The organism is Acidovorax sp. NPDC077693, assembly GCF_044542805.1.
In the GTDB taxonomy this organism is placed as follows: Bacteria; Pseudomonadota; Gammaproteobacteria; order Burkholderiales; family Burkholderiaceae_C; genus Acidovorax.
On sequence record NZ_JBITVD010000004.1, the window covers coordinates 336,275 to 387,197 of the forward strand.

59 protein-coding genes, 1 tRNA gene and 2 pseudogenes (1 of these 62 only partly in view) are annotated in these 50,923 nt (G+C 66.4%); 55 read left to right on the forward strand and 7 right to left on the reverse strand.

Annotated elements, in window-relative coordinates; translation table 11 throughout:
* From ACIGHN_RS07435 to ACIGHN_RS07465, 7 genes are all read left to right on the forward strand, one after another.
* Positions 1 to 251 carry the 3' end of a MoxR family ATPase gene (locus ACIGHN_RS07435; protein ID WP_056417878.1) on the forward strand. Its footprint begins 604 nt before the window's first position, so only the last 251 of its 855 coding nucleotides appear in the window; the start codon falls outside the window, past its left edge; its stop codon occupies positions 249 to 251.
* Between the two features lie 22 nt (positions 252 to 273).
* Positions 274 to 507: a hypothetical protein gene (locus tag ACIGHN_RS07440; RefSeq protein ID WP_056417874.1), complete on the forward strand. Its 234-nt coding sequence runs from the start codon at positions 274 to 276 to the stop codon at positions 505 to 507.
* A 60-nt stretch (positions 508 to 567) separates the two neighbouring features.
* On the forward strand, positions 568 to 1,167 hold the full coding sequence (locus tag ACIGHN_RS07445) for a GNAT family N-acetyltransferase (RefSeq protein WP_396503861.1): 600 nt from the start codon (positions 568 to 570) through the stop codon (positions 1,165 to 1,167).
* Positions 1,168 to 1,188: 21 nt separating this feature from the next.
* On the forward strand, positions 1,189 to 2,376 hold the full coding sequence (locus tag ACIGHN_RS07450) for a VWA domain-containing protein (RefSeq protein WP_056417868.1): 1,188 nt from the start codon (positions 1,189 to 1,191) through the stop codon (positions 2,374 to 2,376).
* A gap of 306 nt (positions 2,377 to 2,682) precedes the next feature.
* Complete coding sequence (locus ACIGHN_RS07455) at positions 2,683 to 4,500, forward strand: autotransporter assembly complex family protein (RefSeq protein WP_396503922.1); 1,818 nt, start codon at positions 2,683 to 2,685, stop codon at positions 4,498 to 4,500.
* A complete protein-coding gene (locus ACIGHN_RS07460; RefSeq protein ID WP_396503862.1) occupies positions 4,500 to 9,041 on the forward strand; it encodes a translocation/assembly module TamB domain-containing protein in 4,542 nt (1,513 codons plus the stop codon). Before ACIGHN_RS07455 ends, ACIGHN_RS07460 begins: the two co-directional genes overlap by 1 nt.
* 58 nt (positions 9,042 to 9,099) lie before the next feature.
* A tRNA-Arg gene (locus ACIGHN_RS07465) sits at positions 9,100 to 9,174 on the forward strand.
* Between the two features lie 468 nt (positions 9,175 to 9,642).
* Here ACIGHN_RS07465 and ACIGHN_RS07470 read toward each other — a convergent pair.
* The 4 genes and pseudogenes from ACIGHN_RS07470 to ACIGHN_RS07485 all read right to left on the reverse strand — a co-directional run bounded on the left by ACIGHN_RS07470 (position 9,643) and on the right by ACIGHN_RS07485 (position 13,673).
* Positions 9,643 to 10,452: a DNA-methyltransferase gene (locus tag ACIGHN_RS07470; RefSeq protein WP_396503863.1), complete on the reverse strand. Its 810-nt coding sequence runs from the start codon at positions 10,450 to 10,452 to the stop codon at positions 9,643 to 9,645.
* 43 nt (positions 10,453 to 10,495) lie between these two features.
* Positions 10,496 to 10,864 (reverse strand): annotated as a pseudogene (locus ACIGHN_RS07475) (Com family DNA-binding transcriptional regulator); the annotation flags it as partial.
* A complete protein-coding gene (locus ACIGHN_RS07480; protein ID WP_396503864.1) occupies positions 10,792 to 11,880 on the reverse strand; it encodes a phage portal protein in 1,089 nt (362 codons plus the stop codon). The pseudogene ACIGHN_RS07475 and the gene ACIGHN_RS07480, both read right to left, overlap by 73 nt.
* Positions 11,880 to 13,673 (reverse strand): terminase ATPase subunit family protein, encoded by a 1,794-nt coding sequence (locus tag ACIGHN_RS07485; protein ID WP_396503865.1) that lies wholly within the window; start codon positions 13,671 to 13,673, stop codon positions 11,880 to 11,882. Before ACIGHN_RS07485 ends, ACIGHN_RS07480 begins: the two co-directional genes overlap by 1 nt.
* Before the next feature lie 157 nt (positions 13,674 to 13,830).
* Between ACIGHN_RS07485 and ACIGHN_RS07490 the strand changes: the two genes are divergently transcribed.
* The 28 genes from ACIGHN_RS07490 to ACIGHN_RS07625 all read left to right on the forward strand — a co-directional run bounded on the left by ACIGHN_RS07490 (position 13,831) and on the right by ACIGHN_RS07625 (position 35,650).
* Positions 13,831 to 14,658 (forward strand): GPO family capsid scaffolding protein, encoded by an 828-nt coding sequence (locus ACIGHN_RS07490; protein WP_396503866.1) that lies wholly within the window; start codon positions 13,831 to 13,833, stop codon positions 14,656 to 14,658.
* Positions 14,659 to 14,719: 61 nt separating this feature from the next.
* Positions 14,720 to 15,730: a phage major capsid protein, P2 family gene (locus ACIGHN_RS07495; RefSeq protein WP_396503867.1), complete on the forward strand. Its 1,011-nt coding sequence runs from the start codon at positions 14,720 to 14,722 to the stop codon at positions 15,728 to 15,730.
* A gap of 17 nt (positions 15,731 to 15,747) precedes the next feature.
* Entirely contained in the window at positions 15,748 to 16,452 is a 705-nt protein-coding gene (gene gpM / locus ACIGHN_RS07500; RefSeq protein ID WP_396503868.1) for a phage terminase small subunit, read from the forward strand.
* A 107-nt stretch (positions 16,453 to 16,559) separates the two neighbouring features.
* Positions 16,560 to 17,024 carry a head completion/stabilization protein gene (locus ACIGHN_RS07505; RefSeq protein WP_396503869.1) on the forward strand — a complete coding sequence of 155 codons (465 nt, stop codon included), beginning with the start codon at positions 16,560 to 16,562 and terminating at the stop codon, positions 17,022 to 17,024.
* Positions 17,024 to 17,224 carry a tail protein X gene (locus tag ACIGHN_RS07510; protein WP_396503870.1) on the forward strand — a complete coding sequence of 67 codons (201 nt, stop codon included), beginning with the start codon at positions 17,024 to 17,026 and terminating at the stop codon, positions 17,222 to 17,224. Before ACIGHN_RS07505 ends, ACIGHN_RS07510 begins: the two co-directional genes overlap by 1 nt.
* 2 nt (positions 17,225 to 17,226) lie before the next feature.
* Entirely contained in the window at positions 17,227 to 17,451 is a 225-nt protein-coding gene (locus ACIGHN_RS07515) for a hypothetical protein (RefSeq protein WP_396503871.1), read from the forward strand.
* A complete protein-coding gene (locus ACIGHN_RS07520) occupies positions 17,448 to 18,020 on the forward strand; it encodes a glycoside hydrolase family protein (RefSeq protein ID WP_396503872.1) in 573 nt (190 codons plus the stop codon). Before ACIGHN_RS07515 ends, ACIGHN_RS07520 begins: the two co-directional genes overlap by 4 nt.
* Before the next feature lie 117 nt (positions 18,021 to 18,137).
* Positions 18,138 to 18,695, forward strand: a complete 558-nt coding sequence (locus ACIGHN_RS07525) for a DUF2514 family protein (protein ID WP_396503873.1) — start codon at positions 18,138 to 18,140, stop codon at positions 18,693 to 18,695.
* The gene (locus ACIGHN_RS07530) at positions 18,679 to 19,173 is read left to right on the forward strand and encodes a phage tail protein (protein WP_396503874.1); all 495 of its coding nucleotides are present in this window, start codon (positions 18,679 to 18,681) and stop codon (positions 19,171 to 19,173) included. The genes ACIGHN_RS07525 and ACIGHN_RS07530 overlap by 17 nt, the downstream gene beginning before the upstream one ends.
* A 3-nt stretch (positions 19,174 to 19,176) precedes the next feature.
* Positions 19,177 to 19,644 carry a phage virion morphogenesis protein gene (locus ACIGHN_RS07535; RefSeq protein ID WP_396503875.1) on the forward strand — a complete coding sequence of 156 codons (468 nt, stop codon included), beginning with the start codon at positions 19,177 to 19,179 and terminating at the stop codon, positions 19,642 to 19,644.
* A gap of 34 nt (positions 19,645 to 19,678) precedes the next feature.
* Positions 19,679 to 20,317: a phage baseplate assembly protein V gene (locus tag ACIGHN_RS07540; RefSeq protein WP_396503876.1), complete on the forward strand. Its 639-nt coding sequence runs from the start codon at positions 19,679 to 19,681 to the stop codon at positions 20,315 to 20,317.
* Complete coding sequence (locus ACIGHN_RS07545; RefSeq protein WP_396503877.1) at positions 20,314 to 20,664, forward strand: GPW/gp25 family protein; 351 nt, start codon at positions 20,314 to 20,316, stop codon at positions 20,662 to 20,664. The genes ACIGHN_RS07540 and ACIGHN_RS07545 overlap by 4 nt, the downstream gene beginning before the upstream one ends.
* Positions 20,661 to 21,503, forward strand: coding sequence for a baseplate J/gp47 family protein (locus ACIGHN_RS07550; RefSeq protein WP_396503878.1), 843 nt, complete (start codon positions 20,661 to 20,663; stop codon positions 21,501 to 21,503). Before ACIGHN_RS07545 ends, ACIGHN_RS07550 begins: the two co-directional genes overlap by 4 nt.
* Positions 21,500 to 22,441, forward strand: a complete 942-nt coding sequence (locus tag ACIGHN_RS07555) for a phage tail protein (RefSeq protein ID WP_396503879.1) — start codon at positions 21,500 to 21,502, stop codon at positions 22,439 to 22,441. The genes ACIGHN_RS07550 and ACIGHN_RS07555 overlap by 4 nt, the downstream gene beginning before the upstream one ends.
* Positions 22,441 to 22,926 carry a hypothetical protein gene (locus ACIGHN_RS07560; protein ID WP_396503880.1) on the forward strand — a complete coding sequence of 162 codons (486 nt, stop codon included), beginning with the start codon at positions 22,441 to 22,443 and terminating at the stop codon, positions 22,924 to 22,926. Before ACIGHN_RS07555 ends, ACIGHN_RS07560 begins: the two co-directional genes overlap by 1 nt.
* Positions 22,927 to 22,928: 2 nt before the next feature.
* Positions 22,929 to 26,054: a DUF4815 domain-containing protein gene (locus ACIGHN_RS07565; RefSeq protein ID WP_396503881.1), complete on the forward strand. Its 3,126-nt coding sequence runs from the start codon at positions 22,929 to 22,931 to the stop codon at positions 26,052 to 26,054.
* Positions 26,054 to 26,587, forward strand: a complete 534-nt coding sequence (locus ACIGHN_RS07570; RefSeq protein ID WP_396503882.1) for a hypothetical protein — start codon at positions 26,054 to 26,056, stop codon at positions 26,585 to 26,587. Before ACIGHN_RS07565 ends, ACIGHN_RS07570 begins: the two co-directional genes overlap by 1 nt.
* Positions 26,584 to 27,708: a hypothetical protein gene (locus ACIGHN_RS07575; RefSeq protein ID WP_396503883.1), complete on the forward strand. Its 1,125-nt coding sequence runs from the start codon at positions 26,584 to 26,586 to the stop codon at positions 27,706 to 27,708. Before ACIGHN_RS07570 ends, ACIGHN_RS07575 begins: the two co-directional genes overlap by 4 nt.
* On the forward strand, positions 27,698 to 28,162 hold the full coding sequence (locus tag ACIGHN_RS07580) for a hypothetical protein (RefSeq protein WP_396503884.1): 465 nt from the start codon (positions 27,698 to 27,700) through the stop codon (positions 28,160 to 28,162). Before ACIGHN_RS07575 ends, ACIGHN_RS07580 begins: the two co-directional genes overlap by 11 nt.
* On the forward strand, positions 28,159 to 28,884 hold the full coding sequence (locus ACIGHN_RS07585; protein ID WP_396503885.1) for a hypothetical protein: 726 nt from the start codon (positions 28,159 to 28,161) through the stop codon (positions 28,882 to 28,884). The genes ACIGHN_RS07580 and ACIGHN_RS07585 overlap by 4 nt, the downstream gene beginning before the upstream one ends.
* A 154-nt stretch (positions 28,885 to 29,038) precedes the next feature.
* The gene (locus ACIGHN_RS07590; RefSeq protein ID WP_396503886.1) at positions 29,039 to 30,235 is read left to right on the forward strand and encodes a phage tail sheath subtilisin-like domain-containing protein; all 1,197 of its coding nucleotides are present in this window, start codon (positions 29,039 to 29,041) and stop codon (positions 30,233 to 30,235) included.
* Positions 30,236 to 30,271: 36 nt separating this feature from the next.
* A complete protein-coding gene (locus tag ACIGHN_RS07595) occupies positions 30,272 to 30,781 on the forward strand; it encodes a phage major tail tube protein (protein ID WP_396503887.1) in 510 nt (169 codons plus the stop codon).
* An 84-nt stretch (positions 30,782 to 30,865) separates the two neighbouring features.
* Positions 30,866 to 31,192, forward strand: coding sequence for a phage tail assembly protein (locus tag ACIGHN_RS07600; RefSeq protein WP_396503888.1), 327 nt, complete (start codon positions 30,866 to 30,868; stop codon positions 31,190 to 31,192).
* 8 nt (positions 31,193 to 31,200) lie between these two features.
* Positions 31,201 to 31,317: a GpE family phage tail protein gene (locus ACIGHN_RS07605; RefSeq protein ID WP_396503889.1), complete on the forward strand. Its 117-nt coding sequence runs from the start codon at positions 31,201 to 31,203 to the stop codon at positions 31,315 to 31,317.
* Between the two features lie 41 nt (positions 31,318 to 31,358).
* Positions 31,359 to 31,523: a hypothetical protein gene (locus tag ACIGHN_RS07610; RefSeq protein ID WP_396503890.1), complete on the forward strand. Its 165-nt coding sequence runs from the start codon at positions 31,359 to 31,361 to the stop codon at positions 31,521 to 31,523.
* A gap of 36 nt (positions 31,524 to 31,559) precedes the next feature.
* Positions 31,560 to 34,148 carry a phage tail tape measure protein gene (locus ACIGHN_RS07615; protein ID WP_396503891.1) on the forward strand — a complete coding sequence of 863 codons (2,589 nt, stop codon included), beginning with the start codon at positions 31,560 to 31,562 and terminating at the stop codon, positions 34,146 to 34,148.
* A 9-nt stretch (positions 34,149 to 34,157) separates the two neighbouring features.
* A complete protein-coding gene (locus ACIGHN_RS07620; protein ID WP_396503892.1) occupies positions 34,158 to 34,610 on the forward strand; it encodes a phage tail protein in 453 nt (150 codons plus the stop codon).
* The gene (locus ACIGHN_RS07625) at positions 34,610 to 35,650 is read left to right on the forward strand and encodes a contractile injection system protein, VgrG/Pvc8 family (protein ID WP_396503893.1); all 1,041 of its coding nucleotides are present in this window, start codon (positions 34,610 to 34,612) and stop codon (positions 35,648 to 35,650) included. The genes ACIGHN_RS07620 and ACIGHN_RS07625 overlap by 1 nt, the downstream gene beginning before the upstream one ends.
* 403 nt (positions 35,651 to 36,053) lie before the next feature.
* Here ACIGHN_RS07625 and ACIGHN_RS07630 read toward each other — a convergent pair whose 3' ends face one another.
* Both ACIGHN_RS07630 and ACIGHN_RS07635 read right to left on the reverse strand, forming a co-directional pair.
* Positions 36,054 to 36,824, reverse strand: a complete 771-nt coding sequence (locus ACIGHN_RS07630) for a WYL domain-containing protein (protein WP_396503894.1) — start codon at positions 36,822 to 36,824, stop codon at positions 36,054 to 36,056.
* A gap of 9 nt (positions 36,825 to 36,833) precedes the next feature.
* On the reverse strand, positions 36,834 to 37,271 hold the full coding sequence (locus ACIGHN_RS07635; protein WP_396503895.1) for a helix-turn-helix domain-containing protein: 438 nt from the start codon (positions 37,269 to 37,271) through the stop codon (positions 36,834 to 36,836).
* Positions 37,272 to 37,360: 89 nt separating this feature from the next.
* Between ACIGHN_RS07635 and ACIGHN_RS07640 the strand changes: the two genes are divergently transcribed.
* The 19 genes and pseudogenes from ACIGHN_RS07640 (at position 37,361) to ACIGHN_RS07730 (ending at position 49,510) form a co-directional block, all read left to right on the forward strand.
* On the forward strand, positions 37,361 to 37,558 hold the full coding sequence (locus ACIGHN_RS07640; protein ID WP_396503896.1) for a hypothetical protein: 198 nt from the start codon (positions 37,361 to 37,363) through the stop codon (positions 37,556 to 37,558).
* The gene (locus ACIGHN_RS07645) at positions 37,558 to 38,040 is read left to right on the forward strand and encodes a hypothetical protein (protein WP_396503897.1); all 483 of its coding nucleotides are present in this window, start codon (positions 37,558 to 37,560) and stop codon (positions 38,038 to 38,040) included. The genes ACIGHN_RS07640 and ACIGHN_RS07645 overlap by 1 nt, the downstream gene beginning before the upstream one ends.
* Positions 38,041 to 38,137: 97 nt before the next feature.
* Complete coding sequence (locus tag ACIGHN_RS07650; protein WP_396503898.1) at positions 38,138 to 38,461, forward strand: ogr/Delta-like zinc finger family protein; 324 nt, start codon at positions 38,138 to 38,140, stop codon at positions 38,459 to 38,461.
* 85 nt (positions 38,462 to 38,546) lie between these two features.
* A complete protein-coding gene (locus tag ACIGHN_RS07655; protein ID WP_396503899.1) occupies positions 38,547 to 38,858 on the forward strand; it encodes a hypothetical protein in 312 nt (103 codons plus the stop codon).
* Positions 38,858 to 39,256, forward strand: a complete 399-nt coding sequence (locus tag ACIGHN_RS07660; RefSeq protein WP_396503900.1) for a hypothetical protein — start codon at positions 38,858 to 38,860, stop codon at positions 39,254 to 39,256. Before ACIGHN_RS07655 ends, ACIGHN_RS07660 begins: the two co-directional genes overlap by 1 nt.
* A gap of 11 nt (positions 39,257 to 39,267) precedes the next feature.
* Complete coding sequence (locus ACIGHN_RS07665; RefSeq protein WP_396503901.1) at positions 39,268 to 39,771, forward strand: replication endonuclease; 504 nt, start codon at positions 39,268 to 39,270, stop codon at positions 39,769 to 39,771.
* 11 nt (positions 39,772 to 39,782) lie between these two features.
* Complete coding sequence (locus ACIGHN_RS07670) at positions 39,783 to 40,166, forward strand: hypothetical protein (RefSeq protein WP_396503902.1); 384 nt, start codon at positions 39,783 to 39,785, stop codon at positions 40,164 to 40,166.
* 2 nt (positions 40,167 to 40,168) lie between these two features.
* Positions 40,169 to 42,139: a replication endonuclease gene (locus tag ACIGHN_RS07675; protein WP_396503903.1), complete on the forward strand. Its 1,971-nt coding sequence runs from the start codon at positions 40,169 to 40,171 to the stop codon at positions 42,137 to 42,139.
* On the forward strand, positions 42,133 to 42,408 hold the full coding sequence (locus ACIGHN_RS07680; protein WP_396503904.1) for a hypothetical protein: 276 nt from the start codon (positions 42,133 to 42,135) through the stop codon (positions 42,406 to 42,408). Before ACIGHN_RS07675 ends, ACIGHN_RS07680 begins: the two co-directional genes overlap by 7 nt.
* 5 nt (positions 42,409 to 42,413) lie before the next feature.
* Positions 42,414 to 42,641: a hypothetical protein gene (locus tag ACIGHN_RS07685; protein WP_396503905.1), complete on the forward strand. Its 228-nt coding sequence runs from the start codon at positions 42,414 to 42,416 to the stop codon at positions 42,639 to 42,641.
* Positions 42,642 to 42,655: 14 nt separating this feature from the next.
* Positions 42,656 to 43,447, forward strand: a complete 792-nt coding sequence (locus ACIGHN_RS07690; protein ID WP_396503906.1) for a DNA adenine methylase — start codon at positions 42,656 to 42,658, stop codon at positions 43,445 to 43,447.
* A 137-nt stretch (positions 43,448 to 43,584) separates the two neighbouring features.
* Complete coding sequence (locus ACIGHN_RS07695; protein WP_309822192.1) at positions 43,585 to 43,794, forward strand: hypothetical protein; 210 nt, start codon at positions 43,585 to 43,587, stop codon at positions 43,792 to 43,794.
* 3 nt (positions 43,795 to 43,797) lie between these two features.
* On the forward strand, positions 43,798 to 44,019 hold the full coding sequence (locus tag ACIGHN_RS07700) for a hypothetical protein (protein WP_396503907.1): 222 nt from the start codon (positions 43,798 to 43,800) through the stop codon (positions 44,017 to 44,019).
* Positions 44,019 to 44,294, forward strand: a complete 276-nt coding sequence (locus ACIGHN_RS07705; RefSeq protein ID WP_396503908.1) for a hypothetical protein — start codon at positions 44,019 to 44,021, stop codon at positions 44,292 to 44,294. The genes ACIGHN_RS07700 and ACIGHN_RS07705 overlap by 1 nt, the downstream gene beginning before the upstream one ends.
* Entirely contained in the window at positions 44,291 to 46,171 is a 1,881-nt protein-coding gene (locus tag ACIGHN_RS07710; RefSeq protein ID WP_396503909.1) for a DNA cytosine methyltransferase, read from the forward strand. The genes ACIGHN_RS07705 and ACIGHN_RS07710 overlap by 4 nt, the downstream gene beginning before the upstream one ends.
* Positions 46,164 to 46,433: pseudogene (locus ACIGHN_RS07715) on the forward strand (ASCH domain-containing protein); the annotation flags it as partial. The gene ACIGHN_RS07710 and the pseudogene ACIGHN_RS07715, both read left to right, overlap by 8 nt.
* Positions 46,434 to 46,720: 287 nt before the next feature.
* Positions 46,721 to 46,975 carry a hypothetical protein gene (locus ACIGHN_RS07720; RefSeq protein ID WP_396503910.1) on the forward strand — a complete coding sequence of 85 codons (255 nt, stop codon included), beginning with the start codon at positions 46,721 to 46,723 and terminating at the stop codon, positions 46,973 to 46,975.
* 38 nt (positions 46,976 to 47,013) lie between these two features.
* Positions 47,014 to 48,102, forward strand: a complete 1,089-nt coding sequence (locus tag ACIGHN_RS07725; RefSeq protein ID WP_396503923.1) for an Arm DNA-binding domain-containing protein — start codon at positions 47,014 to 47,016, stop codon at positions 48,100 to 48,102.
* A gap of 760 nt (positions 48,103 to 48,862) precedes the next feature.
* A complete protein-coding gene (locus ACIGHN_RS07730; RefSeq protein WP_056417861.1) occupies positions 48,863 to 49,510 on the forward strand; it encodes a hypothetical protein in 648 nt (215 codons plus the stop codon).
* Positions 49,511 to 49,703: 193 nt separating this feature from the next.
* Here ACIGHN_RS07730 and ACIGHN_RS07735 read toward each other — a convergent pair whose 3' ends face one another.
* The gene (locus ACIGHN_RS07735; protein WP_396503911.1) at positions 49,704 to 50,102 is read right to left on the reverse strand and encodes a DUF6228 family protein; all 399 of its coding nucleotides are present in this window, start codon (positions 50,100 to 50,102) and stop codon (positions 49,704 to 49,706) included.
* A 239-nt stretch (positions 50,103 to 50,341) separates the two neighbouring features.
* Here ACIGHN_RS07735 and ACIGHN_RS07740 point away from each other — a divergent pair, with 239 nt between their 5' ends.
* A complete protein-coding gene (locus ACIGHN_RS07740) occupies positions 50,342 to 50,767 on the forward strand; it encodes a hypothetical protein (protein ID WP_156370746.1) in 426 nt (141 codons plus the stop codon).
* Positions 50,768 to 50,923: the final 156 nt, after the last annotated feature.

Sequence of the window (50,923 nt, forward strand, 5' to 3'; positions counted from 1 at the left end):
GCGAGCTCTTGTCCGTGGCGATGAAGACCTTCTACGACGTGCGCAATCTGCCCGGCCTCAAGAAGAAGCCGTCGACCAGCGAGCTGCTTGACTGGCTCAAGCTGCTGGTGGCCGAGGACATCCCGCTCACCGCGCTGCAAAGCGCTGACAACAAGGTGGCCGTGCCGCCGCTGGTGGGCGCGTTGCTCAAGAACGAACAGGATGTGAGCCTGTTCGAAAAGCTCGTGTTCATGAACCAAAGAAATCGTTGATGCCGCAGCCAAGCCCGGCCCCATGAGCGCACCCCACACACCCTCTCTCGCAGACGGCATTGCCGATGCCATCGGTTTCGTCGGCGGCGCGCTGGCCGGCTTCTGGATCGGCCAGTGGCTGGGCTTCGATATCTTCGCGCCCGGCTACGGCACCAAGACGCTGCTGGGCATTGCCCTGGTGGGCCTGGGCGGCGGACTGGGCCTGCACGCGGCGCGCCGCTGGCAGGCGAGCCGCCGCGAGCGCACCCCCGACTGACTGGCCTGGGGTACCGCACGCTCTGGCAGCACCAATCGCAACGACAGCAACGACAGCAACATGGCCTTTGTAGAACCCGTCACCCTGAGCAGCCGCGGCGTGCGCCTGGAGCCCCTGGCGCTGTCGCACGAAGCGGGCCTTGCCGCGGCGGCAGCCGATGGCGATCTGTGGAAGCTGCGCATCACCTCGGTGCCCGAGCCAGAGGACACGCGCGCCTACATCGACACCGCGCTCAAAGGCCGCGAGGAAGGCCATCGCTTCGCTTTCGCCGTCATCGACGAAGCCACCGGCCAGGTGCTGGGGTCCAGCAGCTTCCACGACATCGTGCCCGCCGTGCGCCGCGTGGAGATCGGCTACACCTGGTACCGCCAGAGCGTGCAGCGCAGCCACGTCAACACCACCTGCAAGCTGCTGCTCATGGGCCATGCTTTCGACATGCTGGGCTGCCACGTGGTGGGCTGGCGCACCGACAACTACAACTTCGCCTCGCAGCGCGCCATCGAGCGCCTGGGTGCCAGGAAGGACGGCGTCATCCGCGGCCACGCGCTGCGCCGCGACGGCACCATCCGCGACACGGTGATGTACAGCATGCGTGCCGGCGAGTGGCCCGAAGCGCGGGCACAGTTGCTATATCTTTTAGAGCGCCACACGCCCGCCTGACCAGCGGCAGGAGCCCACAACATGCTCATCGACTTCTTCTACACGCTGCGCGCGGCCAAGCTGCCGGTGTCGGTCAAGGAATACCTCACCCTGCTCGAAGCCCTGCAGGCCGGCGTGGTGGGCCCCCGCTCGGACGACGCCTGGAGCCTGGACGACTTCTACAACCTCTCGCGCCTGACCCTGGTCAAGGACGAGAAGCACTACGACAAGTTCGACCGGGCCTTCGGCGCCTACTTCAAGGGCGTGGAGATGGTGGCCGACTTCACCAAGGACATTCCGGCCGACTGGCTGCGCAAGATCCTGGAGAACGAGCTCACGCCCGAACAAAAGGCCGCCATCGAGAAGATGGGCTGGGACGAGCTGATGGAGACGCTCAAGAAGCGCCTTGAAGAACAGAAGGAGCGCCACGAAGGCGGCAGCAAGTGGATCGGCACCGGCGGCACCAGCCCGTTCGGCCACGGCGGCTACAACCCGCAGGGCGTGCGCATCGGTGGCGCTGGCAAGAACAAGAGCGCCGTCAAGGTGTGGGAGCAGCGCGCCTACAAGGACTACGACGACCAGCAGGAGCTGGGCACGCGCAACATCAAGGTGGCGCTGCGCCGCCTGCGCAAGTTCGCACGCGAAGGGCACGACCTGGAGCTCGACCTGCCCGACACCATCCGCAGCACCGCCGCCAACGCGGGGTACCTGGACATCAAGATGGTGCCCGAGCGGCACAACAACGTGAAGGTGCTGCTGCTGATGGACGTGGGCGGCACCATGGACGAACACATCCAGCGCGTGGAAGAACTCTTCAGCGCCGTGAAGTCCGAGTTCAAGCACCTCGAGTTCTACTACTTCCACAACTGCGTGTACGACTTCATGTGGAAGAACAACCGCCGCCGGTTTGCCGAGAAGTTCCCGACCCTGGACATCATCCGCAAGTACAACCGCGACTACAAGCTGATCTTCGTGGGCGACGCGACCATGAGCCCGTACGAGATCCTGCAGCCCGGCGGCAGCGTGGAATACAACAACGAAGAACCCGGCGCCGAGTGGATCCAGCGCCTGACCCACGCGTTTCCCAAGCACGCCTGGATCAACCCCGAGCCCCAGGGCGTGTGGCAGTACCGCCAGAGCATCAGCATCATCCAGCAGCTGCTGGGCAACCGCATGTACCCGCTGTCGCTCAAGGGGCTGGAAGAAACCATGCGCCTGCTGTCCAAGTAGGACCGCAGGCACTGCCCCCGGCGCCCACCGCGCAGGGGGCCGGCGGGGGCGCCTCGGCATAGCGGGCACAGTGAGCGAAGCTGTCTGACAAGGACCGCCCAACTTTCAGGGCATAGTGGCAGGGCACCAACAAGGTGCAGGTGCGGCGTGCAAGACACCTGAAACGCCGTTTTTGACGCCCCGGACGCCCAACACTCCTTGCCCACCGTGCCTTTCAGCCCCCTGCGCCCCACCGCCATCTCCCCAACGCCGGCCCTGTGGCCGGCGTTGCTGCTTGTTGGCGTGCTCGGCCTGCAAGGCTGCAGCATGCTGCGGCCCGGGGTCGACAAGGACGAGGGCGACAGCGCATCGGGCACGGGGCCCGTCATCGCAGAGTCTTCGTCGCCATCGTTCGCTGTCGAAGTGCGCGCCCCCGATGCCGTGCGCGGGACGCTAGAGCTGCACCTGGAGCTGCAGCGCTTTCGCAACCTGCCCGACGTGAACGCCAGCGAGCTGCAGCGCCTGCTGGGCGCAGCCGACGCCAACGCGCGCGAGCTGCTGGGCACCATGGGCTACTTCGCCCCCACCATCACGGTCGAGCTGACCGAAACCCCGGACTCCAAAGCCGCGCCGCGCACCGTGGTGGTCACCGTGCAACCCGGGCCGCAGACGCGCATTGCCAGCGCGGACATCGACTTCTCGGGCAACCCTGCGGCAGACCCTGAAGACGCCAAGGCCACCACCCGCCAGCAGCAACGGGTGCAGCGCAACTGGTCGCTGTCGCCGGGCCAGGCCTTCACGCAGTCGGCGTGGGATTCGGCCAAGACCGATGGCCTGCGCCAGCTGCAGGCCCGCCGCCACCCCACCGCCCGCATCGCCAACAGCCGTGCAGAGGTCGACGCCGACAAGCACGAGGCCAAGCTGAGCGTCACCTACGAGCCCGGCCCGGCCTACCGCTTCGGCCCCCTGCGCGTGCAGGGCAGCGAGCGCTACGACCCCGATGGTGCCCGCCGCCTGGCGCGCCTGCCCACGGGCGCGGTGTACGACGAGGCCGAGCTGCTGGACGCGCAGTTGCGCCTGGCCAGCAGCGGCTACTACGACGCGGTGTTCCTGACGCTCGACACCGAAGGCACCGACCCGCAGGCCGCCCCGGTGGTGGCCCAGGTGCGCGAAGCGCCCCTGCAAAAGCTGGTGTTCGGCCCCGGCTTTTCGACCGACAGCGGCGCGCGCCTGTCGCTGGAGCACATCCACAACAAGCTGCCCGGCATCGGCTGGCGGGCGGTGAGCAAGCTGTCGCTGGACCGCGAGACGAAACTGGCCAGCACCGAATGGACCGCACTGCCCGACACCAACGGCTGGCGCTGGTTCGCCGGCGGCCAATTGCAGCGCGAGGACACGGGCGACTTCGACACCAACAGCGGCCGCCTGCGATCGGGCCGCAGCAAGAGCACCAAAGCCATCGACCGCAGCTACTTCCTGCAGTACGACTACGCCAACAGCCAGGGTGTGGGCGCACCGCCGTCGGGCACCGCCGTCAGCGTCAACTACGGCTGGACGGGCCGCTACTTCAACAACATGACCGCACCCACGCGTGGCCACGGCATCGCCGTGGAGCTGGGCGTGGGCACCACGCTGCGGCCCGAGCGCGACCCCTTCGTGCGCACCCTGGTGCGCTGGCAGACCTTCATCCCCGCAGGCCGCGTGCAGGACGACGCCGGCCAGGGCCGCAATGCCCGCATCGCCGTGCGCACCGAGGCTGGGGCCGTGCTGGCGCGCGACAGTGCCCAGGTGCCGGTGACGCAGCTCTTTCTGACCGGTGGCGACACCACCGTGCGGGGCTACGGCTACCGCAGCATCGGCGCACGCACCGACAACGGCATGCTTTACGGGGGCCGCTACATGGCCGTGGGCAGCGTCGAATGGCAGCGCCCCATCGTCTACAAGGGTGAGATGACCGACTGGGAAAGCACCCTGTTCGTGGACGCAGGCGCGGTGGCCGACCGCTCAGGCGACCTGGACCCGCGCTTCGGCGTGGGCGCGGGTGTGCGCTGGCGCAGCCCGGTGGGCCCGCTGCAGGCCGACCTGGCCTACGGTGTGAAGACCAAGGAAGTGCGGGTGCACCTGCGTCTGGGGTTCAGCTTCTGATGGCAAACCAGGACCCCACGCCCGTTCCAGCCCCCGCTCCGCCACGCGCCAGGTCTTCGGATTTCAGCGCTGGCGCGTCCGGCCGCAAGAAGCCCCCACGGCGGCGCGTACGCCGCGCGCTGCGGGGCCTGGGCTGGTTGCTGGCCACGGTGGTGGCCCTGCTCATCGCCACCGCCGCAACCCTGTGGTGGTGGGCCGGCAGCAACAGCTCGCTGGCGGCAGCACTGGCACGCGCCGCCCAGTACCTGCCCTCCGACCAGCAACTGGAAAGCCGCGACGTCAGCGGGTCGCTGCGCGGCGGCGGGCACATCGGCTGGCTGCGCTGGAGCAGCCCGGCGCTGTCCGTGGAGGTGAAGGACATCGCGCTGGGCTGGCAGCTCATGCCCCTGCTGCAACGGCGCCTGGAGCTGGGCGAGGTGCACGCCGCCCGGGTGCAGATCACACCGGCCGCGGACGCACCGCGCAGCACCGAGCCACCACAACCCCTCACGCAGCTCAAGCTGCCGCTGCAGATCGGCGTGCCGTTTCGGGTGGACGAGATCCAGTGGGCAGGCACGTCGGCCGTGCAGGTGCTGGGCCTGCAGGGCACCTACCGCTACGACGGGCGCGATCACCGCCTGAAGATCGACAACGTGGAGCTGGCCCAGGGCCGCTACAGCGCCAGCGCCACGCTGCAGGCCGATGCGCCCATGGCGCTGGACGCCACGGTGGACGGCGCGGTGCACACCGCCGTGCCCGGTGGCGGCGCAGCGCTGCAGCTGGGCGCACACGCCACGCTGCAGGGCACGCTGGCCACGGCTGCGGCGCAGCTGGAACTGAAGGCGCGCATCAGCCCGGTAGCAGCAGAGGTGGCGCCACCAGCATCGGCTGCATCATCCGCCTCTGCAGCAAAGCCAGCCAAACCCGCATCCAACGGCACCCGAACACCACGCGCAGGCCAGCGCACGCCAACGCCACCGCCTGCTGAGCCCATGCAGGCCGACCTGACGGCCACCGTCACCCCCTGGACCGCCCAGCCCCTGCAGGCCGCCACCGCAGCGCTGCGCGCCGTGGACCTGGCCGCACTCTGGCCCCAGGCACCCAGCACACAGTTGCATGGCACGGTGAAGGCCGGTCCGGTGGCGATCACCTCCGCAGCAAACGCCACGCAGCAGCCACCCGCACCCCATCCACCCACCAGCACGCAGGGCAGTGCCCCACCCGTGCCTGCCCCAGCGTCGCCGGCACCGACCACCGGATGGACGCTGCAAGCCCAGTTGCGCAACGACCTGGCGGGCCCGTGGGACCAGGGCCGCCTGCCTCTGTCCGCGCTGCAGGCAGACGCCAGCTACGACGGCACCCGCTGGACCGTGCCCAGCGCCGTTGCCAGCGCAGGCACCGGCACGGCCACGCTGCAAGGTCACTACACGCCATCCACCCAGGCGCTGGAGGGCCAGGCCGAACTGCGCAACCTGCGCCCCGACCTGCTGCACACCGCCATGGCTGCCGTGCCGCTGGCAGGCCGCGCCAGCGCACAGACGCAGGGCGACCAGGTGCGCTTCAGCGCAGACATCCGTGCGTCGGGCCCCGCTGCAGCGTCTGCACGGGCGACCAAGGGCCGCCCTGCCCTGCTCAGCATCCAGACCCTGGCGGCGCAGGGCAGTTGGCAACCCGGGGCCCAGACCGGTGCGCAGAGCAGTGGCGGCACGGTGCAGCTCGACCGCCTGCTGGTGGATGCACTGCAGGCGCGCGCCGAAGGCACCGGCGTGCGCATCGCCCTGGCCGGCCCCGCCGTGCAGGGCCAGCTCGCCATCACCGTACCGGGCGCCACGGCCCGGGCGCAAGGCAGCATCGCACCCACCACCGGCGCTGGCGAACTGCAGGTGCAATGGGTCGACGTGGATGCCACGCAGCGCTGGCTCACCAGCCTGCCGTTCGCCGGCAGCGCCGCACGGGACGCGCTGCAGGGTGCCACCGCCAAGGGCGCAGCGTCGGTCACCGCGCGCTGGAAGGGCGGCTGGCAGACACTGGCGCGCCAACTGCAGGCCGCCCCATCCGGCGCAGCCTTGCCAGCAACCAAGGACGCCTTCGAACTGCAGGCCACGCTGGCCACATCGCAGCTCGACCTGACGCTGCCCCCCGCCAAGGAAGCCGGCAGCAGGCCCACCGCCGTGCAACTGCGCGGCGTGAAGGCCGAGCTGTCGGGCAACGTACTGCAGGCCGCCCTGTCGGTGGACGGCGAAGCCCGCCTGAACGCCAACCAGGCACAGCAGATGCAGCGCGCCACTCTGCAGGCCCGACTGTCCGGCGGCCTGGCCGCCCCCTCGCAATGGCGAGCACAGATCAACGAACTGCGCCTGCAGGCGCAGGACGCTCAGCGCCCCGGCCCCTGGGCCGTGCAGCTGGCCGAGCCGCTGTCCATTACCGTGAACACCACGGCCAGCACGGCCCCCGCCGCCGGCACGGCAAGCCGGCGCAACAGGAACGACAACAACGACACCAAAGGTGGCACCGCCCCCGCGCCCCAGCCAGCGCCCGCACTGACCATCCAGACATCCGCAGGCCAGGCACGCCTGACCGGCCCGCAGCCTGGCACCGTGGTGCTGCGCTGGCAGCCCGTGCGAGTCACCACCGGCCCCGCATTGCAGCTGCAGACACAGGGCACCCTGCAGGGCCTGCCCATGGCCTGGGTGGACGCGCTGGGCATGGGCGGCACACCCGCAGCAGCGGGCCGCCCCACGCAGCCGCTGCTGGCCCGCATGGGCCTGGGCAGCACCCTGGTGCTGGATGGCCAATGGAACCTGGACACCACCAGTGCGCTGCGTGCCAGCGCCAGCCTGCGGCGCGCCAGTGGCGACCTGCGCATCCTGGCGGGCGACCCAACTGCCGTCACTGCCGTACAAAGCAGCGGCCAGGGCGCGGGTGCCGGCGCCACCACCGTGATCGCCACCGAGGCCACGTCCACCCCCGCCGCGGGCACGCCCGCCGGTGTGCGCCAGGCCGAGGTGTCGGTCGAGCTGGAAGGCGACGCGCTGCGCGCACGTCTGGCCTGGGCCAGCGACCGCGCCGGCGAGATCGATGCCAGCGCCAACACCCGGCTCACCCTGACCGGTGGCAGCACGGGCACCGACCTGGCCGCCATCACCTGGGCGGCCGACGCCCCCCTGGCCGGCACGCTGCGCGCCCGCCTGCCGGACGTGGGTGTGTGGTCTGCCCTGGCACCGCCCGGCTGGCGCGTGCGCGGCACGCTGGACGCCAGCGCCACCTTGTCCGGCACGCGCGACGCACCCCGCTGGGCCGGCACGCTGGGTGCCGACGAGCTGGCCGTGCGCTCCGTGGTCGACGGCGTGGACCTGCAAGGCGGCCGCCTGCGCGCCACTTTGAGCGGCAACCAATTGGACATCACCGAGTTCCGCCTGCAGGGCGGGCGCGGCAGCGGCGCACGCATCGCAGGTTTCAGCGGCAACCGCACCGCTGCGCCGCAGGACGGCGGCACCCTCACGGGCTCGGGCCGCATCACCTGGGGCCAAGCTGGCAACGGCATGTCGGGCATCGCCATGGCCATGCAGGCCGAGGCCAAGGCCCTGCAGGTGCTGGTGCGCGCCGACCGCCAGATCAGCGTGTCGGGCGAGCTGAAGGCCCAGCTGCAGCAAGGCCAGATCAGCCTGCGCGGCAAGCTGACCACCGACCGCGCCACCATCATCCTGCCCGACGAAAGCGCGCCCAGCCTGGGCTCGGACGTGGTCGTGCGGTCTGCCGCCAAGGACAAGGAAGACCAGGCCAAGGCCCAGGCTGCCGCCCGCGCCAACCAGGTGGCCGCCCAGGCCGAAACCGCCAAGCCGCCGGACATCGCCATCACCCTGAACCTGGGCCGCGACTTCGCGCTGCATGGCCACGGCATCACCACGCGCCTGACCGGCGAAGTGGACATCCGCAGCAGCGCCGTGGCCGGCGCCCCGCCGCGCGTGACCGGCGAAGTGCGCACCGAAGAGGGCCGCTACCGCGCCTGGGGCCAGATGCTGGACGTGGAGACCGGCCTCATCCGCTTCAACGGCCCGTACAACAACCCGTCGCTCGACATCCTGGCCCTGCGCCCCAACATCAGCGTGCGCGCGGGCGTGCAGGTCACTGGCAGCGCCCAGGCCCCGCGCGTGCGCCTGTATTCGGACCCCGAACTGCCCGACGCCGAAAAGCTGTCGTGGGTGGTCCTGGGCCGCAACGCCGCCGCCGGCGGCGCCGAAGCCGCCGTGCTGCAACAAGCCGCCCTGGCCCTGCTGGGCCGAGGCGGCGGCGGCAACAACACCGCCGCCAACATCGCCAACCGCGTGGGCCTGGACGAAATCGGCTTCAAGGGCCCCGGCTCCGGCGAAGACGCCACGGGCGCTGCACTCACTTTTGGCAAGCGCTTGTCCAAGGATCTGTACGTGACGTACGAACGCAGCCTGTCGGGCACGCTGGGCACGCTGTATATCTTCTACGACCTGTCGCGCCGCCTGACGCTGCGCGGGCAGACGGGGGAGAAGAGCGCGGTGGATCTGATCTATACCGTGAAGTACGACTGAGGCGGGCGTACCAGGCCGCCAGGAACTGCCCCGCGCAGCCCCTACAATGCGCGGCTGTCTCTTCGTAGTTCAATGGATAGAACGAGTGCCTCCTAAGCGCTAGATACAGGTTCGATTCCTGTCGGGGGGACCAATAAGGCCTTGATTTATAAGGACTTTGCAAAAAACCGGGACAAGACCGGGACAAAACAGGCCTTCAAGCGGCCAAAAGTAGGCACCCGTGGCCACCTTCGGGCCACGGTTTCGCTGGCGCGCCTGATGTGTTGTAAAAAGCCGTCATTTTTCGTAATTCGGGAAGCGCCAAAAACCGGCCGCCAGGCCGCGCCAGGCCTAGCGATGCCCAGGGCCGGCGGTGCCGTCAAAACAGGCCCATTTAGACCGGGGGCGAGGCGGGGTCTCGACTGCGCGCCGCGCCCTGGGTGCCCCGTTGGCCGGGGTGGGCGGGCAGGCAGGGGTCGGGATGGCTGCGGAAGGCCCACGGCGGGGCCATGGAGGGGCCATACGGCGCGGGCGCGTGGGTGGGTACGTGCTGAGGCTTGCGGCGCTGTACGGGCGCAAAAAAGGCCACCGCATGGGTGGCCTTTGTGGTTCGGTCTGAGGGTTAGGCGGCGCGGCCCTGTGGTTCGGTGGCCACGCCGGCCAGGCGGGTGGCCGCTATGTCGAAGTAGTGCTGGTCCTGTTCAATGCCGATGAACTGGTAGCCCAGCTCCAGCGCCGCCACACCCGTGGAACCTGAGCCCATGAACGGGTCAAGGATGACACCCCCAGGCGGTACGGCCTGGCACAGCTGCTTCATCAGGTCCACCGGCTTGCCAGTCATGTGGAACTTGGCCCGGTGGTCCACGCGCTCGCGCACCACACCTGGCCACGGGCCGCCATGCTCTGCGATGGCCAGGGGGCCGTTGGAACCCCACACCACATATTCCGCCTGGTGGCGAAAGTAGCCCTTGTGCGGGGCGCGTGATGCTTCGGTTTTGTCCCAGGGAATGAGGCCGCGCCACACCAGCCCACCGGCCTGGAAAGCATCGGTCAACGCGGGCAGCTGGCGCCAGTCGGTGAACACCATCGCGTATCCGCCAGGCCGCAGCGCCTGGCGCACCAGTGACACCCAGCAGCTGACCCAAAAGGCCCAGCTGCGGCCGTCCCGGTTGTCGCCGGAAAAATTGAGGTTGTGCGCCGCCGTGAGGGCGTGCCCGCTGCTGACGTACTTGGCAGCAGTGGATTGCATGCGGTCACCGCGCACCATGCCGCCGCTGCTGTACGGCGGATCGGTCACAAGCGCGTCAACCTGCAGGCCGAGCTGCTGCAGTAGCTGAACGCTGTCGCCCCGGTAGATGGTGGCGTTGCCTATCTTGAGGCACTGGGGTGCCTGGGGTGCCTGGGGTGCCTTCGAGGTTTTGGGAGTCTTCATGGTTTGTCATAGGTGAAGGCGCTCCCAGGCGCTCGCGTGAGGGGCTCAAGGCCCGCAGGTGGTTCATGGTCCCGCAGCGCGGGCACTTGATCGAGATTTGTTCAAACACGGCCTCTGCGAGTTTTCGGCCGCAGTGGCCACAACGTATTTCTTCCATGGTGTCGGCATCGCCTAAGATGCGTCCCGCCTGTGCACAGGTGACGGGGCCGCTTGGCCAATGCCGTGGGCAATCACGGCGGAGGGGTTTGTGTTGGGTGTTCCCGCACCCTTCACATTCGCCCTGTCTTTTTTTGAGTGAAATCCACTCCGAGCGCTTGAGCAACAAGCGCAAGTAGCTATTTATTTCGTAGCGTTGTCCTCCCCGCCTTCGATGACATAGGGGGCAAAGCGCACCAGTTCTTCCCCGAACCATTCGTTTAAGGCTTTGAAACGCGCCTGCAGCGGCTCCAGCTCGTTGCGCGCGAACACTTCGGCCGCAGGCTTGACGGCACCGAAGCCGCCGGTATTGCCTGGAACGATGCCCATCAGCTGGGGCGGCACCCGGTGGGCCGCCAGCACATCGTCACGGCTCACGTTTTTGATGCTGGTGAAGTCGTCCTTTGCGGCCACTTCACTGATGGGCAAAACCTGAATCCCGTCTTTTTTGCCGTTGGGCGAGTACATGAACAGGTTGCGGAAATTCCCCGGCCCCTTCGCGTTGCGCATGGCTTCGCGCAGCGCGTCCACATCGCCCTGAGCCTGGGCCGGGTCTGTCATGTACAGGATGAAGCCGGCGTGGCTCCCGTTGTTGTAATACTTGCGACGAAACAGGGTGGCGGACTCATTCAGCCAGGCCGCCTGCAGCGTGGAGAGGTATTCGGGCAACCCGTACACCTCCTGATTGATGTCCGGTTCAATCAGGTGAAACACGCTCCCCGGCTTGAATTCGTGTTCCTTCCCGAAGCCCTGCACAAAGTAGTACGTGTCCAGCGCCTGACCCCTGCGCATGTACTTGGCCAGGCTGTGGCGCAAGCCCAGGTCACGGCCCAGCATGTTGGGCGTTCGCTCCAGATAGGCATTGCCGAACGTGAGAAAGTCCAGCGCGAATTTGCCGAAGGTGTCACGGTTCAAAAGCCGGTGGGGCACGAAGGTGGACGCCAGCACGTTGCGCTTGAAATACAGCGCGCTCGCGTGGTGCGTGGCGGCCCGAAACGACCGCGCCAAGCCTTCCCAGCTGATGGGCGGCTCGTACCACTTGCCATTCAGCCAGGCCTCGCAGTAGTCCAGAATCTCGCGGCCTTCCAGCACCGGCACCGGGTCACCAAAGGTGAACGCCTGGGCGCTGGCCTGCGAGACATTGGAAAGGGCCGAACCGGTGGCCGCAGCTGGCGCGGGCACGGTGTTGGAAAAGGCCGGCGCAGCTGCGCGGCGTGGTGTGCGCTTGGGCATCAGGAGAACTCCAGAACAGAGGTGGTGGCTTCGCTCGCGCCTTCCAGCGGCTCGAAGTCCATGGCGTGCATGCAGGCCCACGCCAAGTCGGCGTGGCCCGTTTCGTTGTTGCGGCCGGCGTCATATGTGGCCTGGCGACCGCTGGTGGTAAGCACCTTTTTGATGGCCATGAAGGCCTGGGCAAGATCAACCGCGCCCGCGTCAAACTCCAGCCGGCCTTTGCTGATGACGCTTTTTGCTTTCAGCACCAGCCGGGTTTTCACATCCACGCTGTACTGATACGGCCGCGCGGCCGGGAAAAACTGCTTGACCAGCTGAAACACACCCTGGCCGATGCCCGTGGTGTCGATGCCGATGTGCTGCACGTTGAAGCGCTCTGTCACCTTTTTGATGACATCGGCCTGGGCCTCGAAGTCCAGACCACGGAACTGGTGGCGCTCCAAAACGCGGAACTTCCCGCCAGGCTCTGCCGGCGGGGCCAGCACAACCAAGCCGGCGCTGTCGCCGGTGTGGCTGGGGTCATAGCCGACCCACACCGGGCGCCAGCCGAACGGGCGCATGCCGAGCGGCTTCACATCGGCCCAGGCCTCCCAGCTGTCCACCATGCAGCGCTGCAGCTCTGCCAGCGGAAACACGCTGTAGCTGTCATCGAGAAACCCGCACATCAGCAGGTTCTCGAATTCCTCCGCGCTGTACTCCAGCCGCAGCTCGTCAATGTCGAACAGGTTGCAGCCGCCGCGCATGGCGTCCACGATGGTGACGATTTGCCGCCAAATCTTGTCTTCACCGGTGAAGCCGCCGGCCAGCCTGTCGTGCGACAGGTCCAGCGTGATGCGCTCGTCCTTCGGCCGCTTCTTGTTAAAGCGGTCACCAGACCACAGCGCGAAGGCCTCGTGCTGGATGCTGGACGGCGTAGAAAAGTAGGTTTTGCGCCAGTGCTTGTGCATGGCCATGCCGCTGGCCACCTTGTTCAGCTCTGTAAATTTCCGCGTCCAGAAGCACTCGTCGAAATAGAAATTGCCGTGGTAGCCCTGGGCCGTCAGTGCATTGGTGCCCAGGAAATACAGCGTGGCGCCGTTGCTCAAAACGATAGGATCGCCCGACAGTTCCAAGTCGCAGGCCTCCTTTGCGAAGGCCACGATGTACTGTTTGAAAATGTGCGCCTGTGCCTTCGACGCACTGAGAAAAATCTGATTGCGGCCCGTGGCGATGGCATCGGCCAGGGCTTCGCGGGCAAAGTACCAAGTGGCCCCAATCTGCCGCGACTTGAGAATGAAGCGCGTGCGCAGCTCGCTATTGCGAAACCACACCTTCTGATAGTCAAAAAGCGAATCGCGGAACACATCGAGCAGCTTGTCGTGCTGTTCTTCCGTGAAGTGGTTTCGCTCCGGGCGGCGCTTGGGCTTGTCGTTGCGGGCCTTGATGGCCGGGTTCAGGTCCGACTCCTTGCCCGTTTCCCCGTACTTGTGCACGCGCGCAATTTGCGCAATCTGGCGGCCGAGCAGGTCAATCTCTTTGAAGTCGCCGCCGGTTTTGTTGTCCTTCATTACCAGCTGGACCATGCGGGTTTCGAGAGCGGCCTCGACCCGCTGGGCCGGTTGAAACTTGTCCCAGTCTTCGGCATCCTTCCAGCCCTGCACCGTGCTGCGCGGCTCCCCGATGTATTCGGCAATGCTCGAAATGCGCCAGCCTTGCCAGTACAGATGCCGCGCCGCGCGGCGCTTGTCAGCGGCCAGGCCATCGGCGGGAACGGTGGAAAAAGGAAGCGCGGGCGCGAGCGTTGGGGAAGACATGGAGCGAGTTTCAGCCGCCAGTCTGTGAAGCACTACACGCTTTGAGGCCCTTTCAAATGTGCCTTTTCCGTACACAGGCGGCATTGATTGCTGGGCACGCGCGACGGCGGGACGATGGCGGCTACTTCGACCACCACCGTTCAAGGAACCGCAACCCATGGCAACCAAATCCCGTTTTTTCCGTGTCGCTACCGAAGGCGCAACCACTGATGGCCGCGCCATCGAGAAGAAGTGGATTCAGCAATGCGCCAAGAACTTCGACCCCACGAAGTACGGCGCCCGCGTCTGGCTGGAACACTACCGGGGCATCGCACCCGATGGCCTGTTCAAAGCCTACGGCGATGTGAAGGCCCTAGAAGCCCGCGAGGTGGAAGGCGGCAAGCTGGCCCTGTTCGCGCAGATCGAACCGCTGCCCGAGCTGGTGGCCATGACCAAGGCCAAGCAGAAGATTTACACCTCTATCGAGGTGAACCCCAGCTTTGCCGACACGGGCGAGGCGTACATGACCGGCCTGGCCGTGACCGACAGCCCCGCAAGCCTGGGCACCGAGGTGCTGAACTTCGCCGCGCAGAACCCCCAGGCCAGCCCGTTTGCCGGCCGCAAGGAAAACGCCGCCATCCTGTTCAGCGAAGCGGTGGAAGCCGACCTGCACTTCGAGGACAGCGACGACACCGACAACAGCGCCGGCAAGTTCTCCGAAACGCTGAAAAACCTGCTGGGCAAGTTCAAGAAGAAGGGCCAGACCGACGACGCGCGCTTTGAAGAAGTGCTGGCCGGCTTCGAGCAATTCGCGCAGCTGGCGGAAAGCCAGAGCGCAGCCCACGACGCACTGGCAAAGGACCACGCCAAGCTGGCCAAAGACTTTGCAGCGCTGCAGACCAAGCACGACGAGCTGGCCAAGGCCCTGGAGAACACGCCCAGCGGCAACCACACCCAGCGCCCCCCAGCTGTCGGCGGCAATGGCACCGCACTGACCGAGTTCTAAGCCGCAACGCCGACGACGCAAGACCGAAACCGCAACCCATCCAACTATCAGGAACAAACAAATGCGCAACGAAACCCGCCTGGTTTACAACGCCCTTCTTTCTCAAATCGGCCGCCTGAACGGCGTGGCCGAAGTGGCCAAGCAATTCAACGTGGCCCCATCGGTTCAGCAGCGGCTTGAATCGAAGATGCAAGAGTCCAGCGACTTCCTGGGCAAGATCAACATGACGCCCGTGGTGGAAGCCCAAGGCGCGAAACTGGGCCTGGGCGTATCCGGCCCCGTGGCCAGCCGCACCAACACCGACAACGCCGACCGCCAAACGCGCGACGTGTCCACGCTGGACAGCAATGGCTACCAGTGCGTGCAAACCAACTTCGACACGCACCTTAAGTATCAAAAGCTGGACGCCTGGGCCAAGTTCCCCGACTTCCAGACCCGCGTGGCCATGGCCATCCTGCGCCGCCAGGCCCTCGACCGCATCATGATCGGCTTCAACGGCACCAGCATTGCAGCCACCACGGACTTGGCAGCCAACCCGCTGCTGCAGGACGTGAACAAGGGCTGGCTGCAGCACCTGCGTGAAGACGCCCCCGAGAACGTATTGGACGAGGGCGCCACCGCTGGCGTGGTCAAGATCGGCGCCGGTGCCGGCACCGATTACAAGAACCTGGACGCGGCCGTATACGACGCCATCGGCCTGCTGGCCCCCTGGTATCAACACGACCCTGATTTGGTGGTCATCCTGGGCCGCGAGCTGCTGGCCGACAAGTATTTCCCCATGGTCAACGTGAACCAAGCGCCCAGCGAAACGCTGGCGGCCGATATCGTCATCAGCCAGAAGCGCGTGGGCGGCCTGCCAGCGGCCACGGTGCCGTACTTCCCGGCCAACGCCATGCTGGTGACGACTTTCGACAACCTGTCGCTGTACTGGCAGGAAGGCGCCCGCCGCCGCCGCGTGGAAGAAAACCCCAAGCGCGACCGCGTGGAGAACTACGAAAGCTCGAACGACGCCTACGTGGTGGAAGACAACGACCGCGCCGCGCTGGTGGAAAACATCGAGCTGGTGGCCTGAGCCTGGAGCCCATCACCATGACCACACCGGCAAAGCGCCACAAGCTGCGCGTGCTGGCCGAGCTGGCGGCGAAGGCCGCCGGCCCCGGCGACGAAGTGCGGGGCAGCGCCTACGAGCTGATGCTCGCGCAGCTGGCCGAGCACAAGCGCACCCTGAAAACCATCCAGAGCACCGAACGCAAGATCGAAGCCAAGCGCAAGATGCTGCCCGACTTCGAGGACTACGTGACCGGCGCGCTGGAAGGTGGCCAGGGTGGCCACGACATGGTGCTGACCACCGTGCTGGTGTGGCACCTCGACACGGGCAACTGGGCGCGCGGACTGGAGATTGCCGCCTATGCGCTCGCCCATGGCCTGGTGCTGCCCGACCAGTACAACCGCACCCTGCCCACGCTGCTGATTGACGAAACCGCCACCGCAGCAGCCAAGGGCCAGCTGGTGGGCGACGAGGCGCTGCGCGTGCTGGCCGAAGTGGACCAGCTCACCGCCGCGCACGACGCACCAGACCAAGCCCGCGCCAAGCTCTACAAGGCCATCGGCTACGCCCTGATCGGCAAGACGCCGACCAGCGAGCCCGACTTCACCACGCTGGACGAAACCAAAGCCCGCCTGGCCATGGAGAAGCTGCAGCGCGCCCACGAACTGTTCGCGCAGGTGGGCGTGAAAAAAGACATGGAACGCCTGGAGCGCCGGCTGAAGGCAGCCGACACCGGCACCGACTGAGCGGACCCCGCACCCTGGCGGCTCCGGGTGCCGCGACCAAGGGCGCAAGCCCATCGGCCAACGCACCCGGACCACCGCCAACTTGACACCAGCCCGAAGGCCCCACCGTGACATTCGTAGCCACCGCAAACCCGCCCATTGCCGCCGACGATGCCCAGGTCGATAACGACCCGTGGTTTCCGGCCGTGCCCGCTGCGCGGGTGCGGGAGGTGTGCCGCCTGGATGGCACGGTGACGGCTGCACGCCTGGGCGAAGCCATTAGCAACGCCATGGACAGCGTGAACCGCGAGCTGCAGGCCTACAAGGCCGAGCAGGTGCTGGCCGGCGCTGCCAACTTGGCAGCAGCTGGCGACGGCCGCCAGCCTGGCCGCTACCTGCGCGCCATCTACGCCCACATTCAGGCCGAGCTGGCCGAGGTGTACCGCGACATCGACACCACCCCGCACAACGACAGCAAGGCCGAGCGCATGCGCGAGCGGTACGAAGTGAAGGTGGACGAACACCGGCGCAACCTGCGGTGGGCTGTTGCCGACCTGCTGGGCCGCCCGCGCACCACCGTGGAGCTGATTTGATGCAGGCCACGGCCCAAGACCTCGAAACCCTGGACGAGCTGTGCATGCGCATCACGGGGCGCACCGCCGGCGTGGTGGAGGCCACGCTGACAGCAAACCCAGGCATTGCAGACCGCACGCACCTGGCCGCCGGCACGGTGGTGCAGATCGTTGAACCCGCAACCCCAAAAACACGCAACACCATCAATCTGTGGGACTGAAAATGGACCGTGAAAGCATCGTCAAAGCCATGGGCGTGGAAGCCGCCAAGGCATCCCCGCCCGTTGCCGTGGTGGCCCATCAGGCCGCCAATGGGTGGACCCTTAGCCACACCCTCACGGCCCTGACCATCCTGTATGTGGCCGCGCAGCTGGGCTACCTGCTGTGGAAGTGGCGCAATGAACGAAACGAACGCAACGCCAAGCGCGCGGCCGAGGGGCAGCAATGAGCAGCACCACGCGCCAGAACATGGCCCGCGCGCTGGTGGCCACCCTCACCCTGTCGGCCGCAGGCTTTGCCAGCTGGCAGGCATCCGAGGGCGACGGCCCCACCAAAGTGCAGCCCGATGGGGTGGTGGTGCACCTGCCCTACGTGCCCACCCAGGGGGACGTGCCCACCATCGGCCACGGTTCCACCCGCTACGAAGACGGCACGCCGGTGCGCATGACGGACCCACCCATCACGCGCCAGCGCGCCGAACAGCTCGCCCGCAACCTGCACACCGAGGAAGAAGCGCGGTTTAAAGCCAGCCTGCCCGGTGTGTACCTGTACCCCGGCGAGTTCGACCTGTACAACGACTTTGTGGGGCAGTACGGCAGCGGCAACTGGCGCAAGCCGCAGTCGCCGCGCACCTGGCTGCTGCGGGGCGACTACGTGGGCGCCTGCAATGCGCTGCTGACCTGGCGCTTTCAGGACGGCCGCGACTGCAAGCTGCCGCAGAACTGGGGGCCAAAGGGCTGCAAGGGCGTGTGGACCCGGCAACAAAAGAGGCATGCGGACTGCATGGCGATGCAATGAAGCGCGCCCTAAAGGCCCTGGCCATCGTGGCCCTGGTGCTGGTGGTGCTGGCGGTGGCCACCATCGCCGCCGCCTACTTCACCTTTTGCGGTGGCCACCCGCACGGGATTTGCTGACATGCTGACCACCCTGCGCGCCAATGCCTGGAAGTACGCCGCCATCGCCGCCACGCTGGGCCTGGGCTTTGCCCTGCTGATGCAGACCCTGCGACTGGCCGAAGCCCAGCTGGAAACCGCCCACACCGTGGCCACGCTGCAGACCGAGCGCACGGCCGCCGCGCGGGCTGCGCTCACCACATCGGAACGCTACCGCACCCTGGAAGGAACCCACCGTGACCAAATCGCCAAAATCGACACCGATGCACAAGCCGCCCTTGCTGCTGTTGCTGCTGGCCGCGCTCGCGCTGATGTGGCTCGCAACCGGCTGCAGCGCGAGCTTGCCGACTACATCACCCAGCACCGTGAAGCCGCCCAGGCTCGCGCCGCTGCCGGCCAGTGCACGCCAGACCCCGCCCCCCTCGATTTGCTTGCCGACCTGCACCGACGCGCTGACCAGCGAGCGGGAGAACTCGCGGCAGCTGCTGACGAAGCCCGAACCCGTGGCGCCGCCTGCGAGCGCGCCTACGACGAAGCCAGCACCATGATGGAGGCCGCCGGCCATGGACAAGCCCAGTAAGCTGCGCGACACCCTCACCAACGCACTACCGGACCTGAAAGCCAACCCGGAAAAACTCGCCATCTTTGTGGTGGGCGGCCGGGTGGTGCACAGCGGAACCGATGCGCTGTCCTGGGAATACCGCTATTCCCTGCGCGTGCTGCTGACTGACTTTGCAGGCCACGCCGACGCGGTGATGGCGCCGCTGGTGATGTGGATGAAGACGCACCAGCCCGAGGTGTTCGACAACCCCGACACCCGAGAAAAGGCCATCAGGTTCGAGGCCGAATTCCTGAACAACGGCGCCGTGGACCTGCAGATAGATTTGCAGCTCACCGAGGCGGTGCTGTCACGCGCCAGGCCGAACAGCCCACCCGGTGCGCTGAACCTGATCCACAAGGAAGAACAACCCCGGCCGCTGACCATCCTGCAGGCCGAGCGCTGGGAAGTGTGGCTGCGGGACGAGCAGCTGGCCCGGTGGGACTACGCGCCCCGCTGACCCATGGCCGAAGACCTGGCACAGCTCGAAACCTGGATGGAGCCGCTGATTGCGGCCCTGTCGGATGCCGAGCGCCGCAAACTAGCCCTGGATGTGGCGCGCGACCTGCGCCGCGAGAACGTGGCCACCATGCGCGCCCAGCAGAGCCCGGACGGCGAAGCATGGGCACCCCGCAAGCGCGGGTTGCGCGACCAGAAGGGCCAGATTCGCAAGGGCCGCCGCGCCCAGGACATGTTCACCAAGCTACGCGGCGCCCGCTACCTCAAGGCCAAAGCCCAGGGGCGCGAAGCCACCGTGGAATTCATGGGCCGAGCGGCGCGCATCGCGGCCGTGCACCACTTCGGCTTGCGCGATTCCGTGCAGCCAGGTGGGCCGGACTACGACTACCCGGCACGCCCCATGCTGGGCATCACCGACGCATTCAAAGACCGGCTGCGCGACAAGCTGGTGGACCTGCTGGCCAAGGGCTGACCCTTCCGAATGTGTGCCCCCCGCACACAAGGCAATGCGCGTGCTTTCTCACGCACGCGCGGGCACCATCGTTTGCATGGACCGCCCCATCGACCAGACCGAATCGCCCCTCGAAATTTTCCGCAGGCTGGAGAACATCGTGCGCGCCGGAACCATCGCCGCCGTGCGCCTGGGCCGGCCCGCGCGCTGCCGCGTTCGCTCCGGTGAAATCACCACCAACTGGATTCCCTGGCACGCAGGCCGCGCCGGTGGCAACGGTGGGCGCCAGTGGTGGCCGCCGGTGGTGGGCGAGCAGTGCCTGCTTGTCTCCCCTGGAGGCGACCTGCTGAACGCGGTGGCCATACCCGGTGTTTACAGCGATGCGAACGCCCAGGGCAGCGAAAGCGCCACGGCATGCCGCACCGACTGGAGCGCCACCGACTTCATGGAACACGACAGCGCCACGGGCCGCCTGGTCATCAACTGCCGCGAGGGCATCGAGCTGCGCGTGCAGGGCGCCACGCTGGTCATTACCCCCGATGCCATCACGCTGCAAGCGGACGGCGGCGCCGCATCGCTCACCGGCCGAGGCTGGGTGGCAACGCCTGACGTTGTGTCGGGCTCCATCAGCCTGGTGAACCACGTCCACGGTGGCGTGGAGCGTGGCGTGGCCAGAACGGACCGCCCACAATGAACCGCACCACCGGCGCCGCCATTTCCGGGCTGGAACACCTGCGCCAGAGCGTGGGGGACATTCTGTCCACGCCCATCGGCTCGCGCGTGATGCGCCGCGAGTACGGCTCCCTGGTGCCCGAGCTGATCGACCACCCAGACAACAACGCCAGCCAGGTGCGGCTGTTCTCTGCGGTGGCCAGCGCCCTGTTGCGCTGGGAACCCCGCTTTCGGCTAACCCGCGTGGGCGTGCAGCGTGATGCCGAGCGCCCAGGCTATGCCCTGATCGAGCTGCACGGCTCCTACCACGAAGGCCGACGCCCTGCCCCGCTTTCCCTGCAGGTGTCGGTCACAGCGAGGAACGCATGAACGCGCCCGACCTCACCCAACTACCGCCCCCCGAAGTAGTCGAAACCCTCGACTTTGAAACCATCCTGCAGGTGCACCGCGCCGACCTGCTGGCGCGCTACCCCGAAGCCGCCGCAGTAATCGACCTCGAAAGCGAGCCGCTGAACAAGCTGCTGCAGTCCCACGCCTACCGCGAGCTGCTGTACCGCCAGCGCGTGAACGAAGCCGCACGCGCGCACCTGCTGGCGTTCGCCACCGGCGCGGACCTCGACCACAAGGCCGCCTTCTACGGCCTGACCCGCCTGGCCGGCGAGAGCGACGAGCGCTTGCGCGCCCGCGTGCAGCTGCGCATCAAGTCACTGGCCGGCAACGGCACCCGCGAAGCCTACGAACTCACGGCCATGACGGCCAGCCAGAACGTGCGCGACGCCCGCGCCACCCAGCCATTCCCCGGCCGCGTGCACCTGCTGCTGTGGTGCCACGATGCCGCCCAGTCCGAGGCCACGCTGGCCACGGTGCTGGCCGCCATCAATGCCGATGACGGCCGCCCCCTGGGCGTGCCCGTGACGGTGGCACTGGCGCGCGCCCGCGCCATCAACATCACCGCCGCCATCGAGCGCGAGGCCGGCGCGCCGGCCGACCTGGCGCAGCGCCTGGTGGTCACGCTCGCGGACGCCCTGGCCGCCTACGCCCGCCTGGGCCGTGATGTGCCCCGTTCGTGGATAACCGCACGCCTGCACACTGCCCAGGTGGCGGCCGTGCGGTTCCCCGACCCCGCAGCGCCTGCAGAGTCCACGCCCCTGGATGACGACGAATACCCCACCCTGGGCGTGGTGCACATCGAGGACGTGACGAAGTGACAGCGCCGCGCCGCCACCTGCTGCCACCTAACGCCACGACCTTGGAAAAGGCGGTGGACCAGACCGCGCCCAACTGGGACGCGACGGCCCAGGCCTTCCCGCTGCCACGCCAGGGCACGCCCGAGGCGGTGAAACCCTGGCTGGCCGCCGAGCTGCAGCTGGCACCATTCGCCCGCTACTTCGCCACCACGGACGAGCTGCTGGCCGCCGGCGGTGCCTGGCTGCTGGTGCGTGGCACCGCTGCGGCCGTGCTGATGGCGCTGTCGTGGGTGGGCTTTGCCGGTGCCACCGTGGACCAGAGCGGCCCCTATCTGCACCTGAACCTGGGGCGCCCCGCCACGGCCGCAGAGATTGACCGGATTGCGCACGTTGTGCGCGAGTCGGTGCCAGCCCACGTGCGCTTCTGGCGCGTGTACTGGGGGCATGACCGCCGCCCCCTGCGCCTGGATGCCGGCCAGCCGCTGGACACCGCGCAGTTGGACGCATCTTCGGGCGTGTGGATTGACGTTTCCACCGGCGAGCCGGTGAAGGCCAGCTTTGGCATCAAGCACACCGGCACCACCACCCGCACGGCCGGCCAGCCGCTGCCCACCGCCACGGCCGCCTACGTGGCCAAGCTCACGCGCAACGACAAACTGGTGCTGGACTGCTGGCGCCTGGATTCACGCCTGCTGGCCAATGAGTTCGGCGGCCTGGGCGAGCTGATGCGGGGCGAGGCCCCGGCCTACGTGCGCGTTCAGGGTGAAGGCGGTGTGCCAGGCATCACCACGCTGGACGCAACCCCATGGAGCGCGCCGCCTGTCGAGCTGGCCGGCACCGCCGACGCCCTGGGCGAATTACCGCCAGCCCTGCCGCAGCCGCAGGGATGGACCGGCACCTGGGGCGGCCAGCGCTGGCGCCCCGTATTCATCGAATCGAAATCAACGGAGAGCAACTGATGGCAACCCTGCAAGACGATGGGCGCATTGCCCTGGCCATGGCCATGGCCGCACAGCCCGTGCATTTGGCCTGGGGCCGTGGCCTGCCCGCCTGGGACGCTGTGGCAGAGCCCGAGCCCAGCAACGCCACCGCCCTGGTGGATGAAGTGGGCCGACGCCTGGCCACGTTCGTGGGCTACGTGGAACCCGACCCGGCCGGCGAAGTGGAGCTGCCCAGCGGCAGCAAATACAAGGTGGTGGCCGGCCCCACCCGCTGGCTGTATGTGCGCGTGGTCTTCAACTTCGAGGACGCGGACGGCGAAACCATCCGCGAGCTGGGAATTACCTTCGGCGCGGCCCCCGTGGGTGGCCTGCCTGCGGGCCAGCGCTACTTCGCGCCCGCACAGATCGCCCAGCCTGGCCGCCTCTACACCCTGGAGCGCGTGCCCGCATTCACCCGCAACGGTGCTGTGCGTCAAACCTTTGAATACGTCCTGCCCTTCTGACCATGAGCGCAAACCCAAACGCCATTTATGACCGGCACGACCCGGACAAAAACTACGACCGCCACCTGTTCCGCGCTGACCGTGTGCTGCAAAGCGCCGAGCTGAACGAAGTGCAAACCGCGATGCACGCGCGCATCGCAGGTATTGCCGGCATGCTGATGAAAGAGGGCTCCATCATCAGCGGCGCCGGCATCATCGTGAACCACGCCACCGGGTCCACCACCTGCGAAAACGGCGCCATCTACGTGGCCGGAGCGGTGCGCGGTGTGCCACCGGCCGCCCTGGTCATCGCCACCGTGGGCGTGGTGTTCGTGGGCGTGTACCTGACACGCGAAATCGTCACCGAGCTGGAAGACCCGGAACTGTTGAACCCCGCCCAGGGGACGGACGGCTACCGAGAGCCAGGCGCCGCCCGCGAGCGCGTACAGCTCACGTGGGGCGTGCAGGGCAGTGGCCAGGCTGGCGAGTTCTTCCCGGTGTGGACGGTGGAGGATGGCTGGGTGCGCCCGAAAGAAGCGCCGCCCAATATCGACGCGGTAACGCAGGCCATCAAAAACTATGACGTGGCAAGCACCGGCGGTTCCTACATCGTGCGCGGCATGGAGCTGCGCAAGGCGGCCGACCTTCCCACCGGCGAACAGGTATACAACCTGGCCGAAGGCGCGGCCCGCATCAATGGCGCCGGCCTGGAGCTGCCCAGCGGCCGGCGCGTGGTGTTCAATGCCCAGCCCGACCTGCAGTGGATCGACAGCGAGCCGCACCTGTCCACCGCGGACGGCGCGCAGCGCATCGAGTTCGACCGCTGGCCCATGGTGGGCGTGCCGCAAGTGCGCATCATGAAGCGCCGCACCGTGGACGTGGTGCACGGCGGCTATGTGGGCGCGGCCGACCCGCTGCCCGACAACAGCGTGCAGCAGATCGAGCTGATTACGCAGGGCGGCACCACCTTCGACCAGCCCGCCAACTACAAGCTGACCGCCGGCCAGGTGGACTGGTCCCCCAGCGGGCCAGAGCCCGCACCGGGCAGCACCTATCAGGTGACGTACCTCTACATCGCCCAGGTGGCGGCCACCGATGTGGACACGCGCGGCCTGACCGTCACGGGCGCCGTGGCGGGGACCACCGTTTTGCTGTCGTACAACTTCGCGCTGCGCCGTATCGACCGGCTCACGCTGTCGGCTGATGGCGATATTGCGTGGGTGCGCGGTGTGCCTTCGCCCTGGCTCCCGCTGGCGCCCCAGGTGCCCGAGAACGTGCTGACCATCGCATCGGTGTATCAGACCTGGGACGAGCAACGCCGCGTGACCCTCGACGGCGTGCGCATGGTCCCCATGGAGAAGCTGAACGAACAGGACGAGTCCATTGCACGCATGTGGCAAGACCTGGCCGAGCTGCGCCTGGCTGTTGACATTAGCGGCCGCCATTCCGGCGTGAAAAAAGGCCTGTTCGCTGACCCGATGCTGTCCAACGCCATGCGCGACGCGGGCCAGCCGCAGACCGCGCTGATTGCCAACGGCGCGCTGTGCCTGCCCATCACCTTCACCGTGCACCAGATCGGACAGGCCATCAAGACACGGCAGAGCCCGGCCTACACCCACCGCGTGGCGCTCGCGCAGAACGCCCGCACGGGCAGCATGCTGGTGAACCCTTACAACGCCTTCGACCCCCTGCCCCGCCCGGTGACGCTGACGCCAGCGGTGGACCGCTGGACCGAAGTGCACGACACCCTGGGCGTTCCCACCAGCGTGGCCTCGTCGTTTCGCTTCGGCAACGGCGAGAAGGTGGTGCGCAAGGAAACCACCACCGTGCTGGAGTACCTGCGCCAGATCGACGTGCGCTTCGACCTCGACTTCGGCCCCGGTGAAAACCTGCAGTCGGTCACGTTTGACGGCATCGCGGTGGACGCCGACCCACTGCCAGGCGGCACCCTCACCGCCGACGCGGCCGGCCGCCTAAGTGGAACCTTCCCCATCCCTGCGAACGTGCCGGCCGGCACCAAGTCGGTGGTGTTCCGTGGCACGGGTGGCAGCACCGCAAACACCCTGTTCACTGGCCAGGGCGAGCGCGTGGACCGCGAGCTGTCGCAAATCATCTATTTCCAGCCGGTGTTCGTGGACCCACTGGCGCAGACGTTCGTGCTGGACAAGCCCGAGCATTGCACCGGCGTGGACCTGTGGTTCACGGCCAAGGGCACCACCGGCGCGCTGGTCCAGCTGCGCGAAGCCGAGGCGGGCTACCCATCGCCCCGCGTGCTGGCCGAGGCCTGGCTGCTGCCCGCTGCCATCAAGACGGACGGCACGCCAACGCGGGCCGAATGGAGCCCGGTTGTGCTGCAGGCCGGCCGCGAGTACGCCCTGGTGGCCCTGAGCGACGACAACGCCACGGCGCTGGCCCTGGCCAAGCTGGGCGGCTGGGATGCCAACGCCCTGCGCTGGGTCACATCGCAGCCCTACCAAGTGGGCGTGATGCTGTCCAGCTCCAACGCCAGCACCTGGACCGCGCACCAAGACCAAGACCTGACGTTTTCGCTACTGGCCGCGAGCTACACCGAAACCGAACGGGTGCTGGACCTGGGCACCGTCAACGTGGTGGACGCCACCGACCTGTGCGTGCAGGCCTATGCGCACCAGCCCAGCACGGCCGCCGCGTGCGTGATGGAGATTGCCGCGACCGGCATTGCCCACACCGTGCTGGCTGCACCTGGCCAGGTGGTGGAGTTGCCGAGCCGGTACACCGGCCCCGTGCAGGTGAAAGCCCGCCTGCGTGGCGACGCCAACTTTGCCGCCGTGCTTGAGCCCGGTATCCAGCTGGTGGTGGGTTCGCTGCAGAACGCGGGCGACTACATCAGCCCGATGCTGGGCGCCGGTGGCGCGGTGGATGTGCGCGTGACGCTCGAAGCCTATCTGCCGGCCGGCACATCCCTGCAGCTGCACGCGCTGGCTGATGCGCCTGGCGCGGTGTGGACGGAGGTTCCCTACCTGTCGTCCAGCCCGATGACAGCGGGCGTGATGGAGCTTACCTACCGCCTGGAAGACTTCGCGGCCGAACGCCTACGCCTGCGCATCACGCTGCACGGCAGCTTCAACGCGCGGCCATGGGCCACGAACCTGCGCACGGCGGTGCTGTGATGACGAACGACCGCACCCCGGCGCTGAATCTGGCGCTGCCCCACCCGCAGAACCTGTTGCAAGACGATGTGCTGCGCCTGCGCGATGCGCTGGGCGCCGTGGATAGCGCCTGCGACACCCTGGCCGCGCTGATGGAAACCCGCGTGACGGACGGCGAGCTGGCCACGGCCGTTGCTGGCCTGCAAGGCAGCATCACCAACCTGGGCACCACCGTGGCCTTTCTCACCAATACCAAGGTGGGCGTGGTCAACGGGCAGAGCGGGCCGGCCGTCACGCTCAAGCCTTCCCACCTGGGCCTAGGGCCTGCCAACGGCCCCAGCCTGCAGACCATCACGCGCGACGGCCTGGGCCGTATCGCCACCCTGTCCACCACCGTGGGCGGCCAGGTGGCGCTGCAGACCCTGACCTATGACGCCGAAGGGCGCCTGGCCACGGTGGTGACGGTCTATGACGGCCGCACCCGAACCGAAACCCTGAACTACACGGGCGGCGCGCTGTCGGGCCTGACCGCCGTAGAGGAAATCACCCCATGACCATGGACATTGCAAACCTGTCGGAAACCATGCGCCAGGGCGAGGCGACACGCGCCGCCCTGGGCGTGCAGCTGCGCACCCGGCCACTGTGGAGCGGCGCGGGCCGGTTCACGGGCGCCCCTGTGCGCTTCATCAACCCGTACCGCATGCGCCCGGTGAACTCGCCCGAATACCTGTTCGAGAACATCGTGCACAACGGAGCGGTGTATATGGCGGACGGCCAGACCAGCACAGGGAACGCAACGGTTTACACCGGCACCGACCTGAAAGCCTGGGTGGCGAGAAACGCCGGTGCATCCGAAGCGCTGGTGGCGGGCAAGATGCTGGCCGCCGGTTCCCTGCTGTTCACCGTGACGAGCTACGCGGGAAACAGCTTCATGAAAACCTCAGTCGATAACGGGGTGACATGGGTGTATCAGGGGGGCGGTGCAAACGGCATGTCCTTCAGCAGTGCGGGCGGCTACATCTACGGCCTGAGCGGGACTGGAACCACGGCGTTTCAAACCATGTCAGCGGCTGCGCCAGCGCCAGCAAACCGCAACTTTGCGACCGCACGGGGATGGAATAAGGTTCTTCACAACGGCGCGCGCTGGCTGGCCCTGGGCGACCTCTACACGGCAGCCGAGTGGAGCGCCAATGGCCTGGACGGCTGGGCCAGCGCTGCGGGCTACGCTGCGGCCATGGATGCCATGCCAAGCGGCACGCGCTCTGCGTTCACGGTGGGCGGCCGGTTCGTCGTGGTCTCCGTGGCAGCTGGCGCAATCTCTACCGCGTACTCCGACAACGCCACGGCCTGGAGCGTGGGCGCCCTGGGCGAAATGGAACCCACCGGCCTGCGCGTCAACGTGCTGGGCTCTACCGCTGCAGAAATGGGCGGGGTGCTTTACATCCCGGTGAAGCTCACCGACGGAACCAACTTCTGGAACGCACTGCTGGCGACCGCTGACGGCATCAAGTTCAAGTGGTTGCCGCCCTTCTGGCGCGGCGCCGAGGCGCTGCCATCCATCAGCGCGAAAGCTGGCGGGACTGGGCTGATCTTCAACGCCGCCAGCACGGGCGTGACTGCAGCCCATCGCTTTGAAACCAACCCCGACGCACAGGAGGTGTACCTTGCCGTTTAAGTACGACTTGCACGGGTGGTTCGTGGGCGGCGTGCCTGACGCCGAGCTGCGCACCGTGCCCATGGCCCCGCCATCGCAGACCACTACCACCACCGAGGGCCAGCCGCGCGCAAACTGGAACGGCCTGGCCTGGGTGATGGTGCCCTACGTCGCCGCCGCGCCGCTGCCCGAGCCCGAGCCGCCCCATGTGCCCCGCGATGTGTCGCGCAAGGCCTTCCTGTCGCGCTTCACCGACCCCGAGGCGGTGCAGATCGACCTGGCGTCCATCGGCGCCACGGTGGAAGCCGCGCAGGTGCGGCGCTACCTGTCCAAGGTCAACGCCGCCCAGCACATCGACCTGAACGACCCGGAAACCCGCGACGGCGTGCGCGCCCTGGAAGCGGTGGGCCTGATCGCGCCAGGACGCGCGCTGGAAATTCTCGACTCCCCCATCCAACCCAAGGAACTGCCGTGAACCTGCTTTCGTGCCTGGCCATCGTGGCCGCTGTCGTCGTCATCTGGTGCACCGTGCCCGCGCTGTGGGTGCTGTGCCTGCCTGACGTGCCCATGGCGCACCGCCGCGCCGCTGCCCTGTGCTTCGGCCGTGCATCCCTGCGCGGCCTGGCCATGCTGCCCGCCGACTTGCTGGCGCCGCTGGTGGTGCCGTTCGCGCTGCTGCAGACCCGATGGGAGGATGACGCGCTGCCGCGCTGGGCCAGGTGGTGGGGCAATGACGTGGGCATCAACGGCGACAAGTTCACGTGGGTGATGGACCCGGCCACCGGCCAGGGCGTGCCCCTGCCCATACCGCTGACCGACACGCCCGAGGCGCGCGCCCTGTGCTACTGGGCGCCAGGCCACCACCCGCGCAGCCGGTGGGCGCGCTGGGTGTGGCTGGGCCTGCGCAATCGTGCGTCAGCGCTGGCGGTGCAGCTGGGCCACCCGGCCGACTACGCCAAGCCCGTGGACGTGTGGGGCGACCCGGCCACCAGCCGCAGCCGCGCGGGCTGGGTGCTGCGCCACCACAATGGCGCGTACCAGTTCCACGCCACGCGGCGCCTGGGGGCGTTGTGCCTTCGCACCAATTACGGGTACAAGGTGGACTTCACCACCTGGCAGCGGCCCGCCATGCCGGTGGTGTGCATCGCCATCAGTGCGCTGTCGTGGAAAGAACCCCAGGCAGCGACCGCAAACTAGGCCAGCTCACCCAACACACACAGCCCGCCCGGCTTCGCGCCAGGCGGGCTTTTTCATGTGCTTTCGGTCCACACAGGGCACAGCGGTGGCTTTGAAAGTGCGGGCGCGGGACCATCGGTAGGTCCATCCCAAACCCTTTCAACTGGAGAACACCATGGCCACAGCTGCCAACTACCACCACGGCATCCGAGTGCTGGAAATCAACGAAGGCCAGCGCCCGCTGCGCATCGTTTCCACATCGGTCATCGGCCTGATTGCCACGGCCAGCGACGCGGACGCCGCCGCATTCCCACTCAACACCGCCGTGCTGGTGACGAAGATCGACGCCGCCATGGCGAAGGCCGGCAACCTGGGCACGCTGTCGGGTGCTCTGGCCGCCATCAAGGAGCAGGCCAGCCCCGTGCTGGTGGTGGTGCGCGTGGCCGATGGTGAAGGCGCAGACGCTGCAGCCAAGCAAGCCGACCAAGACGGCAAGACCATCGGCACCGCCGTGGGCAGCAACTACACCGGCATGCAGGCGCTGTTGTCGGCCCAGGCGAAGCTGGGCGTCAAGCCCAAAATCCTGGGCGCCCCTGGCCTCGATAGCCAGGCTGTCACCACGGCCCTGGTGGCAGTGGCGCAGAAGCTGCGCGCCTTTGTGTACGCCGAGGCGCACGGCGCCGACACATCCGAGGCCATCGACTACCGCGAGAACTTCGACGCCCGCGAGCTGATGCTGCTGTGGCCAGGCTGGAAGGTGGCCAAGACCGGCACCGGCGTGGTGGAGAACGTTTCGCCCGTGGGCTTTGCCATGGGCCTGCGCGCCCGCATCGACAGCGAGCAGGGCTGGCACAAGAGCCTGTCGAATGTGCCGCTGAATGGCGTGCTGGGCATCACCAAGGACGTGCACTGGGACTTGCAAAGCGCCGACACCGACGCGGGCCTGCTGAACGCCGCCGGCATCACCACGCTGATTCGCTCGCAGGGGTTCCGCTTCTGGGGTTCGCGCACCTGCACGAACGACGAGCTGTTCGTTTTCGAGAGCGCCACCCGCACCGCCCAGGTGCTGGCCGACACCATGGCCGAGGGCCACTTCTGGGCTGTTGACAAGCCGCTGCACCCCAGCCTGGTGAAAGACATTCTGGAAGGCATCAACGCCAAATTCCGCGAGCTGAAAGCCATGGGCTACATCCTCGACGGCAAGGCCTGGTACGACGAGGAAATCAACGAAACGGCCACGCTGAAAGCCGGAAAGATGACCCTCGATTACGACTACACACCCGTGCCACCGCTGGAAGACCTGAGTTTTCGCCAGCGCATCACCGACCGCTACTTTGCCGACTTCGCCCTGCGCGTGGGCACCGGCCAGTAAGCACCCAACCGCACCGACTGACTACAGGAGAACACCATGGGACTACCCCGCAAAATCAAGAACTTCGCCACGTTCGTGGATGGCATCAGCTACCTGGGCGAAATGCCCGAAGTGGCCCTGCCCAAGCTCGCCCGCAAGATGGACGATTACCGCAGCGGGGGCATGAATGCCCCGGTGAAAGCGGACTTCGGCATGGAAGGCATGGAGGCCGAGCTGACGGCCGCCGGCTACATGAAAGACCTGTTCACCAAGTGGGGCGCACTGCGCCACGACGCGGTGCTGCTGCGCTTCGCTGGCGCCCTGCAGTCCGACGACAGCGAGGGCGTGGACGCGCTCGAAGTGGTGATGCGCGGCCGTATCTCTGAAATCGACCCTGGCAGCGCCAAGGCCGGCGAAGGCACCGAGCTGAAATACAAGTTCGCCCTGAGCTACTACAAGCTGACGATCAACGGGGAAACCCTGATCGAAATCGACGTGGTGAACATGGTGGAAACCGTGAACGGCACCGACCGGCTGGCCGAGGTGCGCGCCGCCCTGGGCGTGTAACGCCAGCAACACCCCACCACACCCCCACCCAGCAGCGGCCCAGGCCTGGGCCGTGCCCCCTTCCCCATCGAGAGATTCAAGACCATGACCGACCCAACCACCACCCCCGCCGCAGAAACCAAGGCCGCCGAAGGCGTGACCCTGGACACCCCCATCAAGCGCGGCGACCAGACCATTACCCGCGTGCAGGTGCGCAAGCCCAACGCCGGCGCACTGCGCGGCCTGTCCCTGGTGGAAGTGCTGCAGATGAACGTGACCGCGCTGCAAACCCTGCTGCCCCGCGTGACCGAGCCGCCCCTGCTGAAAAACGAAGTGGCCACCATGGACCCCGCCGACCTTGTGGCGCTGGGAACGGAGGTGGTTGCTTTTTTGGTGCCGAAGGCGCAGCGGGAGGCATTCCAGCCCGAGTAGAGGACGCTATGGCCGACCTGGCCCTGGTGTTCCATTGGCGGCCGGCCGACATGGACCCCATGGCGGTGGCCGAGCTGATGACCTGGCGAGAGCGGGCGCGCGAGCGCTACGAGCGCCAGGAATGACCGACTACCCCCTGCGCCTTCTGGATGTGCAAGAATGAACCATGATCTTCACCGCCCTGACGTACCTGCTTATCGCGGCCCTGGCCATCATGGCCCTGGGCGTGCTGCTGCTGCCTGTGTACGTTTGGGTGATGGCGCGCGACCGGGCGCAGGCGGCCGACCTGGCCGAAGCGCGGCAGCTGCTGGGCGCCGACTTCCCCACCTGACACACCGCGCACGCTGTGGCGCCCTTGGGGGCCGCCATGGCTGACAACTTGCGCCTGCGCGTGGTCCTCGATTTGGTGGACCGCGTACTGTCCCCACTGAAACGCATCAGCGCCGGCGGCACCGAAACCGCCCGCGCGCTCAAGGCCGCCAAGGACCAGCTCAAGCAGCTGAACGCCCAGCAAGCGGCCGTCACGAACGTGCAAACCCAGGCTGCTGAGTTCCAGCGCCTGAACAACCAGCTCAAGCAGCGCCAGGCGCTGCTGGCTGGCATGCGCGCCAGTGGCGACGCATCACGCACCGCCATGGCGCGAGAGGAAAACGCGGTGGCCAAACTGACCGCCGCCCTGGACCGCCAGCGCGTGGTGGCCGGCGACGCGCGGCGCAAGCTGAACGAAATGGGCATCACCGGCAACCTGAGCGCCGCCCAGGCCCGACTGAAAACCGACATTGACGGCGCCACGGCCGCCATGGCCAAGCAGCGGGCCGAGCTGGCCAAGATGGGCGAGCAGCAGCGCAAGCTGGCCGAGCTGCGCAAGAAGCACGGCAGCGAAATGATGCACGTGGGCATGATGGCCGCAGGTAGCGCGGCGCTGATGGCCGGCGGCAACAAGATGGCGGGGCCGCTGCGTTCGGTGGTGGGGGCGTTCATGCCCGCCGAGAACGCCGAAACCCAGCTGCGTGCGTCCATGATGACGAACACCGGCGCGGTGGGGCCTGAGTTCCAGCAGATTCTGGACCTGGCCACGCGCCTGGGGGATCGCCTGCCAGGCACAACCGCGGACTTCATCGAAATGATGACGATGCTGCGCCGCCAGGGCATGACCTCAAAAGCCATCCTGGGCGGCCTGGGTGAATCGGCCGCCTACCTGGGCATTCAGCTGCGCATGCCGGTGACGGCTGCTGCAGAGTTCGCATCCAAGATGCAGGACGCCACCCAGACGGCCGAGGGCGACATGATGGGCCTGATGGACACCATCCAGCGCGCCTATTACCTGGGCGTGGACCCCACCAACATGCTGCAGGGCTTTACCAAGATGGCCGCAGTGATGCCTCTGATTGGGAAAGAGGGGTTGGAAGCTGTAAACATGCTCGCCCCCATGCTGGTGATGATGGACCAGGCCGGCATGAAGGGCGAGGCCGCCGGCAATGCCATCCGAAAGGTGGCGCAGCTGTCTATGGACGAGGGCAAGCTGGCGAAGGCAAACAGCATGCTTGCCAGCGAGGGCATCAACCTGCAGTTCTATGACAAGAAGGGCCAATTTGCAGGGTTCGACAACATGTTCCAGCAGCTGGAAAAGCTCAAGGGCATGACCAACCATGTGAAGCGGATCGCGGCCATAAAGAAGCTGTTCGGGGACGATGCGGAAACGCACGAAGTGCTGGGCACCATGATGAAAAAGGGCCTGGACGGATACCGCGAGGTGGTGGCCAAGATGGAGGCTCAGGCCGACCTGCGCAAGCGCGTGGACAGCCAGCTCAAAACCCTGAGCGCAGCGGCCGAAGCGGCGCAGGGCAGCTTCACCAACATGCTGAAAGACATGGGCGCCACCATCGCGCCCGACCTGGTGCTGATCCTGAACAAGCTGGGCGAGCTGGCCAACAGCATCGGCGCCTGGACGCGCGAGAACCAAACGGCCGTGAAGTGGGCCCTGCGCGTGGTGGGGGTGCTGTCGGTCCTGGCCATTGGTGTGGGGGCGCTGGGCTTGTCCATCGCATCGGTGCTGGGGCCGATGCTGTTGGCGCGCTTCTTCTTGGCGCGCATGGGCCTGACCATGGCCGGCGCTGCAGCGGGGCCGGGGCTGCTGGCGCGTGCGTTTGGCCTGCTGAAAATGGCAGCGCTGGGCGTGGGGCGTGGCATTCTGTTCTTGGGCCGTGCGTTGCTGACTACACCGCTAGGCCTTGCATTTACGGCGCTGGCCGCCAGCGCCACCATGGTGTACATGAACTGGGAGGGCATCAAAGGCGGCCTGGTGGCCATTTGGGAAGGTGTGGTGGGCCGGGTGAAAGAAGCCCTTTCGGGTGGCGTGCGCGAGTGGGCGGCGCTGCTGGCCGACTTTTCGCCGCTGGGCATCCTGTACTCGGTGGTGGCCTTCGCGCTGGACACGCTGGGCATCGAGCTGCCCACCCGGTTCAGCACCCTGGGCAGCAACATGATTCAGGGCCTGGTGAACGGCATCACCGCCGGCGCCGTGTGGGTGAAAGACGCAGTGGTGGGTGTGGCGCAGTCGGCCGCCAGCTGGTTTGCCGAGAAGCTGGGCATTGCCAGCCCTTCGCGCCTGTTCATGCAGTACGGCGGCTGGATCAGCGAGGGCGCGGCCATCGGCATTCAAGGGGGCCAGGGCGCTGTGCGCAATGCGGCCCTGGCCATGGCCACGGCCGCAGGTGCTGCCATGCCCATGGCCGCCGATGCTGCAGCCATGCGCATCGACAACCGGGGGCCGCTGATGGCACAGGCACCGGCCAGCGCGCCGGTGGGCGCGGGGGCCATGAACATCAGCATCACCATCAACGCGGCACCGGGCCAGGACGAGCGGGCCATTGCGCGCGCAGTGGCCGCCGAGTTCGAGCGCCAGACCCGCCAGAAGCAAAGCCGCGTGCTTTCGCAGATTCACGACATTGATTGAGGCCAGCGCATGCAATCCAACATGATGAGCCTGGGCCAGTTCGCCTTCGGCCTGGCCACCCTGCCCTTTGACACGCTGCGCCGGCAGAGCGAGTGGCGCCACCCCAGCAACTCGCGCGTGGGCGTGAAGCCGGCGCGCCAGTCCCTGGGGCCGGGTAACGACACCATCACGCTGTCGGGCGTGCTGGCGCCTGAGTTCAAGGGGTCCACGCGCACGCTGTTGCAGCTGCGCGAAATGGCCAACAGCGGCAAGGCCTGGGCGCTGGTGTCGGGCGCGGGCGAGGTGTTCGGGGCGTGGGTCATCGAGAACCTGACCGAAACCCGCACCGTGCTGATGGACAACGGCGCGCCGCGCCGCATCGAGTTCGAGCTGCAGCTGGCGGCCGTGGACGATGAACGCGCCGAGCCATCGGGCGGGGTGGACCCGTGGCCCACCGATGACGGCTGGGAATGGTGGCTGTGATGGCAACCGAGCCCACCTACCTGCAGACCAACCAGCTACACCGCGCGCCGGCGTTCTCCCTGGTCATCGACGGCCGGGACATTTCCAAGCGGGTGGAGCCGCGCCTGGTGCAGCTGACCTTGACAGAGAGCCGGGGCGACGAGGCCGACCAGCTGGACCTGACCATTGACGACAGCGACGGCCGCATGAACCTGCCCACCAAGGGGGCCGAGCTGCTGCTGGGCCTGGGCTGGGACGGCAGCACGCTGAACGACAAGGGGTCGTTTGAAATTGACGAGGTGGAACACCACGGCGCGCCCGACACCATCACCATCAGGGCGCGCAGCGCGGAAATGCGGCGCCAGCTGCGCACGCGCGCCGAGCGCAGCTACCACGGGCAGACCTTGGGCCAGATCGTGCGCAGCATCGCCAGCCGCAACAACCTGCAGCCGCACATAGACGACACGCTGGCCAGCACCCGCGTGGACCACATCGACCAGACGAACGAGAGCGACCTGCACTTTCTGACCCGATTGGCCAAGAAGTACGACGCGGTGGCCACGGTGAAAAAGGGGCGGCTGTACTTCGCCCCCATCGGCAGCACGCGCGGCGCCACGGGCGAGGAAATAGCGGCGCTGACCATCACCCGCGCGGCCGGCGACCAGCACCGCTACCACAGCGCCGACCGCAACGTCTACAGCGGGGTGCGCGCCTACTGGCATGACCCCAACAGCGCCCAAAAGCGCAGCGTACTGGTGGGCGAAGAAGAAAACGAGAAGCGGCTGAAAGACACCTACGGCAGCGAGGCCGACGCCATGGCCGCCGCGCGTGCCGAACGCGGGCGCATCGAGCGGGGCAAAGCCACCATGGAGCTGACCCTGGCCCTGGGCCGGCCCGACCTTGTGCCCCGCGCGCCGGTGACGCTGCGCGGGTTCAAAGACGTGATCGACGCCACCGACTGGCTGGTGGTGAAGCTGACGCACACCCTGGGGGATAACGGGCTGACCACCCGCCTGGAGCTGGAAACCCGAGCCGCAGAAAAGAAGGCGGCCAATCAGTAGGCGGGGCGCACCCAGGCGGGGGTGCCGTCCTTCACCATGCAGGCCATTTCAGCGCGGCCCATCAGGGCCAGGGCGCCGGGGGAGTATCGGCGGCCCTCGAAGTAACAGGAATCATCAGCCGGCTGGAGCGTGCCGGCCACACACGCAAGCGTGACGCTTACGCCGAAAAAAAAGCCACAGCAAGCACGCACCGACTGGGGTGCGCTGCCACGTAATTTTCGATATTGGTCACGGCATTGCCGGCGACGACTTGGCCGGCATCCCGGCGAACTACCACCTTCCCTTGCACCGCGTCTCCCTAGGCTTCTGAAAAATCTTGCAAAGGATTCTTTCATTTGCTTACGGGTTGGTAAAAGGGAAAAGAGCCGGGTTTGCCATGCATCACGGTGACGAGGATTGGCCCCTACCCTTTGCGAAAGTAGGAGCGGTCAAACACCACCTGGGAGGGGGCGGGATTCGCGGCTAGAAGTTCGTGCGATGAAACAAAGCGCCCGGTGTCTTTCACGCGCAGACGGCCAGAGATACGGTCAAACCGAAAGGAGCGCTCCGAGCGCCGTTCTTCGCAAAAGCCTGTGAGATAGTGGTTGCTATCGCTTGCCTCGATGCGGCAGGCCAGCACAGAGCGCGAGGTGATAACACCGTCCCGGTCGATGTAGTCAAAGACAAAATCAGCGGGCAGCAATGGCGCGGCGCCTGCTGGCTGATCGGTCTTCGCCATGGCGGTCTTTTCGCGCTCTGGAGGTGGCCGACTCCGCATTGCTTGCCGCGCCGCATCGGCATGCTGCCGGAGCTTGGTTCGCAGCATCACTGCTGCGCTGGCAATGTGCGCGAGCGCTGCAAATGGTTTTGGCTCCACTGCGGGCGCTGGCACCACCCCTGCAGTCGCCTGGCGTTTGGCCGCGCGGCCGAAATAGACGAACGGCGCCAGGACCGCCAACCCAATCAGCGGGAGCGTGACGCGCGTTGCAATGGATGCCGTATCGCCTACACCCATCAGGCCGCCGGAAATCAGCAGGCCTGCAAATGCGCCAAGCCAAGAAACACAGGCCCCAACGAAATGGCCGAATGCCTTGCTGCGCCCCTTGCGTTGCAACAGGGCGACGATTTGGAACTGCGCAAAGACCCATCCGGCCAGGATGCTGGCCACCATGAAAAGGCCCTGTGCATCGGTCATTCGCGATGCCTACTTGCGCTTGCCGCCCACGTTGAATGTCATGGGCGCGGTAACGGTCTGATCCCCGTTGACCTGCTGGCCAACATCGCCGCCGATGGTCACGGTGTGGCTGGATTCGCCAGAACTGGTGGGGGCGGCCTTGATGGCCAGTAGGGCAACCATCTGCAGAGCGCGCCGGCCATCTTCGCTTGACGCCTCATAGGCGCGCAACAACGTCAGCACTTCCTCGGGCATGGAATCAGGGCTGCTGCGCTTGCCAGTGAGCAGAAATTGCACGTCAACGCCAACATCCGCAATCAACTCAAGGTAGCCGGCGCTAGGGCTCCTAGACCCATTTTCATAGTTCAGCTGAGCGTCTTTTGACACGCCGCCGGCTTCGCCTAGCTGCGACTGGCTCAACTTGAGCCGCTTGCGTTCGTCTTTGAGTCGGGAAGAAAAATCAGACAATTGACCACCAAAGTATTGACATGTGGCCGATTGACCACCACAATGCATTCCACGTTGTAACTACTTGGCATAGATCGTACATGACCACCATGCACACCACCGCTTGTTCCGGTGATCGCAAGCCGGCCCCGCTGCTGAATGCAAAGCCAATCGCCCTGCGCCTGACCGAGCAAGAGCGCGTGGAGGCCTTCGAGCTGGCGCACAAACAGAACCGCAGCGCCGCCAATCTTGCCCTGCTGGCCTACCGTGCCGGCATCAACCTGCTGAAAAGCCAGGGGGCGCTGTGATGCAGGCCGGAAACATCAGCGCGCAGGACGCCAGCACGGCGCGGACCATGCTCAAGGCTGCTTTGAAGACTTTGAGCCCTGAAGTACGCCGGGCGGTTGACGCATCAGGCAAAGATGGAGTCGCACCCTTCGCGCATACCTTCTTTTCCGTCCAGTTCGTCGGCCAACCCCAAGCCCTTGAGGGCCTCGCACGCACGGACGAACTCCCCCATGCCCTGAGCGCCGAAGGCCCGGTAAAGCTGCCCGCTGGCGTTGCGCACGCCGATGATGAACTCCATGCTGCCACCGCCGAACTGGCGGTCGGCTTCGGCTTCGACGGCGGCCGTTATCTGCTGGTCGTCGGGGCGTGGGCTTGTCCCATCAATGAGCTTCGTGCGCATGGTTGCCTTCTTTCTGGTTGTGACGTTGCGATGCTGATCGGTGCCGCCAAGTACCTGCACAAAGCGGCAGGCGCGGACGTGGTGGCAGGTGATTTGATTTGACCATGTGCTGCTCGATGGTCCAACGCCATGCAACCCAAGCGCACGTCCAGTTTGTGGATTGCTTCACGGTTTGCTGTTCTTCTGAGGGGTTCGCCACATGAAGATGAGGTGCCCGCATTGCCGGCAATGGGCCTACACGCGCACCAGCGCCGAGGTGACGATTACGAGCCGCGAGACGGTGTTCCGCTGCGACAACGACGAGTGCGGGCATGTGTTCGCGGCCGTAACGGAAATCAACCGGACCATCAGCCCGAGCGCCACACCAGACCCCAAGGTGGTGCTGCCGCTTTCGCGTCACATCAGAAAAGGCACGCTGTCAGAGCAGCTGCAGCGCATGCCGGAGGCGGACTACCGCCCCCTGGCACCCCGGCCGCACGGTGATCTGTTCGACGCCCTGCTGCCACTGGCCAGCCCCGGCTAGCCGCTAACCAACCCAACCCACCCCGCCCCTGTGGCGCCTGTTCGGAGGCGCTGCGGGATTTGTTCACCCTTTTTTTGCCGAAACCATGACCACACCGCCCCTGATTGACCAGCACGGCAACCACCGCCAGCAGCACGGCGAGCCTATTCACCACGTTACGCGCTTCACCGAGCGCGGCCCCGAGCGCCACACGCACGCATACCTGCTGTGCATGACGGTGCGCGATTGCCGCAAGGGCGAGCTGCCCGTGGTGGAACTCAAGCACGCGAACCACCCGGCCTATTTCTTCACCGACCTGACGCCCGATGACGCCGACCAGCTGGGCGATGCGCTCAAGCAGGCCGCACAGCGTGCGCGTGAAGTAACCGAAGCGCTGCAGGCGCGCTGGGGGCTGTGATGACTGAAACGACCGCAACAAAACGCGAGATTGGCGACCCCATGGAGGCGCTGTCGCACTTCTTCATCCTGGCCACCACGCAAGACCACAGCGCCGCCCGCGTTGCAGCGTGCATGCTGCTGGGCCTCTACAACGGGGACCGCTTTCAGTTCGACCTGACAGAGCTGCGCCGCCTGGACGCCGGAAACCTGAAACGCGCGCTGGCGCTGCTGGAGTTCGACGCGCGGCCCCGCATGGAGGTGCACGAATGGCTGAACCGCCTGTACGACTGCACCGACTTCGGCCCAAGGTTTGAACACATGGCCCACAGGTGGAACCTGAAAGGCAAGTGCAAGAAAGCCTGGCTGGTGCCGGTTGAGTCTGTGAGCTTTCAAAGCGCTGGGGGCGGCGAAGAATGAGCAGCCAAGCGATGCGCGAGAGGTTCGCCAGCATGGCGAAAGAGGCAGAGGCGCAGGGCCTGCACTGCATGATGTTCACCATCACGCTGCCGAACCGGTTTCACCCCCTGCGGCATGGTTTGCCGAACTTTGGCCACCGCTGGGAAACACCGCGCGACGGCCAGCTGTGGCTGCTGAAACAGTGGGTAAAGATGCGCGCCGTGTTGGAGCGCGTCGGAGAGCGCACGCATGGGCTGCGCCTTGTGGAGCCGCATCTTGATGCAACCCCGCACTGGGTTGTGCTGATGTTCATGACTGATAACAGCGGCATGTACCTGCGGTCGCTGGTGGAGCGGTACATGGGCCATAGCGGCGCCCAGGTGAAGTCGGGAACGCTCTGCGGGGCGGTAACCAGCATTCACAGAGCAGGCGAGCTGCTGGACCAATACGAGGAAAACAAGGCCTGGAGCGAGGCTTGGGGCATCCGGCTGTGCAGCTTTTTCGGCCTGTCTGATGAAGTGGGGGCCGCCAAGTGAGTCTCCACGCGATGGCGACCGCTGAGCAGGTGGGCGCGGAACCCGTGAACGATGGTGCACCGGCGGCCGTGGCCGACCACTGCGCCCACGTTTCGGCGTTCGTGCGCAATGAACACCTGCGCCGCCAGGCCGAGCTGCGCGACGAGTTTGTGCGCATTGCGAGCGATGGCCGGTTTGTGGACGCGGCATCGCGTGAATGGCGCGGAATACCGATGGTGTGGCGCATGGCCCTGGTGATGATGGCCGGCGCAGGTGACGACACCGAGAGCCTGGAAAGCCTGGCCGCCCGCGACTGGCGGGAAATGCCACCGCCTGAGCGTGAGTCGCTGCGCGGCATCGTGCGCGGTGCGAAAAAGCACCTGGGCCGACTGACTGCCCTGGCGGCGCGGATTTAGTCATGCCGACGATTCCACGCAAGCTCCCCAACGCCAGCCTGGCGGATTGGAACAAGAACAAGCCCACGCCGCTGATGGCGCGCGACCACTTGGAGCGCGTCATCCGGTGCGCCCCAGCGGCCTGGCAGGCGGCCGTGCGCGAGCGCCTGGCGCCCGAGGTGCCACCCATCCTGGCGCGCCATCGGTCCGACGACGAATGGCTGCATGAACCGCCCGAGTGGGCGAAGGCCTGGGATTTGTTGCAGGCGGTGGCCGACTACGAGGACGACTTCGGCCAGGCGAGCCTGTGGAACCTTGACGATTACGAAATCTGCGCGATGGCCAAGAAGCTGGCCGCCGAAGCGGACGAGCTGGACGCGCTGGCCATTGGCCAAGGTGCCAGCCTGGCGGCGCGGGTAGATTCCATCCGGCTGCTGGTGCGCTGCGTGGGTGTGGGCGAAGACAAGCCCATCGAGGGCGAGCCCGCCATAAAGCGCGCCCAGGATGCGGCCTGGTGGCGGCGCCGGCTGCGCGTGCATGTGGCGCGCGTTGTAGAGGCCGGCGCCGTGGGCCTGGGCCTGGTGAACGCCCGCCGTGGCGGGTATGTCAGCAATGTGGGTTTGCACCGCCGGCAGGACCAGCTGCGCCGCAATGACGAAACGCTGGGCCGCACGGTGTACCGCAACGAAGCGGGCCAAAAGTACAGCCTGCGCCAGCTGGCGGCCCTGGGCACGGCAAACCCAGTCATCCGGGGCGGCGAGCTGATGACGCGCATCAGGGGCGCCGAGGAATACGCGGACAGCCGCGCCCATGTGGGCCTGTTCCTGACCCTGACATTGCCGAGCCGGTTTCACCCGGTGAAGCTGGGCAGCGGTGGTCGGCCCTTCCCGAACAAGAAGTACCAAGGCGCCACCCCGCGCGACGGCCAGCTGTGGCTGCGCGACAAGTGGGCCAAGACGCGGGCAGCACTGGCACGCGAGGGTGTGCGCATGTACGGCCTGCGCGTGGCCGAACCGCACCACGATGCAACGCCGCACTGGCACGCCCTGGTGTGGGCCGAAGACGAAGCGGGCGCCCAGGCCATAGAGCGCTGGGTGCGCCACTACTGGTTGAGCGATGACGGCACCGAGCGCGGGGCCGTGCAGAACCGCGTGAACGTGAAGCGCATGGTCAAGGGCGGCGCCGCCGGCTATGTGGCCAAGTACATCGCCAAGAGCGTGGGCAATGTGGCCCTGGCTGAACACATGGACGTGGTGAACGGCCAGCAGATTCAGCTGGACCTGGGGCCGACCGACCCCAAGAACGTGAAGGAATCCGAGCCAGGCCACAAGCGCGTGGACGCCTGGGCAGCGACCTGGGGTATTCGCCAGTTCCAAACCATCGGCATGCCCAGCGTGACGGTGTGGCGCGAGCTGCGGCGGGTGACGCCCGACCAGCTGGAGCTGTTCGCCAGCGAGGGCGACCGCGCGACAGTGCGCGCCGCACAGGCCTGCCACCGCAATGGAGTGCTGCGGGCCGACTGGCGCCTGTTCATGGAGGCCATGGGCGGCCATGCCCTGCCGCGCAAGTGCTGGCACCTGCGCACGGCCCACCGCACGCCGGAACCGGGCACGGTGAACAAGTACGGCGAGGTGGTGAAGGTGGGCCGCATCGTGGGCCTGCAGGCCCAGCGTGGGCGCATGCGCGGCCACTGGCTGGTGTCCCGCCGGCTTGCCTGGGTGCCAGTGCAGGCTGAAAGCACGCACGCGGCCCAGGTAGGCAACGAAGGCGATGCAGCTGGACAAGCGCAGGGCGACGGCACCGCCACGGCCCGCGCGGCTCTGCCGCGCGCTTGGACAGGTTTCAATAACTGTACGGCCCGCCTTACGGGCGAGCTGTCCCGCGCTCTTTTTGGGCGCGGCGACCACGAAATAGAGGACTGGTGCACGCCCGAGGTGGTGGCCCATTTCCGCGCGGTGCGCTCCCAACGATTCGCGGAGGCATTGCAGTGCTGAAAAAACAAGCACCCAAGCACACGACCGCTACCGAGGCGCGCAGCCGCATGGCCGAAACCGGCCGCAAGCCCACGCCGCTGCAGGCCCAGGTGCTGCTGGCCGCCCGCCGGCGCTGCGACGACATGGCCGACAGCCAGGCCGCCCGCGACCAGATGAAGCGCGAGGTGCTGGACACGCCGGCCGAGCTGCTGGCCGACCTGCTGACCGCCCTTTCCACCGTGCGCGTGACGCGCGCCGACCTTTTCCACACGACCACCACAAAGGAGTGATGACCATGAACGCAACCCGCATCGAGCCGCGCGTGCATTGCCACAAGCGCCCCCTGCACGGCGGCTACGTCAACGCCGCCGCCGCCACGCCGAACTACTTGCGCGAGGTGTTCGAGGCCGAGCGCGCCCGCATCGAGGCCGCCCGCCCAGGACGCCGCCGCCGGCGCCTGGCCAGCAGCGTGCAACCCGCCAACCCAGCGCAAGGCCAGCTCCAGCTGGTGGCCTGCAGCTGATCCGGGTGGACGCCATGGACCAAAAAGCACAGGGCCACAAGGGCATGCGGTACGCCGGGGGCAAGAACGGCGCCGGCGTGTACCAGACCATCATCAGCATGATCCCGGCGCACGCGGTGTACGTCGAAGCCTTCGCGGGTTCGGCCGCCATCGCCAGGCGCATCAAACCAGCCGGCCGCACCATCCTGATGGAGCGCGACCCGGCCATGGCTGATCGCCTGCAGGCGGCCATGCCGGCGGCCACCGTCATGGGCTGCGATGCAGTACCAGAGCTGGAAAAGCTGGCGATGCAGGATCTTGCCGGGTGGTTTTTCTACCTTGACCCGCCGTACCTGCACAGCACGCGCAAAGACCTGGCGCTCTACAAATTTGAAATGAGCGACGCCACGCACCGCCACCTGGTGGCATCGGTGCTTCCGGCGTTGTCAGCAGCTGGGGCGCTGTTCGCGCTGTCCGGGTACCGCAGCGCCATGTATGACGCTGCTGCAGCATCGTCAGGATGGGCGCGCCGGGACTTTCAGGCGATGACCCGGCGCGGGGTGGCCACCGAGTCGCTGTGGATGAACTACGACCCCGAGAACATCCGCCCGCACGACCTGCGCTACATCGGCGGCAGCTTTCGAGAGCGCGAGCGCATCAAGCGCAAGGCATCTCGCTGGGTGGCAAAGATTCTGGCGATGCCGGATCTTGAACGCCAGTTCATCCTGGCCAGCATCGCCAAGGCAGACGAGGGTCCACCACCGGCAGCGCCGGCGATGGAGTACTCGAGCATCGCCACGAAAAGCGAGGGTATCCCATCGGCATAGATGACGGTGAAGGCCTCGACACAAGGGGCGATGCGGCACCACCGCCACCGCCAGCGGTGCCCGATCGCCAAACACCGGCCCAGGCAGCTCCAGAGGCAAGACGGCCAGGCCAGGACGAATTTCAACAAAGCACGCACATGAACCACTTTCACAACATCCAACCGCTGCGCAGCTACCGCGCCCACCTTGTGCCGCAGCACGTCAACGCGGCAGACGTGGAAGACCTGGCCGACGCTGGCCAGCTGCCCACCATCCGCCTGAAAGCCGCGACCGCCGAGCAGGCCGAAGCGCAAGCCCACATCACCACCGGCAAGCAGGTGCTGCGCGTGGAACGGGTGGAGGGCTGAACGATGACGCAACGCAAAGACACCGCCCTGGCCCACCCCGTGGACCCGAACAAGTGGGCACGCATTCGCCAGGCCGAGCGCGTGACCTATCCCAGCGCCGTGGCCGCGCCCCAGCGCATCGACTGGCGCACCGGCGACCCGTACAAGTGCCCCGAGCTGCAGCACCGCAGCCGAGGCGCGGTGGTGCACAGAATCGTGCTGGGCAAGCGTGTGGAGGTGAAGTGATGGAGCGACTTATTGCAGAGGCCTCGAAGCTGGCGCCCATCCTGCGCGGGATGGTTGAGTGCAGCGCGCCAGGGGAAGGCGTGGACATTTACGCGCCGGAATTTGAACCAGCTGACGGCGATGTGTTCGTGGCTCGCGCCGCCGAACTGCTGTCCGAGCTTGCCCGCTATGGAAAGCACCACGAAGAACGTGCACTGCTATGGCCAGCTTACCCAGGGGACGAACCTGTGATTCACAACGCACTGATGAAAACGCTGGAAGGGCGCAAACAATGAAGCCGCAAGAAGTAACCCACTTTCACCTGTTCGGCGGGTCCGGTTCCGGCGCGGCCGGGTTCAAGGATGCGGACCCGAGCATCGGCGCAATCAAGGGCAAGATGGTGCTGCTGGGTGGAATCGACGTGGACCGGCGCGCGTGCGCTGACTTCCTCATGCTGAACGGTGTCCCGCAAGCCTGCGTGGACCTGTTCAGCTTGCAGCAGTATTTGGCCTGGCATGGCCACATGCCGCCCGAGGGCTGGCGCGAAGCCACGGCCGACACGGTGCGCGCTGCTGCGCAGTGGCAGTTCCCCGACATTGTGTTTTTGTCGGCGCCGTGCAAGGGGTTTTCCGGCCTGCAGTCTCCAACACGGGCGGCCACGCCGAAGTACCAAGCGCTCAACGAACTGACGCTGCGCGGTGTGTGGCTGATGTTGGAGGCCTTCGCGGACGATCTGCCAGGCCTTATCGTGTTCGAGAACGTGCCCCGCATCGCAACGCGCGGCCGGCACCTGCTGGACCAGATTGTGGGGATGCTGCAGCACTACGGCTACGCCACGGCCGAGACAACGCACGATTGCGGCGAGCTGGGCGACGGCCTGGGCCAAAGCCGGCGCCGGTTCCTGCTGGTGGCGCGCCTGGTGCGCAAGGTGCCGCCCTTCCTGTATGAACCGCCCAAGCGCGCGCTGCGTTCGGTGGGCGAAGTGCTGGGCCACATGCCACTGCCAGGCGACCCAATGGGCGGCCCCATGCACCGCGTGCCAGCGCTGCAGTGGAAAACCTGGGTGCGCCTGGCGTTCGTGGAGGCTGGCAGCGACTGGCGCAGCCTGAACAAACTGGCGGTGGAAGATGGCAACCTGCGCGACTTCCTGATGGTGCCAGAGTGCTACCCCGGCGTGATGGGTGTGAAGGAATGGGGCGAGCCATCCGGCACCGTGACAGGCAAGAGCCGGCCGACGAATGGCGATTTTTCCGTGGCTGACCCGCGCTTTGCACCTTCGGCCGCGTGGAAGGATGGCCAGGCGCTGGGCGTGCGCAGCTGGGGCGAGCCCACCGGCACGGTGGCCGGCCAGCAGGGGCCGCTGCAGGGCGCGTACAGCGTGGCCGACCCACGGCACGGCGGCCCCGACAAGCACTCGAACGAATACCGCATCGTGGCCTGGGACCGGACGGCGCGGGCTGTGACGAGCGCGCACGGTTCCGGCCAGGCTGTGGCCGACCCGCGTGCGGGCGATGACCCCGCGCAGCTGCACGGCAAGTGGCACGTCACACCGTGGGCCGATGCCACGCGGGCAGTGATCGCGGGCAGCACTTCCGGCGAAGGCGCGGTGGCGGTGGCCGACCCGCGCCCGAACATCAAGCGCGTGAAGGGCGACCACTACCTGACCGGTGGACACTATGGCGTGGTGCACTACTCGGACCCGGCCGGCGCGGTCAGTGCTTCGGCCTGCCATGACAACGGGCCGTGGAGCGTGGCCGACCCCAGGCCGGCCGGCGGTGCCACTGCGGTGGCCGCAGCGCCCGCAATGCCATCGGCCAATGACAAGCTGGTGGCGCGCATCAGGTCACTGGATGGAACATGGCACCGGCCATTCACCACCCTGGAGCTGGCGGCGCTGCAGAGCTTCATCGACCCCGAGGAATGGTTCGCAGCTGGCGGGCCAGCTGATCGAGGCGAGCGCTTTGTGCTGGATGGACCAAGCGACCAGCGCTGGCGCGAGGCCATCGGCAACGCGGTGCCGCGCAAGTCGGCCAAGGCCATCGGCACGGTGATGGGCCAGACCATCCTGCTGGCGAAAAACGGCGAGACATTCGTGCTGGGCAGCACGCCCATTTGGGTGCGGCCGATGGTGGCGGCGCTGGCGGTGGCGCGGGAAGGGGGCGTAAATGGCTGATCTTGTTTTGCCACTCAAGGCGGTTTACTTTGAGGAAATCCGCCAGGGCACCAAGGTGGAGGAATTCCGCGAGCGCACGCCCTACTGGCGCCGCCGGCTCGAAGGCCGCACCTTTGACCGCGTGGTGTTGACCAAGGGCTACCCGAAAGCAGGCGACGACAGCCGCCGCCTGGTGCGCGAGTGGCGCGGGTTCCGTGAGACAACCATCACGCACCCGCACTTCGGGGGCAAGCCGGTGGAGGTGTTCGCCATCGACGTGGCCACGCCAATGACCAGCGCCAAGCCCTGGGGGTATGCAGTGGGCGGCAACCACCGCGACGTGTGGTGCGGCCGGTGGGTGCGCGAATTCGCTGCCAGCGAGCAAGAAAAGGAGCTGGGGAAGGCGCTGTATGAAGCGGCTCCGGACCTGAGCGCCGACACGCTCTATCTAATCCGCCGACTGCTGGCCAACCGCTACCAGTTTTCACATGGGGAGTTCGTGGCCGAGCTTGAACGCATCGTTTCAGCTGGCCAGAACATGGAAGGAATCGAGAGACAAGGGGGCACGCAATGAGCTTGCGCTGGGTGACAGTGGAAAAGGCATCCGAGGAAACCGGCCTGCCTTGTTCATTTTTTCACGAACGCACGGGGTTGTCGGGGGAGTGGCCAGAGCGCACCGTCTGGAAGTGGTTTGAGGGCCGTAAGATGATCGACCTTCAAGAGCTGTACAACTTCATCGACAAGCGCCCGAGCATCCAAAGCAAGCGGGGCCGGCGCAAGACACCGCAATGCCACGGGCTACAAGCAAACCTTCTGCCGGCGTAGTTATTCGAGACCAGCACCTGCAGATTGATTTGCGAACGGTGGGGTTCGGGAAAGAACGCCTGGACCTTCCACCGACGCCGGCGAACATCAAGTACGCCGAACGGCTGCGCGCCGAGATCATGGGCAAGATCGAGCGCGGCACGTTCTCGCTGGCGGACTACTTCCCCGACAGCCCACGCGTGAAGCGCGACGCGCCGAGCCTCACATTCCAGCAGCTCGCCACCGAGTGGCTGAAAATCAAAACGCCCGAGGTGCAGCACAGCACAGCGCACCACTACGAACAGGTGCTTTCCAGCTATCACTTTGACGACTGGCGCGAGAAGCGCATCGTGGAGCTGGACTACCGGGCAACCATGGCGATGCTGGCCAAGATGCCAGCGAACCCCAAGACCTTCAACAACAGCGCCACCGTGCTGCGCCAGGTGCTGGAGTACGGCTACAAGGCCAAGCTGCTGCGCGAACCGCTTTTCGAGGCGGTGGAAATGCGCAAGCACCAGAGCCCAGGCCCTGACCCGTTCACCATGGACGAGGTGGACGCCATCCTGGCCGCGCTGCCAGCTGGGCCGCCGCGCAACTACTTCGAGGTGGCGTTCTTCACGGGGCTGCGGCCTTCCGAGCTGATCGCCCTGCGCTGGTCCAAGGTGGACCGGAAAACCGGCTACATGAAGGTGGACGCGGCCCTTACCCGCTTTCAGGAAAAGGGCACCAAGACATGGAGCGCCAGAAACGTGGAGCTGTCAGCCAGGGCGCTGCAGGCCCTGGAGCGACAGCGCGCCGCAATGGGGAAACGGGCGGTACCGGCGGGGCACGTTTTCACGTCTGACGAGGGCGCGCCGTTCACTACCACCGACGAGCCACTGCGCAGCTGGTGGAAGCCGGCGGTGAAGGCCTCGAAGGTGCGGACGCGCGACGCGCGGCAGACCCGGCACACATTCGCCACCATGTGCCTGATGGCCGGCCTAACACCTGGGTGGGTGGCCATGCAGATGGGCCACTCGCCCGAGATGTTCTTCCGCGTGTACAGCCGGTGGATTCAGGGCGCCGACCAAGGGGCAGAGCGCCGCAAGCTGGACGCCTTCCTGGGGGACAAGACCGGGACAAAAAACGGGACAGGGACAACGAATTAAACCGAATTTGGCAGCATGGTTTTAAGGCCGCCACAGGTAAAGATTCAGCCGAATTCAGCCAGTTTCGGGCGTTTTTAGGTTCGATTCCTGTCGAAGGGACCAGTGGCCAGTCCGCAAGAGTCCAAACTCTTCCGGACTTTTTTATTTCCCTTTTGAAATCAGCAACTTAGCTGTCCGCACCCGTCCAGCCCCATCCACCCCCATCCGCGCAACTTGGGGGCACATTTGGGGGCACATTTTTCAAAAGCGGGGCACATTTCTTTTCTGCTCCCACCAGAGGCGCAGATGCCCCATGGCAGAGGGCGTTCTTTTTCGCGCCAGCAGGCCAAAACAAGCCCCTGAAACCCACCGAACCCACCAACCGCCCGCCGGTTGTGCCCCCAGTTCGGCCCGGATGTGCCCCCCGCCACTCCGGTTTGTGCCCCCAAACCTGACCGGACGCCCTAACCTCTCCGGCCCCTGAGCCAATTTTTTGTGCGTGCGATTAGCCGTCCACAACCCCCCCAAACCCACCAAGCCCACCAAGCGGCGAGCTGACCACCGGCCCCAAAGTCCGCCTTTCGGCGTCCGACCCGCCCACTTCGCCCAACTTCAGCATGTTTAGAGCGCACGCACATGCAGCACTCGTTTGTCCACGGCCGTCCGTCCATGACCATAGAGGCATGCACTCATCCACAGACAACCACAATCCACAACATCACCCCCGATTCACGACGAGCTGGCCCAAGCCCAGGCGGCCTACGACAGCGCGCTGGAGACGTTGCTCAAGGCCTGCGCGGAGTTCAATGAAGGCGCGGGCAAGGAGTACGCGGAGCTGATGCAGCGCCATGCGGACCTGCGCAGCAAGATCGCCACCCATGAGGCCACGGCAGAGGCCGCCACCGTGGAGTTCAAGCAGTTGCTCGCGGCTGCGAACTACGAGAAGACCAAGGCCGTGAAAGACGCTCTGTTTAAGAAGAACGACGCAGTGGCCATTGCCGAAGAACTGCGCGAGGCGCTGGCTGATTCGGAGCGCACTGCGCTGCCCCTGCGGGCCAGTGCTTCGCGTGCTGCGCAGTCCTATGCCAACGCCCATGACATGGCCTATGCGGCCTATGCACGGCTGGAGGTGTTCAAGGCCCTGGCAGCGTCCGAAGACAGGCTTTCTCGGGCCTTGGCGCTGCTGGCGCATGTATCGGATGCTGTCGAGGTCGAACGCCATGTGCAGGACGCGCGGGAGCATCGCATGAAGTTCGTGTGGAACCGGCTGGTGGCGGTGGCCAAGCAGTTGCCTGAAGCCCAAGAGCAGCCTGAGGTCGAAGCGCTGGGACCGCTGCAGTTGGGGCCGTTCGCGGGGCGGGCGTACCTCACACCGGTGCAGGCGATGCGGCTGCAGCGTGCGGAGGCTGAGGCGGCTGCGGCGGCCTGAGCGTCACGATGAAGCGAGCCAGGTGTGCGCCTGGCTCTGAAAAACAAAAGGCCCCGGCAGTGATGTCGGGGCCTTTTTGCTTGGGGCAGAATTCGGCCAAAAGCAGCCGTTTGCGGGTGCCTAATAGCGGGCGAGCAACTGGTATGTCAGCGGTTAGTTTGCGAAGCTTATGTAGCTTCCAGACGAGATCCAGTTAGTAGGCGCTTTTGGCTTCCACCAGTTCCTGCGCTTCGCTAGCGATTCTTGTGAGTTGCCCGAACTCGGTCTCAAGTCCGGCGTGCACACTCCACTTCTCCGGCGCTCCAGGCATGCCCTCGAGGCGGATGTCGAATGTCACACTCCCAAGCGATGTGCAAGTGACAGAGAAGTAAAGATCGCCTTCAAGTGACCCCCATTCGAGAGCGCTATTCCAAGGTGCTTTTTTCGCGCCAAGATCAGTAAAAAAGCGCCCCAAACTAGGGGCGTCGTCGTCAATCCAAACTTCTGTTTGGGCGGCTACGCGATGTCCCAATATCTCAACGATGAAGTAGCCGCCCTGGCCCCTGCGGATTTGCAACTCACGATTTGACGAGGTAGATTTGATAGACAGCATGTAAAACGCTCGGCAATTTGGAAACTCAGCCTAGACAAGTATCGCTTCAACATCGCAAGGCCCGGGTTCTCTGGCTGCACGTATCGGACTAGGAATAGGCCGGTGTGCGAATGCCATGATAGGTTTTGTTCTGGGCGCCCAGCGTCTGCTGCGGGCCCCGCTAGCGCCCCTCGCTGTGGGTCAGAATTCGGCCAACAGCAGCCCCACGACCGTGACATCAACTTCGCTTAGCACTGTATATGACCAAGTTGGCCTATGGAGGCAAAAAGCAGCGTTGGCTTCGGAGCGTCATCGTGTCGGCTTTTGCGCTATCTGCATCCGCTGGTTTCGCGCAAACGGAGCCCGCTGAATTTTCAAATCTTGAAGCGGCAAAAAAATGGTTTGCTCAGGCATATCCGCACTATGAAGTTGAAAGTAAGCCAGTCCGAAAGGGTGAGGCGGGACGAATCGTCGCGTTCTACGGTATGCAAGGGTCGGGAATTATCAGAGCTGTTGGCTGGTACTACGCATGCGGGCCTCTCAACGATGACTGCCAATTGCTTACTGTCGTCCACCTTGGGGAAATCAAGTCGATGAAAAGTAAACCGACTGCTATCTGGTCTGGAACACACCTAATCGTGCGCGTTGACGGTCGAGAGGTTGGTAGAGTGAAAGTGCCCAACTAAAGCACTTGCAGATAGAGCTAAAGACTGCATTGGCCCGCTAGCGTCCCTCGCTGTGGGGCAGACTGAATCGCCCCGGCTGAACTAGACACCTTCGAGCCTCAAACCTGAGGCCCAATAGGAGGTGCCATGACAAAGCAGCCATATCCCGAAGAGTTC

Bases quoted from the DNA above. Each gene is read 5' to 3' on its own strand.
- ACIGHN_RS07740 (WP_156370746.1), top strand. From the start codon at position 50,342: ATGACCAAGTTGGCCTATGGAGGCAAAAAGCAGCGTTGGCTTCGGAGC.
- ACIGHN_RS07640 (WP_396503896.1), top strand. From the start codon at position 37,361: ATGCACACCACCGCTTGTTCCGGTGATCGCAAGCCGGCCCCGCTGCTG.
- ACIGHN_RS07675 (WP_396503903.1), top strand. From the start codon at position 40,169: ATGCCGACGATTCCACGCAAGCTCCCCAACGCCAGCCTGGCGGATTGG.
- ACIGHN_RS07460 (WP_396503862.1), top strand. From the start codon at position 4,500: ATGGCAAACCAGGACCCCACGCCCGTTCCAGCCCCCGCTCCGCCACGC.
- ACIGHN_RS07560 (WP_396503880.1), top strand. From the start codon at position 22,441: ATGGCAACCCTGCAAGACGATGGGCGCATTGCCCTGGCCATGGCCATG.
- ACIGHN_RS07615 (WP_396503891.1), top strand. From the start codon at position 31,560: ATGGCTGACAACTTGCGCCTGCGCGTGGTCCTCGATTTGGTGGACCGC.
- ACIGHN_RS07735 (WP_396503911.1), bottom strand. From the start codon at position 50,102: ATGCTGTCTATCAAATCTACCTCGTCAAATCGTGAGTTGCAAATCCGC.
- ACIGHN_RS07515 (WP_396503871.1), top strand. From the start codon at position 17,227: ATGGACCGTGAAAGCATCGTCAAAGCCATGGGCGTGGAAGCCGCCAAG.
- ACIGHN_RS07565 (WP_396503881.1), top strand. From the start codon at position 22,929: ATGAGCGCAAACCCAAACGCCATTTATGACCGGCACGACCCGGACAAA.
- ACIGHN_RS07510 (WP_396503870.1), top strand. From the start codon at position 17,024: ATGCAGGCCACGGCCCAAGACCTCGAAACCCTGGACGAGCTGTGCATG.
- ACIGHN_RS07605 (WP_396503889.1), top strand. From the start codon at position 31,201: ATGGCCGACCTGGCCCTGGTGTTCCATTGGCGGCCGGCCGACATGGAC.
- ACIGHN_RS07540 (WP_396503876.1), top strand. From the start codon at position 19,679: ATGCGCGTGCTTTCTCACGCACGCGCGGGCACCATCGTTTGCATGGAC.
- ACIGHN_RS07445 (WP_396503861.1), top strand. From the start codon at position 568: ATGGCCTTTGTAGAACCCGTCACCCTGAGCAGCCGCGGCGTGCGCCTG.
- ACIGHN_RS07625 (WP_396503893.1), top strand. From the start codon at position 34,610: ATGGCAACCGAGCCCACCTACCTGCAGACCAACCAGCTACACCGCGCG.
- ACIGHN_RS07550 (WP_396503878.1), top strand. From the start codon at position 20,661: ATGAACGCGCCCGACCTCACCCAACTACCGCCCCCCGAAGTAGTCGAA.
- ACIGHN_RS07690 (WP_396503906.1), top strand. From the start codon at position 42,656: ATGGACCAAAAAGCACAGGGCCACAAGGGCATGCGGTACGCCGGGGGC.
- ACIGHN_RS07575 (WP_396503883.1), top strand. From the start codon at position 26,584: ATGACCATGGACATTGCAAACCTGTCGGAAACCATGCGCCAGGGCGAG.
- ACIGHN_RS07455 (WP_396503922.1), top strand. From the start codon at position 2,683: ATGCTGCGGCCCGGGGTCGACAAGGACGAGGGCGACAGCGCATCGGGC.
- ACIGHN_RS07665 (WP_396503901.1), top strand. From the start codon at position 39,268: ATGCGCGAGAGGTTCGCCAGCATGGCGAAAGAGGCAGAGGCGCAGGGC.
- ACIGHN_RS07710 (WP_396503909.1), top strand. From the start codon at position 44,291: ATGAAGCCGCAAGAAGTAACCCACTTTCACCTGTTCGGCGGGTCCGGT.
- ACIGHN_RS07530 (WP_396503874.1), top strand. From the start codon at position 18,679: ATGGACAAGCCCAGTAAGCTGCGCGACACCCTCACCAACGCACTACCG.
- ACIGHN_RS07470 (WP_396503863.1), bottom strand. From the start codon at position 10,452: ATGAAGACTCCCAAAACCTCGAAGGCACCCCAGGCACCCCAGGCACCC.
- ACIGHN_RS07610 (WP_396503890.1), top strand. From the start codon at position 31,359: ATGATCTTCACCGCCCTGACGTACCTGCTTATCGCGGCCCTGGCCATC.
- ACIGHN_RS07660 (WP_396503900.1), top strand. From the start codon at position 38,858: ATGACTGAAACGACCGCAACAAAACGCGAGATTGGCGACCCCATGGAG.
- ACIGHN_RS07620 (WP_396503892.1), top strand. From the start codon at position 34,158: ATGCAATCCAACATGATGAGCCTGGGCCAGTTCGCCTTCGGCCTGGCC.
- ACIGHN_RS07650 (WP_396503898.1), top strand. From the start codon at position 38,138: ATGAAGATGAGGTGCCCGCATTGCCGGCAATGGGCCTACACGCGCACC.
- ACIGHN_RS07645 (WP_396503897.1), top strand. From the start codon at position 37,558: ATGCAGGCCGGAAACATCAGCGCGCAGGACGCCAGCACGGCGCGGACC.
- ACIGHN_RS07485 (WP_396503865.1), bottom strand. From the start codon at position 13,673: ATGTCTTCCCCAACGCTCGCGCCCGCGCTTCCTTTTTCCACCGTTCCC.
- ACIGHN_RS07705 (WP_396503908.1), top strand. From the start codon at position 44,019: ATGGAGCGACTTATTGCAGAGGCCTCGAAGCTGGCGCCCATCCTGCGC.
- ACIGHN_RS07525 (WP_396503873.1), top strand. From the start codon at position 18,138: ATGCTGACCACCCTGCGCGCCAATGCCTGGAAGTACGCCGCCATCGCC.
- gpM (WP_396503868.1), top strand. From the start codon at position 15,748: ATGACCACACCGGCAAAGCGCCACAAGCTGCGCGTGCTGGCCGAGCTG.
- ACIGHN_RS07545 (WP_396503877.1), top strand. From the start codon at position 20,314: ATGAACCGCACCACCGGCGCCGCCATTTCCGGGCTGGAACACCTGCGC.
- ACIGHN_RS07590 (WP_396503886.1), top strand. From the start codon at position 29,039: ATGGCCACAGCTGCCAACTACCACCACGGCATCCGAGTGCTGGAAATC.
- ACIGHN_RS07655 (WP_396503899.1), top strand. From the start codon at position 38,547: ATGACCACACCGCCCCTGATTGACCAGCACGGCAACCACCGCCAGCAG.
- ACIGHN_RS07520 (WP_396503872.1), top strand. From the start codon at position 17,448: ATGAGCAGCACCACGCGCCAGAACATGGCCCGCGCGCTGGTGGCCACC.
- ACIGHN_RS07630 (WP_396503894.1), bottom strand. From the start codon at position 36,824: ATGACCGATGCACAGGGCCTTTTCATGGTGGCCAGCATCCTGGCCGGA.
- ACIGHN_RS07670 (WP_396503902.1), top strand. From the start codon at position 39,783: ATGGCGACCGCTGAGCAGGTGGGCGCGGAACCCGTGAACGATGGTGCA.
- ACIGHN_RS07600 (WP_396503888.1), top strand. From the start codon at position 30,866: ATGACCGACCCAACCACCACCCCCGCCGCAGAAACCAAGGCCGCCGAA.
- ACIGHN_RS07570 (WP_396503882.1), top strand. From the start codon at position 26,054: ATGACGAACGACCGCACCCCGGCGCTGAATCTGGCGCTGCCCCACCCG.
- ACIGHN_RS07595 (WP_396503887.1), top strand. From the start codon at position 30,272: ATGGGACTACCCCGCAAAATCAAGAACTTCGCCACGTTCGTGGATGGC.
- ACIGHN_RS07535 (WP_396503875.1), top strand. From the start codon at position 19,177: ATGGCCGAAGACCTGGCACAGCTCGAAACCTGGATGGAGCCGCTGATT.
- ACIGHN_RS07495 (WP_396503867.1), top strand. From the start codon at position 14,720: ATGCGCAACGAAACCCGCCTGGTTTACAACGCCCTTCTTTCTCAAATC.
- ACIGHN_RS07490 (WP_396503866.1), top strand. From the start codon at position 13,831: ATGGCAACCAAATCCCGTTTTTTCCGTGTCGCTACCGAAGGCGCAACC.
- ACIGHN_RS07685 (WP_396503905.1), top strand. From the start codon at position 42,414: ATGAACGCAACCCGCATCGAGCCGCGCGTGCATTGCCACAAGCGCCCC.
- ACIGHN_RS07700 (WP_396503907.1), top strand. From the start codon at position 43,798: ATGACGCAACGCAAAGACACCGCCCTGGCCCACCCCGTGGACCCGAAC.
- ACIGHN_RS07440 (WP_056417874.1), top strand. From the start codon at position 274: ATGAGCGCACCCCACACACCCTCTCTCGCAGACGGCATTGCCGATGCC.
- ACIGHN_RS07480 (WP_396503864.1), bottom strand. From the start codon at position 11,880: ATGCCCAAGCGCACACCACGCCGCGCAGCTGCGCCGGCCTTTTCCAAC.
- ACIGHN_RS07720 (WP_396503910.1), top strand. From the start codon at position 46,721: ATGAGCTTGCGCTGGGTGACAGTGGAAAAGGCATCCGAGGAAACCGGC.
- ACIGHN_RS07450 (WP_056417868.1), top strand. From the start codon at position 1,189: ATGCTCATCGACTTCTTCTACACGCTGCGCGCGGCCAAGCTGCCGGTG.
- ACIGHN_RS07695 (WP_309822192.1), top strand. From the start codon at position 43,585: ATGAACCACTTTCACAACATCCAACCGCTGCGCAGCTACCGCGCCCAC.